This window comes from Deinococcus sp. Arct2-2, assembly GCF_004801315.1.
Taxonomy (GTDB): Bacteria; Deinococcota; Deinococci; order Deinococcales; family Deinococcaceae; genus Deinococcus.
In genome coordinates this window covers 1-56,870 of the sequence record NZ_SSNW01000008.1, presented here as the reverse complement: position 1 = coordinate 56,870, position 56,870 = coordinate 1, and the positions used below count along the sequence as shown (strand labels likewise).

53 protein-coding genes are annotated in these 56,870 nt (G+C 62.7%); 34 read left to right on the top strand and 19 right to left on the bottom strand.

From position 1 onward, the window contains the following. The first annotated feature begins 3 nt into the window (after positions 1 to 3). The 4 genes from E7T06_RS05635 to E7T06_RS05620 all read left to right on the top strand — a co-directional run bounded on the left by E7T06_RS05635 (position 4) and on the right by E7T06_RS05620 (position 5,879). Positions 4 to 858, top strand: coding sequence for an FHA domain-containing protein (locus tag E7T06_RS05635; protein ID WP_136364853.1), 855 nt, complete (start codon positions 4 to 6; stop codon positions 856 to 858). A 1-nt stretch (position 859) separates the two neighbouring features. After that, positions 860 to 2,869: a PP2C family serine/threonine-protein phosphatase gene (locus E7T06_RS05630; protein ID WP_136364852.1), complete on the top strand. Its 2,010-nt coding sequence runs from the start codon at positions 860 to 862 to the stop codon at positions 2,867 to 2,869. A 408-nt stretch (positions 2,870 to 3,277) separates the two neighbouring features. Further along, positions 3,278 to 4,438 (top strand): FAD-dependent oxidoreductase, encoded by a 1,161-nt coding sequence (locus E7T06_RS05625; RefSeq protein WP_136364851.1) that lies wholly within the window; start codon positions 3,278 to 3,280, stop codon positions 4,436 to 4,438. Beyond that, positions 4,422 to 5,879, top strand: a complete 1,458-nt coding sequence (locus tag E7T06_RS05620) for an FGGY family carbohydrate kinase (protein WP_136364850.1) — start codon at positions 4,422 to 4,424, stop codon at positions 5,877 to 5,879. The genes E7T06_RS05625 and E7T06_RS05620 overlap by 17 nt, the downstream gene beginning before the upstream one ends. A gap of 15 nt (positions 5,880 to 5,894) precedes the next feature. Here E7T06_RS05620 and E7T06_RS05615 read toward each other — a convergent pair whose 3' ends face one another. The 6 genes from E7T06_RS05615 to E7T06_RS05590 form a co-directional block, all read right to left on the bottom strand. Beyond that, entirely contained in the window at positions 5,895 to 6,647 is a 753-nt protein-coding gene (locus E7T06_RS05615; protein WP_205750821.1) for an SDR family oxidoreductase, read from the bottom strand. A gap of 36 nt (positions 6,648 to 6,683) precedes the next feature. Continuing rightward, a complete protein-coding gene (locus tag E7T06_RS05610; RefSeq protein WP_168733387.1) occupies positions 6,684 to 7,715 on the bottom strand; it encodes a LacI family DNA-binding transcriptional regulator in 1,032 nt (343 codons plus the stop codon). A gap of 155 nt (positions 7,716 to 7,870) precedes the next feature. Continuing rightward, positions 7,871 to 9,199, bottom strand: coding sequence for a histidinol dehydrogenase (gene hisD / locus E7T06_RS05605; protein WP_136364848.1), 1,329 nt, complete (start codon positions 9,197 to 9,199; stop codon positions 7,871 to 7,873). Between the two features lie 32 nt (positions 9,200 to 9,231). Then, a complete protein-coding gene (locus E7T06_RS05600) occupies positions 9,232 to 10,035 on the bottom strand; it encodes an aldolase/citrate lyase family protein (protein ID WP_136364847.1) in 804 nt (267 codons plus the stop codon). Further along, a complete protein-coding gene (locus E7T06_RS05595; protein ID WP_136364846.1) occupies positions 10,028 to 10,711 on the bottom strand; it encodes an alpha/beta fold hydrolase in 684 nt (227 codons plus the stop codon). The genes E7T06_RS05600 and E7T06_RS05595 overlap by 8 nt, the downstream gene beginning before the upstream one ends. 4 nt (positions 10,712 to 10,715) lie before the next feature. Beyond that, on the bottom strand, positions 10,716 to 11,363 hold the full coding sequence (locus E7T06_RS05590) for a cupin domain-containing protein (RefSeq protein ID WP_240740866.1): 648 nt from the start codon (positions 11,361 to 11,363) through the stop codon (positions 10,716 to 10,718). Positions 11,364 to 12,286: 923 nt separating this feature from the next. Here E7T06_RS05590 and E7T06_RS05585 point away from each other — a divergent pair. The 12 genes from E7T06_RS05585 (at position 12,287) to E7T06_RS05525 (ending at position 24,799) form a co-directional block, all read left to right on the top strand. Beyond that, positions 12,287 to 13,651, top strand: a complete 1,365-nt coding sequence (locus tag E7T06_RS05585; protein ID WP_168733386.1) for a sugar ABC transporter substrate-binding protein — start codon at positions 12,287 to 12,289, stop codon at positions 13,649 to 13,651. A gap of 189 nt (positions 13,652 to 13,840) precedes the next feature. Beyond that, the gene (locus tag E7T06_RS05580) at positions 13,841 to 14,785 is read left to right on the top strand and encodes a sugar ABC transporter permease (protein WP_136364844.1); all 945 of its coding nucleotides are present in this window, start codon (positions 13,841 to 13,843) and stop codon (positions 14,783 to 14,785) included. Next, on the top strand, positions 14,785 to 15,651 hold the full coding sequence (locus E7T06_RS05575; RefSeq protein ID WP_240740865.1) for a carbohydrate ABC transporter permease: 867 nt from the start codon (positions 14,785 to 14,787) through the stop codon (positions 15,649 to 15,651). The genes E7T06_RS05580 and E7T06_RS05575 overlap by 1 nt, the downstream gene beginning before the upstream one ends. Positions 15,652 to 15,661: 10 nt before the next feature. Beyond that, entirely contained in the window at positions 15,662 to 16,870 is a 1,209-nt protein-coding gene (locus E7T06_RS05570) for an ester cyclase (protein ID WP_346763188.1), read from the top strand. A gap of 3 nt (positions 16,871 to 16,873) precedes the next feature. After that, positions 16,874 to 17,950 carry an ester cyclase gene (locus E7T06_RS05565; protein WP_240740864.1) on the top strand — a complete coding sequence of 359 codons (1,077 nt, stop codon included), beginning with the start codon at positions 16,874 to 16,876 and terminating at the stop codon, positions 17,948 to 17,950. A gap of 3 nt (positions 17,951 to 17,953) precedes the next feature. After that, positions 17,954 to 19,042 carry an ester cyclase gene (locus E7T06_RS05560; protein ID WP_136364843.1) on the top strand — a complete coding sequence of 363 codons (1,089 nt, stop codon included), beginning with the start codon at positions 17,954 to 17,956 and terminating at the stop codon, positions 19,040 to 19,042. Next, a complete protein-coding gene (locus E7T06_RS05555) occupies positions 19,032 to 20,114 on the top strand; it encodes an ester cyclase (protein ID WP_136364842.1) in 1,083 nt (360 codons plus the stop codon). The genes E7T06_RS05560 and E7T06_RS05555 overlap by 11 nt, the downstream gene beginning before the upstream one ends. 81 nt (positions 20,115 to 20,195) lie before the next feature. Beyond that, on the top strand, positions 20,196 to 21,464 hold the full coding sequence (gene hisD / locus E7T06_RS05550) for a histidinol dehydrogenase (protein ID WP_136364841.1): 1,269 nt from the start codon (positions 20,196 to 20,198) through the stop codon (positions 21,462 to 21,464). A gap of 3 nt (positions 21,465 to 21,467) precedes the next feature. Then, on the top strand, positions 21,468 to 22,367 hold the full coding sequence (locus tag E7T06_RS05545; protein WP_136364840.1) for a carbon-nitrogen hydrolase family protein: 900 nt from the start codon (positions 21,468 to 21,470) through the stop codon (positions 22,365 to 22,367). A gap of 388 nt (positions 22,368 to 22,755) precedes the next feature. Next, the gene (locus E7T06_RS05540) at positions 22,756 to 23,277 is read left to right on the top strand and encodes a winged helix-turn-helix domain-containing protein (protein ID WP_136364839.1); all 522 of its coding nucleotides are present in this window, start codon (positions 22,756 to 22,758) and stop codon (positions 23,275 to 23,277) included. A gap of 506 nt (positions 23,278 to 23,783) precedes the next feature. Next, complete coding sequence (locus tag E7T06_RS05530) at positions 23,784 to 24,305, top strand: hypothetical protein (RefSeq protein WP_136364837.1); 522 nt, start codon at positions 23,784 to 23,786, stop codon at positions 24,303 to 24,305. Continuing rightward, positions 24,302 to 24,799: an SMI1/KNR4 family protein gene (locus tag E7T06_RS05525; RefSeq protein WP_136364836.1), complete on the top strand. Its 498-nt coding sequence runs from the start codon at positions 24,302 to 24,304 to the stop codon at positions 24,797 to 24,799. Before E7T06_RS05530 ends, E7T06_RS05525 begins: the two co-directional genes overlap by 4 nt. 559 nt (positions 24,800 to 25,358) lie before the next feature. On the opposite strand, the gene E7T06_RS05515 is transcribed toward E7T06_RS05525, so the two are convergent. The 3 genes from E7T06_RS05515 to E7T06_RS05505 form a co-directional block, all read right to left on the bottom strand. Next, complete coding sequence (locus tag E7T06_RS05515; protein WP_136364834.1) at positions 25,359 to 27,530, bottom strand: hypothetical protein; 2,172 nt, start codon at positions 27,528 to 27,530, stop codon at positions 25,359 to 25,361. A 42-nt stretch (positions 27,531 to 27,572) separates the two neighbouring features. Next, positions 27,573 to 27,788 (bottom strand): hypothetical protein, encoded by a 216-nt coding sequence (locus E7T06_RS05510; RefSeq protein WP_136364833.1) that lies wholly within the window; start codon positions 27,786 to 27,788, stop codon positions 27,573 to 27,575. 88 nt (positions 27,789 to 27,876) lie between these two features. Further along, entirely contained in the window at positions 27,877 to 31,053 is a 3,177-nt protein-coding gene (locus E7T06_RS05505; RefSeq protein WP_136364832.1) for an AAA family ATPase, read from the bottom strand. Positions 31,054 to 31,368: 315 nt separating this feature from the next. Here E7T06_RS05505 and E7T06_RS05500 point away from each other — a divergent pair, with 315 nt between their 5' ends. The 9 genes from E7T06_RS05500 to E7T06_RS05465 all read left to right on the top strand — a co-directional run bounded on the left by E7T06_RS05500 (position 31,369) and on the right by E7T06_RS05465 (position 36,480). After that, positions 31,369 to 32,124, top strand: coding sequence for a tail fiber domain-containing protein (locus E7T06_RS05500; RefSeq protein ID WP_168733385.1), 756 nt, complete (start codon positions 31,369 to 31,371; stop codon positions 32,122 to 32,124). Positions 32,125 to 32,432: 308 nt separating this feature from the next. Then, positions 32,433 to 32,801: a hypothetical protein gene (locus E7T06_RS05495; protein ID WP_136364830.1), complete on the top strand. Its 369-nt coding sequence runs from the start codon at positions 32,433 to 32,435 to the stop codon at positions 32,799 to 32,801. A gap of 14 nt (positions 32,802 to 32,815) precedes the next feature. Next, entirely contained in the window at positions 32,816 to 33,298 is a 483-nt protein-coding gene (locus tag E7T06_RS05490) for a hypothetical protein (protein ID WP_136364829.1), read from the top strand. Between the two features lie 326 nt (positions 33,299 to 33,624). Then, positions 33,625 to 34,131, top strand: coding sequence for an RICIN domain-containing protein (locus tag E7T06_RS05485; protein WP_136364828.1), 507 nt, complete (start codon positions 33,625 to 33,627; stop codon positions 34,129 to 34,131). 32 nt (positions 34,132 to 34,163) lie between these two features. Continuing rightward, positions 34,164 to 34,403: a zinc ribbon domain-containing protein gene (locus E7T06_RS05480; RefSeq protein ID WP_136364827.1), complete on the top strand. Its 240-nt coding sequence runs from the start codon at positions 34,164 to 34,166 to the stop codon at positions 34,401 to 34,403. Positions 34,404 to 34,698: 295 nt separating this feature from the next. Next, entirely contained in the window at positions 34,699 to 35,394 is a 696-nt protein-coding gene (locus E7T06_RS05475; protein ID WP_136364826.1) for a hypothetical protein, read from the top strand. Positions 35,395 to 35,524: 130 nt separating this feature from the next. Further along, positions 35,525 to 35,860 carry a hypothetical protein gene (locus E7T06_RS05470; protein ID WP_136364825.1) on the top strand — a complete coding sequence of 112 codons (336 nt, stop codon included), beginning with the start codon at positions 35,525 to 35,527 and terminating at the stop codon, positions 35,858 to 35,860. Continuing rightward, complete coding sequence (locus E7T06_RS21460) at positions 35,755 to 35,988, top strand: hypothetical protein (RefSeq protein ID WP_205750831.1); 234 nt, start codon at positions 35,755 to 35,757, stop codon at positions 35,986 to 35,988. Before E7T06_RS05470 ends, E7T06_RS21460 begins: the two co-directional genes overlap by 106 nt. 48 nt (positions 35,989 to 36,036) lie before the next feature. Continuing rightward, on the top strand, positions 36,037 to 36,480 hold the full coding sequence (locus E7T06_RS05465; protein ID WP_205750819.1) for a site-specific integrase: 444 nt from the start codon (positions 36,037 to 36,039) through the stop codon (positions 36,478 to 36,480). 254 nt (positions 36,481 to 36,734) lie between these two features. Here E7T06_RS05465 and E7T06_RS05460 read toward each other — a convergent pair whose 3' ends face one another. Then, a complete protein-coding gene (locus tag E7T06_RS05460) occupies positions 36,735 to 39,662 on the bottom strand; it encodes a GAF domain-containing protein (protein ID WP_136364824.1) in 2,928 nt (975 codons plus the stop codon). A gap of 408 nt (positions 39,663 to 40,070) precedes the next feature. Between E7T06_RS05460 and E7T06_RS05455 the strand changes: the two genes are divergently transcribed. Next, positions 40,071 to 40,265, top strand: a complete 195-nt coding sequence (locus E7T06_RS05455) for a hypothetical protein (protein ID WP_136364823.1) — start codon at positions 40,071 to 40,073, stop codon at positions 40,263 to 40,265. Here E7T06_RS05455 and E7T06_RS05450 read toward each other — a convergent pair. Next, positions 40,262 to 40,591: a cyclic-di-AMP receptor gene (locus tag E7T06_RS05450; protein WP_136364822.1), complete on the bottom strand. Its 330-nt coding sequence runs from the start codon at positions 40,589 to 40,591 to the stop codon at positions 40,262 to 40,264. The two genes, E7T06_RS05455 and E7T06_RS05450, sit on opposite strands and share 4 nt — an antisense overlap. A gap of 219 nt (positions 40,592 to 40,810) precedes the next feature. Here E7T06_RS05450 and E7T06_RS05445 point away from each other — a divergent pair, with 219 nt between their 5' ends. Then, positions 40,811 to 41,056 (top strand): hypothetical protein, encoded by a 246-nt coding sequence (locus tag E7T06_RS05445; RefSeq protein WP_136364821.1) that lies wholly within the window; start codon positions 40,811 to 40,813, stop codon positions 41,054 to 41,056. Positions 41,057 to 41,802: 746 nt separating this feature from the next. Here the strand turns inward: E7T06_RS05445 and E7T06_RS05440 are convergent. From E7T06_RS05440 to E7T06_RS05415, 7 genes are read right to left on the bottom strand one after another with little or no spacing between them, the layout of a single operon-like run. After that, positions 41,803 to 42,498, bottom strand: coding sequence for a hypothetical protein (locus E7T06_RS05440; RefSeq protein WP_136364820.1), 696 nt, complete (start codon positions 42,496 to 42,498; stop codon positions 41,803 to 41,805). After that, positions 42,491 to 43,297, bottom strand: a complete 807-nt coding sequence (locus E7T06_RS05435) for a phosphate/phosphite/phosphonate ABC transporter substrate-binding protein (RefSeq protein WP_168733384.1) — start codon at positions 43,295 to 43,297, stop codon at positions 42,491 to 42,493. The genes E7T06_RS05440 and E7T06_RS05435 overlap by 8 nt, the downstream gene beginning before the upstream one ends. Then, complete coding sequence (locus E7T06_RS21140) at positions 43,294 to 43,764, bottom strand: hypothetical protein (RefSeq protein ID WP_168733383.1); 471 nt, start codon at positions 43,762 to 43,764, stop codon at positions 43,294 to 43,296. Before E7T06_RS21140 ends, E7T06_RS05435 begins: the two co-directional genes overlap by 4 nt. Beyond that, entirely contained in the window at positions 43,761 to 44,507 is a 747-nt protein-coding gene (locus E7T06_RS05430; RefSeq protein WP_136364818.1) for an ABC transporter ATP-binding protein, read from the bottom strand. The genes E7T06_RS21140 and E7T06_RS05430 overlap by 4 nt, the downstream gene beginning before the upstream one ends. After that, entirely contained in the window at positions 44,504 to 45,355 is an 852-nt protein-coding gene (locus E7T06_RS05425; protein WP_205750817.1) for an ABC transporter permease subunit, read from the bottom strand. The genes E7T06_RS05430 and E7T06_RS05425 overlap by 4 nt, the downstream gene beginning before the upstream one ends. Continuing rightward, complete coding sequence (locus E7T06_RS05420; protein ID WP_136364817.1) at positions 45,352 to 46,338, bottom strand: aliphatic sulfonate ABC transporter substrate-binding protein; 987 nt, start codon at positions 46,336 to 46,338, stop codon at positions 45,352 to 45,354. Before E7T06_RS05420 ends, E7T06_RS05425 begins: the two co-directional genes overlap by 4 nt. 51 nt (positions 46,339 to 46,389) lie before the next feature. Continuing rightward, positions 46,390 to 47,640, bottom strand: a complete 1,251-nt coding sequence (locus tag E7T06_RS05415) for an LLM class flavin-dependent oxidoreductase (protein WP_136364816.1) — start codon at positions 47,638 to 47,640, stop codon at positions 46,390 to 46,392. A gap of 621 nt (positions 47,641 to 48,261) precedes the next feature. On the opposite strand from E7T06_RS05415, the gene E7T06_RS05410 reads away from it, so the two are divergent. Continuing rightward, positions 48,262 to 48,831 (top strand): carbonic anhydrase, encoded by a 570-nt coding sequence (locus tag E7T06_RS05410; RefSeq protein WP_136364815.1) that lies wholly within the window; start codon positions 48,262 to 48,264, stop codon positions 48,829 to 48,831. A gap of 24 nt (positions 48,832 to 48,855) precedes the next feature. On the opposite strand, the gene E7T06_RS05405 is transcribed toward E7T06_RS05410, so the two are convergent. Beyond that, positions 48,856 to 49,350 carry an Rrf2 family transcriptional regulator gene (locus E7T06_RS05405; protein ID WP_136364814.1) on the bottom strand — a complete coding sequence of 165 codons (495 nt, stop codon included), beginning with the start codon at positions 49,348 to 49,350 and terminating at the stop codon, positions 48,856 to 48,858. A gap of 152 nt (positions 49,351 to 49,502) precedes the next feature. Here E7T06_RS05405 and E7T06_RS05400 point away from each other — a divergent pair, with 152 nt between their 5' ends. From E7T06_RS05400 to E7T06_RS05375, 6 genes are all read left to right on the top strand, one after another. Beyond that, positions 49,503 to 50,483, top strand: coding sequence for a sulfate ABC transporter substrate-binding protein (locus E7T06_RS05400; RefSeq protein ID WP_136364813.1), 981 nt, complete (start codon positions 49,503 to 49,505; stop codon positions 50,481 to 50,483). 3 nt (positions 50,484 to 50,486) lie between these two features. After that, positions 50,487 to 51,335, top strand: coding sequence for a sulfate ABC transporter permease subunit CysT (gene cysT / locus E7T06_RS05395; RefSeq protein WP_136364812.1), 849 nt, complete (start codon positions 50,487 to 50,489; stop codon positions 51,333 to 51,335). Then, complete coding sequence (gene cysW, locus E7T06_RS05390) at positions 51,332 to 52,183, top strand: sulfate ABC transporter permease subunit CysW (protein WP_136364811.1); 852 nt, start codon at positions 51,332 to 51,334, stop codon at positions 52,181 to 52,183. Before cysT ends, cysW begins: the two co-directional genes overlap by 4 nt. Then, positions 52,180 to 53,172: a sulfate ABC transporter ATP-binding protein gene (locus E7T06_RS05385; RefSeq protein WP_136364810.1), complete on the top strand. Its 993-nt coding sequence runs from the start codon at positions 52,180 to 52,182 to the stop codon at positions 53,170 to 53,172. Before cysW ends, E7T06_RS05385 begins: the two co-directional genes overlap by 4 nt. Before the next feature lie 333 nt (positions 53,173 to 53,505). Beyond that, complete coding sequence (locus tag E7T06_RS05380) at positions 53,506 to 54,204, top strand: GAF domain-containing protein (RefSeq protein WP_136364809.1); 699 nt, start codon at positions 53,506 to 53,508, stop codon at positions 54,202 to 54,204. A 30-nt stretch (positions 54,205 to 54,234) separates the two neighbouring features. Then, positions 54,235 to 56,430, top strand: coding sequence for an EAL domain-containing protein (locus E7T06_RS05375; protein ID WP_136364808.1), 2,196 nt, complete (start codon positions 54,235 to 54,237; stop codon positions 56,428 to 56,430). The last annotated feature ends 440 nt before the right edge of the window (positions 56,431 to 56,870 follow it).

Below are 56,870 nucleotides of genomic sequence, written 5' to 3'. Positions count from 1 at the left end.
ACCATGACCATTCTTTGCACCGTCTGCGGCACCGCCAACCCCGAAGGCACCACCTACTGCGAAGGCTGCGGCGTCGAATTGTCTGCGGCCACTGCGCCCACGCCCGCCGCAACGGTGGAGGCTTCACCCGAAGCCGTTCCCCAAGTGGACTCCGCCGGGGCTGCATCCTCTGGAACCGAGGCAACGCCGCAAGCCGAGGCTGCGGTGTCTGAAGCTCCAGTATCTGAGAACCCTGTGTCTGAAACGCCTGTAACTGAAAGTACCGCACCGACAGAACGTGCCCAAGAAGCCGCGCCTGTAGGCGGCGCATTTGCTGAAGGCACGGGTTCAGAACCAGCGGCGCAAGCCCCTGTGTCTGAAGGAGCTGTGTCTGAAGGAGCTGTGTCTGAAGGAGCTGCGCCCGAAGTGGCCGCCTCTGAAGCGACGGTAGCTGAAGTGGCCCCGTCCGACCTGCCCGCCTCTGAAATCGCCGCTGCGCCTGCCGCTGAAACGCCCGCACCAGCCCCCGTCCTCACTGGAGAAGCCAAGCTGGGCATCAAAAAATTTGGTGCGCCCACCGGCGAGTTCATTCCGCTGCAAGGCGACCACTTGGTGGTGGGGCGCTTCGACGCGTCCAGTGGGCCAGTAGACATCGATCTCAGCGGCCTCGGCGGGCAGGAGCATATTTCGCGCCGCCACGCCGAGCTGTCCCGCGAACAAGGCGTGTGGGCAGTGCGCGACCTCGGGTCTACCAACGGCGTGTACATCAAGCGCAAAGGCGAAGCCGGATTTTCGCCGCGCCTTCAGGAACCCACGACGCTGGCAGACGGCGACGAATTGGCTTTCGGCAACCTGATGCTGATGTTCCACCAGAGCTGAAATGACCCAGCCTGACGATGCACCGCAGGATTTGGCAGCCCCAGAACCAGCCCCGACGCCTGAAACGCTGCCCACCGAAACTCAGCCGCCCGAAGCACCCCAGGCGTTGACGCTGCCCCCAAGGCCGACACTGCCCGAACCGGAAAAAACGCCAGAGCTGTTGCCTGCCGAACAACCCGAAGACAGCCCGCTAGACGTGGATTATGTGTTTCCTACTGCGCCGGAAGTGGTGGGCACTGCTGAGGCCGCCGACGTGGAAGAGTTGAACAGCTCCGAGGCTGAAGCCAGCGCGGTGGATTCGGACGCCTCGGCAGGGTTGGAGAGTCCGGTTGTCTTAGCTGTGCCAGCCGTTTTGGATACACCAGCCATTTCAGAAACTCCAGCACTTCCGGAGAGTCCAGCGACTTCAAACCCAGTTGCAGCGATTCTGCCCGTAGACAGCAGAACAGACATTCCGAGGGATGAGACGCCTTTAGCCCCAGTAGTGCCGCCTTTGACACCGGAAGCCTCACCCACACAGGCTTCCACTGATTCCTCCAGCTTTGCGACGGGCGAGCTGGAGGAAGAGACCTACGCACCCACCGTCGCTGTGCAAGGCCCGCAGGCGGGGCAAGTGGTCAGCGGCTACCAGCTCAATCAGGATTTGGGACGCGGGTGGTTTAGCGCCAATGCGCTCGGCGCTGGCCCCAGTGTGGACGTGTATGTGCGCCCCGCGCCGTTGTGGGCGGGGTTGCGGCCTCACCGTTTGCTGCCCAAACTGACCTCGGCGGGCGACTTGTGGGTTGTGGCTCCCACCGAGGGCACGCCCCTGACCCTGCCACTTGGTGCAGAGACGGCGCGGGCGCACCTGACCGACTTGGCGCGGCTGTTATTCGCGCTGGAAAAACAGGGCTACGCGGTGACAGACCTTGACCCAGCCAGCCTACACCTGACCCGCGAGGGCTTGAAACTGAGGACGCCGCCGCAAGTGGCGCGGCTAGGCGAAGCGGTTCAGCCCACTTTGCGCGACAGTTTTACGCCGCCTGAAGTGCAAGAAGGGCAGCCTGCACAGGCAAAAAGCGGCGTGTATCTGCTGGGCGCACTGTTTTTTCAGTGGCTCACCGGGCAACCGCTCCCCGCCGAGGGGCCGTCTTCTATTGTGCTGGCAGGCATCAATGCGTCGGGCGTGCCCCAACTGTTGAACGGGATGTTGGCTCCCTTGCCGCAGCGCTTAACTCCGGCTGAACTGCTGGCGACCCTCAAAACAGCGGCCACCAAATTGCCGGTCTATCAGTTGGCAGGGGCCACCGACATCGGCCTCAACCCTGAACGGCCCATCAATGAAGATTCCTACGGGTTCGTGTGGCGTCAAATCGGGGAACACGGCGGCGGAGAACTGGTGTTGCGGGCCGTCGTTTCGGACGGTATGGGCGGTATGGCAGCGGGCGAAGTGGCGAGCCAAGCAGCAATTCGGGCTTTTCTGACTTCAGAAACCACTTCCTTTGAGGCTTCATCACTCGAAACCCTAGTCTGGGAGGCCAATGCAGCTGTCCTGACCGATATGCAGGGCCGAGACGGAGGCTGCACCATCACCGGCGTAGAGATTCGCGGCACGCAACTGCACATGGCGCATGTAGGCGATACCCGTGCTTACGTGGCTCAAAACGGGGCGGTGCAGCAGCTCAGCAAAGACCATTCTTATGTGGCCGCAATGGTTGCCAGCGGTCAGATGACGGCGGACGAAGCCCAAGTCAGCCCCGAGCGCAACAAGGTTTTGCGTTCGCTGGGCAGCTTGCGGGCCGCGCAGGACAACTATGTTCAGGTGTTGCCCGAGCCGCTGGAACTGCCTGTAGGGAGCCGCGTCTTGCTGATTTCCGATGGCGTCTGGGGAGAGGTGCTCCCGCCCGTGCTGCACGATATTTTGCTCCATGAACCCTCTCTGCAACGGATCGTAGACCGCCTGATCGAACTGAGTCTGGAATCAGGCGCACCGGACAATGCAACGGCCCTCGTGATTGAGCGGCAGAGGTAGGGGAAAACCGAAAGCCACAATTCGGGGGCTTCCGACCAAAAATTAGATGGCTGGTGATTCCGTTTTTGCTGGGAATCGCTGCCAGTGCTGGGGCACATCGGGCAGACTGAAGGCGCGGTTGGTAGGACATCGCGCTAGAGTCAGTGTGCTTTCGTCACAGAAACCAGATACAAGCTAAGCGACTGGCCGCCGACTTGACAGCTTTGGTTTACACTTGACTTGCATGTCAAAAGGAGTTGAATGGGTGCCTGAGGCGACACAAACTCAATCCCGATAAACCGTACACCGGAACCGCTCATCAACTCGCCTGTCCTGCCAATTCTCTGTGAGCTGTACCGCGCCGCCCGGATTCGTTTCAGAGTGAGAACGGCTGCACCTGACTGACCACAACTGATAAATGGAGAAGCCATGACCGAATTTGACGTGATCGTGGTGGGAGCGGGGTTGGTCGGCGCGGCTGTGGCCTATGACCTGCGCCGCGCCGGGTATGACGTGCTGGTGCTGGAGCGTGAGCAGGAGTTGGGGGCCGGGGTGAGTCGGTCTAATTCGGGGGTCTTGCACACGGGGTTCGACTCGCCGCCGGGCACCTTCGAAACGCAGATGATCCGCGATCAGGCGGGGCGCTGGCCGCATATTTTTGACGAGCTGAAGATTCCTTACCGGGTACCGGGGGCGCTGCTGCTGGCCCACACAGACGATGAAGCGGCGCAGCTTGCCGACCTTGCCCAGAAAGCCGCCCTGAACGGTGTGCAGACAAAAATACTAGACGAACGAGCCACCCGCGCCGCAGAACCCCACAGTCACGCCCGCGCCAGCCTGCATATTCCCAGTGAGGCGATCACCGATCCGTATGAAGTGGTGACCCGCTTGCTGCACGGGATTGAGGTGCGCCTCGGTTGGAAGGTGGAGAGCACCGAAACGGCTGAAGACGGCGTGCGCGTATGGGGGCCACAGGGCAGCCTCACGGCAAGGTTCGTCGTGAACTGCGCCGGTTTGTTTGCCGATGAATTGGGAGAGGAGGGCTTCAGCATTACGCCACGCCGGGGCGAGTTCGTGGTGTTCGGTGAAGGCACGGCGCGCCTGATTCAGCACATACTTTTGCCGGTTCCCAATGCGTTTACCAAAGGGGTGTTGGTCTTCCCCACCCTCTACGGGTACTTGTGTGCTGGCCCGACGGCTGTGGATCAGCACGACAAATCGGACTGGACGCCGCACCTGTCTGCGCTGCCTGCGCTGCACCAGAAGGCCAGTGAAGTGCTGCCGATTCTGGAGGGTGAACGTGTGGAAGACGCTTGGGCGGGCCTGCGTCCGGTGGGGCAGCCGCACAACTACATCTGCGAATTTTCTAGCCGTGTGCCCCGGTTGCTGCATCTGGCGGGCATCCGCTCTACGGGGCTGTCGAGTTGCTTGGGCCTCTCAGCTTGGGCGCTGACGCAACTGATCGAGCATGGCTTGCCCGTCAAAGCGCCTGGGAACGCACCCGAACCCCCGCCCAGCCGCAGCGGCACGCCTTGGTGGCAGCGCCTGAACCGCTTCCGGGAGGTGCCTGCTCTTGTATCTCGGCCTTGATCTGGGCACCAGCGGCGTCACGGCTTTGCTGCTGGGTGAAGACCTAGAGGTTGTGGGCCGCAGTGACCGCACCATTCAGACCGATTCTCCGCAACCGGGCTGGATCGAGCAGACGCCGCGTGTGCTGCTGGCCGCCGTGATAGACGCTGCGATGGAGGTGATGGGCCCTCTTCCCCCCGGAGCCAGCATCAGGGCTGTGGGGCTGGCCAATCCCGGCGAATCGGTACTGGCTTGGGACGCCCGCAGCGGCGATCCGCTTACGCCGGTACTGGTGTGGTCAGACACGCGGGCATCGGAGATTTGTGAGCGGTTGCGAGCGCAGGGATTAGAGCCGACGCTGACCGAACTCAGTGGCTTGCCCCTCGATCCCTACTTTTGCGCCGCCAAATTCGCGTGGTTGCTGGAACACGACGCGGCTGTTCGGGAGGCTCACACCGCCGGGTTTCTGCGGCTGTGCACGCTGGACGCTTGGATCATCTTTCAATTGAGCGGCCAGTATTTCACCGACCACAGCACCGCTTCACGTACCCAACTGTACGACCAAGTGCGGGGCTGCTGGTCACCCGAATTGCTGGGTCATTTTGGTCTTCCACTGGGCGTCCTGCCCGAAATTCGTCCCAGCCTTTCACCCCTAGGCATGCTGAACTTGGGTGAAACTCAGGTGCCTTGGCATGCCGCGCTACTGGATCAGGTGGCGGCGCTGGCGGGCAACGGCTGTTTTGAGGAAGGAACGCTGAAAGTGACGTATGGCACGGGCGCGTTCGTGGTGGCCCAAGCGGGGAGCCTCGCTGCGCCAGCCGCGTCGGGCCTGCTCCGCACTGTGGGCGTCAATGACGCTGGGGGCCGCACTTTCATTCTGGAAGGCGGGGTCTACAGTGCGGGCAGCGCGGTTCAATGGCTCCAGAGGCTCGGTCTACTCGGTCACGCCTCCGAAGCGTCTGCGCTGGCCGAAAGTGCTGATGGGGCGAGGCTTCGTTTCCTCCCGGCCTTTAGTGGACTGGGTGCGCCTTGGTGGGAGCCGGAAGCGAGGGGCGTACTGGCGGGGATGACCGCGCAAACGGGCAAAGCTGAAATCGTGCGCGGCGTGCTGGACGGTATTGCCTCCTGCGTCACCGATATTTTGGTGGGGATGGATCAAGCGCTTCCCCACTTGCAGCGGGTACGCGCCGACGGAGGCTTGGCCCAAAACGGCTACTTGATGCAGCGTCAAGCCGACCTGAGCGGGCTGATCATCGAGCGCAGTACCGAGCATGAGGCCACCGCGCTTGGCATGGCCCTGCTGGCAGGCGTCAGTGCTGGCCTGCTGAGCCGCGAGCAAGTGCAGCAGCGCACCCGGAGCGTAGAGGTCTTCATGCCGAGACTGCCAGAAGCAGAGCGCCTGCACGAACGCAGCCTCTGGAAAGAGTGGTTGGCTCAGGCGGCCGCGTTGGGGAGCCGATAAGGGCAGTCGTGCGCCCTATCCCAGCGGTCTGCCCCCGTCCACCGCGATCACGCAGCCCGTGCTAAACGTCAGGTGGGTGGCGGCGGCCAAAACGGCGCGGGCCACTTCTTGGGGGAGCGCGAGGCGGCCCATCGGCGTGCGCTCCAGTTGCGCCGACACCATCTCGGGCATCCGCTGGGCGTATTCGCCGTCCACAAAACCGGGCGACACGCTCAGCACCCGGATAGCGGGAGCGAGGGCGCGGCCCAGACTGCGGGTTACAGAATCCAGCGCGGCTTTGCTGGCGCAGTAGGCCACGTTACTGCCGACGCCAGTGCGCCCGGCGATGCTGCTGATATTGACCACCAAGCCGCTGCCCCTAGCCCGTAGGAGCGGCGTGAAGGCACGGGTACAAGCGAACGCGCCGCGCACATTCACCCGCAAGATGGTATCGATCCACTCGTCGGTCAGTCCCTCCAGATCGTCGTGTGGCACGGGCTTGGTTACGCCAGCATTGTTGACCAAAATGTCAAGGCGGCCTTCCGTGAGGCGCACGCTTTCGGCGGCGGCAGTGAGGGTGGCGCTGTCGTCCACGCGGGTCAAGACGGCGCGGTGCTGGCCCGGCCCACTCAACTCGGCGGCTAAAGCGGACGCCCGCGCCTCGTTGCCCGAGAAACCTACCAACACGCTGGCCCCCGCCTCGGCCAGCGCCGTACAAATAGCTGCGCCGATGCCGCCTGCGCCGCCTGTGACCAGCGCGACTTGCCCGGTCAATTCTGCTGTGTTCATGTGGTAGCCCCTGTATTCATGTGATAGCCCCTGTACTCATGTGGTAGCCCCCCTCACCGTGTCTCGCCAGATCAGTTCGCCGGGGTGCAGGCGGGGGCCGTGTCCGGGTTGGGGATCATCTAAGGCCAGCAGGGCGTCCTCGATCATGGCTTCCAGCGGTTGCCGAATGGTGGTCAGGCGGTACGCCAGCCGCGCCGATTCCTGAATATCGTCGAAGCCGATGACGCTCACCTCATCGGGCACGCGCCGCCCCAATTGCCGCAGGGCGTCCAGCACCCCGATGGCGATAATGTCGTTGGCTCCAAAAATCGCGTCGGGCCACTGGTTTGGCTCCTGCTCGGCATGTAGGTCTAGGGTCGCCTCGACGCCCCAGTCGTACTGAAAAGCGCGGGCAGGCGCGGCAACCGGACTTAACCCAGATTCCGCCAGCCGCTCGGTGAAGCCGCGCAACCGGTCTTGATGGGTGGAGGTGTCGGGATCGCCGCCGATAAAGGCCAGCCGGGTCGCGCCGCCCGCCAGCAGCACGTCGGCGGCCAACCTTCCGCCCGCGTAGTTGTCGCAGGCCACCGACAACAGGTCTTGCCCCGGCAAATGCCGATTGAACAGCAAGACGGGGACGCCCCCTTTGGCAACGTCTCCCAAGCTGGGCGGGGCCGCATTCAGGCGGGTGGGAAACACGATGGCCGCCTCGATTTGGTACCGGCTGGCCGCGTCTAGCGTGTCCTGCACGTCACGGCGGGCGTCGTGCGTCAGCAGCAACGCCCGTTTGCCTTTGGCCTCTAGCGCCTGTGCAAATTGGGACAACGCCTGCGGATAAAACGGATTGTGCAAGTCGCCCACGATCAGGGCCACGATGCCGCTACGCTGCGTGACCAAGCTGCGGGCGATGGCATTGGGCTGATAGCCAAGTTTCTGGGCCGCTTCCAGCACGCGCCGCCGCGTTTCTGGGCTGATGTGCGCCCCCGGCGTAAAGGCCCGTGAAACGGCCGATTGGGACACGCCCGCTTCACGCGAAACGTCGTGCGACGTGACCCGCTGCGCAGGGACAGAAGGAGATCGGTTGGTCATGGTTCTCCCCACAGCATAGGTCACGCCCTGCCGGATGGAGCCAAGGGGGCGGCGGATTTGACTTGCGGCAAGCCTCAGCACTTGTACAGCAGGACAGGCATTGGATCGAAAAGGTCGTGCAGCCGCCCCGCAGGTCATGGCTCAGAGGGCACGGCTCAGTCTGCCGCGCCCACAGGCCCGGACTGTACTGACCCGGACTCCACCGCCTCTGGGTGGCTATACCGCTCCACCCGCAAATCGGCTTGCCGCTGGTGCCCCGCGAAGCCTTCTATGGCGCAGATGACCGAGCAGTGCCGCCCTATGATGACGCTGGCTTCGCGTGTGGCCCGCTGATAGGTGACAGTTTTCAGGTATTTACCTACCCACAGCCCGCCCGTGTACCTTGCCGCCCGTCCGGTGGGCAAAATGTGGTTGGTGCCGATGGTTTTGTCGCCGTAAGCCACGTTGGTTTCTGGCCCCAAAAACAGGGAACCGTAATTGGTCATGTGCTGTAAAAAATAGTTGGGGTCTCGGGTCAAAATCTGCACGTGTTCGCTGGCGATGTCGTCGGCCACCCGCACCATTTCGGCGTCGTCTTCGGCCAAAATGATCTGGCCGTAATCCTGCCACGCCGCCCGCGCCACGTCTGCGGTTTTCAGAATGCCCAGTTGCCGCTCGATCTCCAGCAGCACGGCGGCGGCCAAGGTCTCCGAGGTGGTCAGCAGCACGGTGGGACTGTTGGGGCCGTGTTCGGCTTGGCCCAGCAGGTCGGTTGCCACCAGTTCGGCGTCTACCGAGTCGTCGGCAATCACCAGCGTTTCGGTGGGGCCAGCCAGCAAATCTATGCCCACCAGACCGAACAACTGGCGTTTAGCCTCCGCGACATAGGCGTTGCCGGGGCCAACCAGCATATCTACTGGCGCAATCGTTTCGGTGCCGAGGGCGAGGGCCGCCAACGCCTGCACGCCGCCCATGATGTAAATTTCATCGGCCCCGGCGAGGTGCATGGTCGCCACTGTCGCCGGATACGGTTGGCCGTCTTTGGGCGGAGTGACCGCCACCACGCGCCGCACGCCCGCGACTTTGGCGGTGGCGACACTCATGATGGCGCTGGCCACCATCGGGTAGCGCCCGCCGGGGACGTAGCAGGCCACCGAGTTCATCGGTAAGACTTTGTGGCCCAGCGTCACACCCGGAATGGTTTCTATTTCAATTTCATGAATAGAATCGCGCTGCGCCTGCGCGAAGGTTCGCACCTGTTCCAGACTGAAGCGGATCGACACCAACTGTTCTTCGGTCACCTGAGCCACCGCAGCGGCGATCTGTTCGGGCGTCAGGCGAAAGGCCTGCGGACTCCAGCCGTCAAATTTCTGCGAGAGTTCCCGCAAGGCCGCGTCGCCCCGCGTGCGGATGTCGGCGATGATGCCGCGCACCGTCTGTTGAACAGTCTCGTTGATGCTAAGCTGCGTTTCTACGTTCATGCCGGACTTGAGGATGCGGGCCATGTGGGGTCTCCTGTTGTGGGGTGTGGGGGCGTTCAGTAAGAGGGGCTGTCGGAACGGGCGGGCAGAGTGCCACGCAGGTCGGTCAGAATGCTGCGGGCCGCGCCAGACAGCAGCGCGACATCCGAACCGGCGGTGACGAAGCGGTAGCCCAGCGACTGAGCCTGGCGGGCGAGGTCGCCGCCCTGCGTGAAAATGCCGGGAATCAGGCCACGTGCGGCGGTTTCTGAGGCGATGTGGGCCACCGCCTGCGCGGTCTCTCCGGTGCGGAAATCCAGCGAAGCGGTTCCGCTGAGGCTCAGGCTCAGGTCAGCCGGGCCGACATACACCCCGCTGAGGCCGGGCGTGTCTAAAATGGCGCTGAGGTTATTCCATGCGGCGCGGGTTTCGATCATGGCGAAAATCAGCGTTTGCGTGTCGGCCCGCGCTGCGTAGGTGTCGCCGTAAAGCAAGCGGGCGCGGGTGGGGCCGTAACTTCTGCCTCCCGCAGGTGCGTAGCGGCAGGCGTGAACCAGTACGCGGGCCTGCTCGGGCGTGTCGATCATGGGGCAAATCACGCCCACGGCTCCGGCGTCTAGCGCCCGCATCAGATCGGGCGGATGCAGCCAGGGCACCCGCACTATGGGCGCAGCGGGCGTGGCGGCAATCGCCTGAAGCGTAGGCACCAGCCCGCCGTCTCCGATCAGGCCGTGTTGCAGATCGATGGTGAGGGCGTCGTATCCGGCGCGTCCCATCAGTTCGGCGCTCACGCCACCGGGCAGGTGCAGCCAGCCGTTCAGCACCGCTTCTCCGGCACTCAGGCGAGCGTGCAAGCGGGCCAGCGCATCCAGCTCAGGCATAGGCCACCTCACGCAAAATGTCCGAAACCGCGTGTGGAGCGTCGAGGGGCAAGTAGTGTCCGGCGTCCGGCACGAGCTGAATCACCGTTTGAGGGGCCAGTTGCTTGATCTCTTCGGCCAGATAAGGGGGCGTAATGAGGTCATTCTCGCCCACCAATACTGTGAGCGGGCCTGCCCAATCTGCCAGCGTGGGGCAACTGTTGGGCCGCGCACGCAGCAAGGCCAACTGCTCCAGAAAAATCTCTGGCCCCACCCGCCGGGCCATGTCCAGCACGGCCTGACGGTGTGGCCCACCCGACAGTGAATCCACCGCGTCTGCAAACTGTCCCGCCTGCACTTGCCGTTCTTGTGTCGCCCATGCGTCCAATTGTCCGGCGGTGGGCGCGTGTGGGTTGGCACTGATCAGCGTGAGGCGGGCCACCCGCTCTGGGGCGCGGCGCAGTACCTCGAAGGCCACGATCGCGCCCAGCGAAAACCCCACCAGATGCACGGCGGCGGGCGCGTCTTGAAGAACTTGCGCCGCAGCTTGGGCCAGCGTGCGGCCCCGCACCGTGTCCTGCACCTGCGTCCCAGCAGGCAACCTCACCGCCGCCCACAACGCCGCGTCACACAGGGTTCCCGGCAGCAGTAGTGCAGGCAGGGGCGGCACAGGCACGGGCAACGCAGGCAGGCTCATAGGTTCAGGTATCCCCGAATTGGCCCAGCAATTGTTTTTCCAGTTCGGCAAAGTTGTCCGGCTTGATCATCTTGCCGTTGTCGCTGGCCTCGAACCCGTATTCGCGGGCCTTGCGGATCACTTCGGGTGCCCAGTACGGGTCTTTGCCCTCATACGCTTCGTGCTTTTCCAGCACGGCAAAAATCCAGCTTTCGTCCTCGTCGATGCACTCGAAACCGCGCCAGAGCTTCGCCGGAAGGGTGATGTAATCGAACTCTTCCAAGATGGTTTCGCCGTCCACTTTGTCGGCGTGTTCTCCCCAATAAAAGCGCCAGCGGCCCCGCAGCGGCAAAAACGATTCGATGTAATCGTGCGTGTGGTACGCGGGGCCGTTGCCTTGCCGCGCCCGCACCACGCCCACCTGAAACCCGTGCGGCGACGTGATGAACGGCGCGTAACTGTCGTTTTCACTGGCCGTGTCGCCAATGACCGCGTAATTGTGGCGCTGGTGGCCGGGCAAAATAGAATCGATAAACATCAGCGGAATCGGGCGCGATTTGAGGTCACGGAAGCGCACCACGTTGCCGGTCATCGCGCCGAGGTCTTCTGGAACTGTGGACTGGGAACTGGGCACATCAGAGCTGGACAGGTCAGCGTTGGGCGGCGTTGTCATGGGTTCTCCTGTGGGCTTGGCCGGGAATAGAGCAGGGGCTGGAGCAACAGCCCGGAGCGTAAGCAACGCCGAAGGATCGGAATGAGGGAGCCGTCAACAGGAGGACTTCGGAAACTCACTTCATCACGACTTGTCTTAAAAAGTTGCCCGTCTTAAAAAGTTCTGCGGAAAGCACACCGAACAAGACTCAAGCTGAGCTAGGAAGCCATGAAACGAGGGGCGGGAGCAGGAGCAGAGCCACCGATCAAACACAATTGTGCATACGTATGCAATACCGTACTCTGCGCCGCTCAGTTCGTCAAGGTGGCCTATAGAGCCGGTGGGTGACAGGCTTGGCCGGGCGTGTAGACAGGCAAAATAGTAAGGGACTTGACAAAAGCAAAACATCACATCTATGGTATGCATACGTATGCAAAACACGTGAGGGAGGACACCATGCCATACCTATTCCGGTCTGATCCGAACCTAGAAGAGGCCAACCCAGTCCAAGCTGAGTCAGTGCAGGCGAACCTAGTCCAAATTGACCGACTCTCAGCATGCAGCACGTTTTGACCACCCCAATCACTTCGGAAGTCTCACGCCCAACGAATTGAGGGGCGGCGCACGAGCGCAGGCAACGCCCGCTGGGCCGCTGAACAGTCCATGTTCGCCAAACTCCCGGTTAGCCGTCGTGCCTTCTACAACTTATTGGTGTCGCCCCTTCACTATGAACCGCGACCTACCGCCGCACTCGGCAGATTTGCCCCCGACACGGATCGGCGTGATCCCGTTGGATGACCAACACCGTTCCGACTGAGATCAATCCTCAAGTTTTTTCTTCAGGAACCTTGGTACAGCGTGCTACACGCTTCCAACCACAATGTTCTGTCTTCAGCCGCTGTTTAGCCCCTCATGCAAAGAAGGCTTCGTCAGGAGGAAATCAGATGACCACAGGAGAAAAGAGAGTTCGGCAGCGCATGGGATTGGCCCTCGGAATGCTCGGCGTGCTGGCTATCGGTTCGTTGGGCGGCGCACAAACTGCCGCCACCTACGGCCTGAAGCCGGGGAAACCCTACGACGGCACCAAGCTCAAGTTTCTGATCTGCTGCTTGGGTGCGGGGCAATTCGCGCAGCTGTCTAAGATGACGGGCGAAGGCAGCGAGTTCCAGAAGCTGACGGGCATTACCGCGCAATGGGAAAATACGCCGTATGAGGGCCTTCAGCAAAAAATTCTGATCGAAGCCACGACGGGCAGCACCTACGATGTGGTGGCTTGGGTGGATTCTTGGGGCGAAGCGTTCAAGTCCCAGATGTTGCCGCTGAATGACCGGATCAAGGCCGACAAAATCAACATGAAAGACTATCCAAGCTCGTATATCACGGCTTCGAGCGACTCGGCGGGCAATATCGTGGGCATGCCGCTGCGTGGGCACCCGCTGGTGATGTTCTACCGCAAAGACATTTTTAAAGAACTCAAATTGCCTGTGCCCAAAACGTGGCAAGACGTGGTCAAGACCGCTCAGGTGATCCAGCAAAAGAAACCCGGCATAACTGGCCTCTCGACCATGTACGGTGTCACTGCCGGACAAAACCTGTTTTCGTGGACCAGCATGCTGTGGGGCAACGGCGGCGACATTCTGGACAAGGGCAATCATCCGGTGTTCAACAACGCCAAAGGTGTGCAGGCCACCCAGACCTACATCGACATGCTCCGCAAAGACAAGATCACCAATCCGGCGGCAACGACCTTCGGAGAGCCTGAGTCTTCTACCGAACTGCTTCAGGGCCGGGCCGCGATGTGGGTGGGCTGGTGGTGGTACTGGGCACGCTTCTCCGATCCCAAAGCCGTTTCCAAAGACGTGCTGAACAACGTCGGCTTTGCGCCGGCTCCCGGCTGGGCTGGCGGCTCGACCCAGAATTACGCCCTGATCTGGCCCATCGGTATTTTCAAAAACTCCAAGAAAGCAGACGCAGGCTGGGAATTCATCAAGTACGTGACCAACACCGAGATTCAGAAACGGGTGGCCGCCAACCGCAGCATTCCTGCCGAGGCCGACAACACCATTGTCACCTTTTCGGGCATGAACGACGCCAAAGTGAACGCGGCCAACGGCGGCATTCCCAAAGTGGGGGCGCAGGCCCTCCGCACCGCCCGCACGCTGCCACAGGTCAAGACGTGGGCCGAAATTCAGAGTGTGTTGGAAATCGGGATCAATCAAATGGCGACTGGAGCCGCGGTGAAAAGCACTCTAGACCGGATGGCTAGAGACGTGGACGCCATTCAGAAGCGGGCGGGCTACTACAAGTAAGACAACTCGGATTGGAAGCCGTACCTTTCAGCTTCCAATCCGAGTTGAGCGAGTAGGAAAGAGTACGGCATCCTTACAAGTCTAGTTCTGTAAATCGGTGAGGGGGCCAGACCTACTTTGGCCCCCGAATTCATTCAAATCCGCAGATTCGGCTTCAAAGCTGGCCCCCCCTTCGCTGAGGTGAGCGCTATGGATATTCCCCAAACGTCTGCTGACCCTGTCACCGAAAAGTCGGTTTTACTGCCCGCTCAGAAGCCTTGGAAACCCCAGAGCGCCTCGCTGCGGTGGGTCATGCTGGCTCCGGCCCTCGTCGTCATCGGCGCGACCATCCTCTATCCGCTGGCCTCGTCGTTCGTGACCTCGTTCCGCGATTGGCGGCTGATTAATTCTCCGACGCCCGGCCCGTTCGTGGGGTTCGACAATTACGCACGCGCCTTCACCGACGCCAATTTCCTCAATAGCCTCAAGGTCAGCGGCATCTACATGTTCATCTCGGTTGTACTGACCCTGCTGATCGGACTAGGAATAGCGCTGCTGCTATCTAAGCCCACCAAGCTCAACACCTTTGCCCGCACCCTGCTGATCTTTCCTTTTGCAGTCGCGCCCGTTCTGAAAGGATACAGCTGGAAATTCATGCTCAATCCGGAATACGGCGTCTACGCCAAGATGATCGGCGACGTCTTCGACCCACTCAAGGGCTACGTGTGGCTAGGGCACGAATTCAGTGCGCTGGTCGCTATTGCCATGTCAGAAGTGTGGGGCTGGGCACCCCTGTTCGCGCTGATGTTTATCGGGGCGCTGGGATCGATTTCCCCCGAAATCAACGAGGCGGCCAAAGTCGATGGAGCCACCAATTTTCACATTTTCCGCAAAATTACCCTGCCCTTGCTGGCTCCGGTGATCTATATCGTGGCCCTGCTGAAGGTCATCTCAGCCTTCAAGATGTTCGACCAAGTGGCCGTGATGACGGGCGGCGGCCCCGGCGACTCCACCCAGACGCTGTATTTCCACGTGTTTCAAACGGCCTTTCGCAACCTCGATATGGGGTATGCGTCGGCCCTCTCCTACATTCTGGTCGCCTTGATGGGCGTCATCGCCACGTTTTATGTCCGCACGCTGATGAAGGGGGACTGATGCAAAGTTCTGTGAATCGTAGTTCATCTCCACGGGGCCTCAGTCCTCTGGCGCGCAAACGGTTGGGTCAGGGCGTGGACATTATCGCCACCCTCGTCGTCATTTTTTTCGTCATGTTTCCGCTGGTCTGGATGATCTTGGCGGCCTTCAAAAACGAAATCGACGTGTACTCGTCCCGGCTGTTTTTCCAACCGACCCTCGACAATTTCCGCGCCGTATTTGCCAGCCCTACCCTGCTCGGCTCGCATACGTGGATCAGTGTGCTGGTGTCGTTCCTGACGGTGGCAATCACTATTCCGCTGGGGGCCGCCGCGTCCTACGTGCTGTCTCGGCACCGCTTCAAGGGCCGCGACTCGCTGTTCCTGCTGATCCTGATCACCCAGTTCGTTCCCGCAGTGGTGGTCGCCATTCCCTTTTTCAACCTGTTCCGCACGCTCGGCCTGATCGATACGCCGATTGCGCTGGTCATCGTGTACCTGTCGTTCACGCTGCCTTACGCCATTTGGATGCTGCGCGGTTTTTTCGATTCTTTGCCTGTAGAGGTAGAGGAAGCGGCGTTCATAGACGGCTGCAACGAACTGCAAACTCTGCGCTACGTAACGCTCCCGCTGGTGATGCCGGGCCTGATAGTGGCGGGCGTGTTCGCCTTCATCTCGGCTTGGAACGAGTACTTTTTTGCCCTGATCCTGACCAAATCCGATTCGTTGACGCTCCCGATTGCCATTCAAACCATTTCTGGGCCGCGTGGGCCGGTCTGGGAGCAGGTCTCCGCCGCCGGAATCATCGTGATGGTGCCCATTTTGGTGATGTCGCTGTTTATCCGCAAATACTTCGTAGAAGGCATTACGGTAGGGGCCGTCAAGTGAGGCCCAGCGCGTGACCCAAAAAGCTCGGCCCATACGGATGCCCCGCCAAACCGCTTCAGATCGGCCAGTTTCAGGCCTGCCCGCAACAGAGCCGCGCAAGGCCAACACGCCGCGCAAAAGGAAGGTCATGGAAGACACCGCTCCCCTCATCTCGGCCCCCACTTTGCCTGTCTTCGATTTCGCGAACCGGCCCGACTATTCCGAATTTGTGCTGGCGGCCAACACCGGCAGACGGCAACCGCTGGCGGGGTTCGACGCCGATTACTCCGACATCGTGGATTACATCGTGCGCTGTACCCACAAAATCTGGGAAGAAAAAGCGGTGGGCCTGATCTACACGCACTACGCCCACAACGTGCTGGTGCACTATTCCAGCGGCATCATGTACGGGCGGGAAGCGATGGTCACCAATACCCTCCAGCGCATCGCCCTGTACGCCGAGCGCCGCGCCTACGCCGACGACGTGATTTGGAGCGGCAACGAACTCGACGGGTTTTATAGCTCCCACCGCGTCTCCAGTACAGGCACCCACACCGGCTACAGCGAATACGGCCCACCCAGTGGCCGCAGGATTCACCGTTGGGGCATTGCCGACTGCTTCATTCGGGAAAACCGAATTGTGGAGGAGTGGCTGGCGTCCGACACCCTGACCGAAGTGCGGCAGATGGGTTTTGACCCGGTGGCATTGGCAAAGCGGGCGATATTGCCGAACAAGCCCCACACGCACGGAGAGCTTGACCGCTTGCCGACTGGACAAAATTATCCGACGTTTTTGGCCCTTCCAGACGCTACCCAAGACCCGCAAGCCTTCGTCGCCGCCATCTTGCACAACATGTGGAATGCCCGACTGATCAATATGGTGCGCGAGCATTACAGCCCCGGTCACGTCGCTTTCGTTCCCGATTCGCGCAAGCTGTACGGGCACGGCGACTACGAGAACTTCGTGATTACGCTGATGGCCTGCTTTCCCGATCTGGCCGTCAACATTGACCATCAGTGCGTGCAGGGCGACGAGCGGCGCGGCTTCCGGGTGGCGACGCGCTGCACTTTCCAGGGCACGCACGAGGGCTACGGGCCATACGGCGCACCCACCGGGCGGCGCATTTTCCTGATCGTCATCAGCCACCACGTCATCCGGGGCGGCAAGATCGCTCAGGAGTGGACGATTTTCGATGAGTTTGCGCTACTGAAGCAACTGCACGGCCAACTGGAAGGCTGAGGCGTGGTCAAGACCGCTTCCCTTCCGGTATTCGACTTCGTAGACCGGCCCGATTACGCCGACTTCGTGGCCGCCGCCAATACAGGCCGCCGCCAGCCGATGCAGGGCTTCGACGCCGATTACAGCGACATCGTGGATTACATCGTGCGCTGCACTCACAAAATCTGGGAAGAAAAAGCCATCGGGCTGATTTACACGCACTACGCGCACAATGTTCATGTTCATACGGGCGGCGGTGGGAGCCTGTACGGGCGGGAAGCGCTGGTGGTGAACACCATTCAACGCATAGCAGGCTTGGCGGGCCGCCACCTCTACGCCGACGACGTGATCTGGAGCGGCAACGATACAGACGGCTTTTACAGCTCACATCGCCTCTATACGGTAGGCCGCCACACCGGACACACTGCCCTCGGGCCGCCCACCGGACGCCTGATCGCGGGCTGGGGCGTGGCCGACTGCGTGATTCGCAGGAACAAGATCGTAGAAGAATGGGTCACGGGCGACGGCTTGGCCGAGGTGCGGCAGATGGGCCTTGACCCGCTGACTTTGGCAAAACAAGCAGTGCTGCCTGCTACGCCACATACGCACGGCGAGCTTGACCGCCTGCCAACGGGCCAGAATTATCCGGCATTCGTCTTGGTGCCAGACGCCAACCAAGACCCACAAGCCTTCATCGCCGCCATTTTGCAGAACATGTGGAATGCTCGCCTGATCAATATGGTGCGCGAACATTACGCCCCCGGTCACGTCGCTCTCGTTCCCGACGCCCGCAAGTTGTACGGACACGGCGACTACGAGAACTTCGTGATTACGCTGATGGCCTGCTTTCCGGATCTGGCCCTGAATATTGATCATCAGTGCGTGTTGGGCGACGAGCGCCGGGGTTACCGAGTGGCAACCCGGTTCACGCTGCAAGGCACGCATGAGGGCTATGGCCCCTACGGTTCGCCCACCGGACGGCACTTTGTGCTGATCGGCATGAGCCACCACACCATTCAGGGCGGCAAGATCACTCGCGAATGGACGGTGTTCGATGAATTTGAACTGCTGAAACAGTTGTACGGCCACTTGGAGGCTTGAACCGTGTCAAATGATCTTCCCCTTCCCGTCTTCGATTTTGCAGATCGGCCCGATTACGCCGAGTTCGTACAGGCCGCGAATACTGGCCGCCGTCAGCCGCTACAGGGCTTCGACGCCGATTACGTAGACATCGTGGATTACATCGTGCGCTGCACCCACAAAATCTGGGAAGAAAAAGCGGTAGGCCTGATCTACACGCACTACGCGCACAACGCGCTGGTGCATCTGCCGAGCGGCGGCACCATCTACGGGCGCGAAACGGTGGTCAGAAATACCCTGCAAAATCAGGCGATCTGGGGCGATTTGCGGGCTTACGCCGACGATGTGATCTGGGGCGGCAACGAAGACGAGGGGTATTACAGCTCTCACCGCCACGTCAACACTGCCACCCACACGGGCTACACCGAATATGGCCCGCCCACAGGCCGCAAAATCTTTTATTGGGGCATCGCCGATTGCTTGATCCGCCGCAACCTGATCGTAGAAGAGTGGCTGACCCACGACGGCGTGACCATTCTGCGGCAGATGGGATACGACCCGGTGGCGCTGGCAAAACGGGCTGTGCTGCCCGCCACGACACATACGCACGGCGAGCTGGACCGTCTGCCCACGGGCCAGCAGTACCCGACGTTTTTGACCGTTCCAGACGCCAACGACAATCCGCAGGCCTTCATCGCCGCCATCTTGCAGAACATGTGGAATGCCCGACTGATCAACATGGTGCGCGAACATTACGCGCCGAACCATGTGGCCTTCGTGCCAGACGCCCGCAAGTTGTACGGACATGGCGACTACGAAAACTTCGTCATCACACTGATGGCCTGCTTTCCTGATCTGGCCCTCAACATTGACCATCAATGCGTGTTGGGCGACGAGCGGCGCGGGTTCCGGGTGGCGACCCGCTGCACTGTTCAGGGCACGCACGAGGGCTACGGGCCATACGGCGCACCCACTGGGCGGCGCATTTCAATGATTATGATCAGCCATCACACCGTTCAGGGCGGCAAAATCGTGGGGGAATGGACGGTGTTCAACGAATTTGAACTGCTGAAGCAACTGCACGGGCAAATCGGTGAAGGCCATGCCCTCTGAGCCAGCCGCTAACCCGGAGGCACTCGGCCTGAATCGGCGCGACATCAGCGAGTTTCTGGCGCAGCCTGACGCGCGCCGCCCCAGCATGCAGGGTTTCGACGCTGACGACGCCGACATCGTGCAGTACATCATCAGCTGCACGCACAAAATCTGGGAAGAGAAAGCCATCGGGCTGATTTACACGCACTACGCTCACAATGCCGCTGTTCACCTGACCGACGCCGAGCTGTACGGACGTGATCAGATGGTGACGGGAACCCTGCGGACGCTGGCGGCTTATCCGGACTTGCGCTTGTACGGCGACGAGGTGATCTGGAGCGGCAACGACGTGAACGGCTTTCATACGTCGCACCGGGTCACGTGGAGCGGCCACAACACCGGCCACAGCGTGTACGGCCCGCCGACCGGAGCGCGGATTCAGCGGCGCGAAATCGCCCACTGCATCGTCATCAAGGGCCGCATTGTCGAAGAATGGAGCGTGCAGGACGAGACCGCGCTGATTCGGCAACTGGGGCTGGATGAAGTGGCGTTGGCGAAAACACTGGCTCAGGCTGAGGCCGACAGCGGCGCACGCCCCTACGCTTCCGGCTCCGGCGAAGTGCCGCGCAGCAAGGGGCAACTGCACCCGCCGATCTCGCTGGACGGAGACCCCACCAACCCTGCCGAGTTGCCGGGACTGCTGTACGCGCTGATCTGGAATGCCCGGATGCTGAATTTTATCGCTGAGTATTACGCGCCGGACGCGGTGATCTGGGTGCCGGGAAACCGCCGCCTAGAGGGAAACGGTGACCTGACGGCCTACATCTTGCACCTGTTGGCCGCCTTTTCGGACGCCGCCATTCAGCTTGAGCATGTGGACTGGATCGGCAGCGAGGCGCAGGGCTACCAAATCGCGGCCCGCTGGACATTTCAGGGCACACACGATGGGCCGAGCAGCTACGGAGTGCCCACCGGAAAGCGCGTGCGCGTGTTAGGCATCAGCCACTTTGAGGTGCAGCGCGGCAAAATCGTGCGCGAATACATGGTCTGGAACGAATTCGCCCTCCTCAAGCAGTTGCACTGGCCTCAGTAATGAGCCGCAGTAAGCGGCAGTCCACCACACTTCCTTTGACCCTAGACCCTTAGACCTTCCCCGCCCCTTTCAGGAGTTCACATGGAATACTTCAAAAAAGCCCCGCCGCAAGCCGCCGCCGTCAATCAAGAAATCCGCGACACCGTTTCCCAGATCATCTTGGATGTGGAGAAGGAAGGCGTGGACGCCGTTCGACGATACAGCGAAAAGTTCGACGGTTTTGCGCCCGCAGACTTCCGGCTGTCTGAAGCTGACATTCAGGCGCAACTGAGCGGCATCAACGAGGACGTGGCCCGCGCCATCGACTTCAGCATCGCGCAGGTCAAGCATTTTGCCGAGTTGCAGCGCCGCACCCTCACCGATTTTGAAGAAGAAACGCTGCCCGGCGTGACCATCGGACAAAAGCAGATTCCAGTCAACGCGGTGGGATCGTACATCCCCGGCGGGCGGTATCCGATTCTGGCATCGGCGGTCATGACCATTGGCGTGCCGAAAGTGGCGGGCGTGCAGCGGATCGTGGCCTGTGCGCCGATTCAGCGCGGTACGGGCAAGGTCAACGCGTTGCAACTGTACGGCATGGTGAAGAGCGGGGCCGATGAGATCTACGCGATTGGTGGGGCGCAGGCGATGGCGGCGATGGCCTTTGGGCTGGATGGCGCGCCGCCTCTGGACGCTGTAGACATGATCGTGGGGGCGGGCAATGCGTATGTGGCCGAGGCCAAGCGCCAACTCTTCGGCGTGGTGGGCATAGACCTGCTGGCTGGCCCCACCGAAATCTGTATTTTGGCCGATGAAACCGCTGATCCCGAAAAGGTGGCCGCCGATCTGCTGGCACAGGCTGAACACGGTACCAACTCGCAATCGGTGCTGATCACGTCGTCGCGCGACATAGCCGAGGCTGTGACCAAGGAAATAGAGCGCCAACTGGCGACGTTGCCCACCGCCGACGCTGCGGGGCAATCTTGGCGCGACTACGGCGAAATTCTGCTGGTGGCCGACGACGCCGAGATGCTGAAGGTGTCGGATCAGGTGGCGTCCGAGCATCTGGAAGTCATGACCCGTGACCCCAACTGGTATTTGCAGCGGCTGACCAATTATGGCTCCTTGTTTTTGGGCCAGAACGCCACCGTCGCGTATGGCGACAAGGGCATCGGTACCAACCATGTACTACCCACCAGCCGCGCCGCACGCTACACCGGGGGGCTGTGGGTGGGCAAATTCATCAAGACTGTGACTTGGCAGCGGGTCAGCGACGCGGCCAATCACACCGTCGCCCCGCCTTTCATCCACATGGCCGACACCGAAGGTATGATCGGTCACGCCGATTCCATGCGCCTGCGGATTCGTTGAAGCATGTCCAGAGTGCTGCCCATCGCCGTCGTACAGGATTCACCGAGGCTGCTCACCGAGCCTGTGCAGCGGTTTGGCGAATCGGTGGCCACGTTGGCCAGGTCTTTTCCGCAGACCCGACTGCTGGTGTACCCGGAACTGCACCTGTGTGGAGACGCCCCCACCCATGACGAACTGAACGCCAACGCTGAAGCCCTAGACGGCCCGCGCATCAAAGCTCTGGCGCAACTGGCGGGTGATTTGGGCGTGTGGCTGGTGCCGGGCAGCGTGTGCGAACGGGGGCCAGCGGGCCAATTGTTCAATACGGCTGTGGCCCTTTCCCCGCAGGGCCGACTGGCCGCCTCTTACCGCAAAGTATTTCCGTGGCGGCCCTACGAACCATTCGATCCAGGCGACCGCTTCGTGACCTTCGAGATGCCCGGCATCGGCACGGCGGGGTTTTCCATCTGTTACGACGCTTGGTTCCCAGAAGTGGCCCGGCATCTGGCGTGGATGGGGGCCGAAGTGGTGCTGAATGTGGTGAAGACGACGACGTGTGACCGCGCACAGGAAGTTGTGCTGGCCCGTGCCAACGCGATTGTGAATCAGGTGTTCGTGGTGAGCGTGAACTGCGCGGGGCCAGTGGGCACGGGTCAAAGCGTGATCGTCGATCCGGAAGGCTTGGTGCGGGCCTCAGCCAGCGGCGCAGACCATACGGTGCTGACCGACGTGCTGGATATGGAACATGTGACGCGGGTTCGGCAGTACGGCACAGGGGGCCTCACGCGCCCCTGGAGCCAGTTCCAGCCGGGCGACGCACCGATTGAGCTGCCGCTCTACGGTGGGCAAATCACGCCGGAACACTGGACGCCTAAGGATGAGCTGCAGCCGCTTTTGGCAATTGATAGGCCCGACAGCACGTAGTCCTCTCTCCCCTCTTGGCCCGAATATCCGGCTTCCTAGTAGACCTTAGAGACACTGCACAGGCACAAAAAAAGCCAGCGGCGGGGCAAGCAGCCCACACTGCACGGCGTTCACACCGGCCCCCTCTAATGGGTTATCGCCTGTCCATCCTCTGGAAGCCGCCTTTCCCTTTCCGCTCTACTGGTATGGAAGATTTTTGAAGGAAGGCTGTGAATCGGAATCCCTAATAAAACGAATCTGTGCCAAGCGGGAAGTACGGCCTTGCTCCAGTTCCCGCACGTCTGTAACGACAACAGGCCTTCGTCTGTCGCCATCAAGTCAACTCACCGCGAATAGGGGTTGACAGCGAGGGAATTAAGTACACCGCATTTAACATGTAGACTTAAGTATGGCCCGTCCTGCCCGCCGCATTGAGATTTCTGAAGACGCTGATGAGCTGCTTCGAGAACTGGAGACCAGTCCACACACCCATCCGAAGGTTCGTCTGCGGGCCAGCATCCTCCGGCTGCATCGACAGGGCTGGAGCATTCCCCAACTCTCCGCGCATTTTGGTCGGAACCATCAAGCCATCCACCACGACTTCACCCGTTTCGAAGAGCGCGGCATTCCAGGATTGAGTGACGAGTGTCCACCAGGACAGCCTCCGAAAGTGACACCCGAGATGGAGCAGTTTCGCCACGAGAAACTGCAGGAGCAGCGCTTCTGGAACGCTCCACTGCTGTGCGAGTGCCTCGCACAGCAGTTCGGGGTGGTGATTCGACCTCGTGCGCTGGCCAATCATCTGCAACGCCTAGGGTACAGCTGGAAACGCGCCCGATATTCACCCGCTCAGACGCTTGATCCTGAACTCATTGCCCCGCATCAGGCTTCTTTGGAAACCCTAAACAGGGGGCACTGGACGGCAAGCTGACCCTGAAATATCTCGATCAGACTGGACTTTCTCTGATGCTCTCGGTGGGAGCGACGTGGTGTAAGCGAGGTTCTGGGCAACAGTTTGAGATCCCCACCGAGTGGGGATCGTCTGGACGGATCAATCTCATCGGCACCTCTACCCTGCACGCGTGCGAAGAACAGCTCGAAGTTCGCGAGTTGGAAGGCAGCTGCAACGGGGATCAGGTCATCGCCTAGTTGAACACCTTAGCCTCCGGCTGTGACCCAGATCAGCTCACGGTTGTCGTCCTGGACAACGCGCCCTTTCACAAGGGCGCGAAACTCAGGGAACAACGCGCGTCTTGGGAACAGCAGGGACTGTTCCTTCGATACCTTCCACCCTATGCGCCCTTTCTCAACCTGATTGAGGAGGTGGGGCGGAAGCTCAAGGGCATCCTGATGCCGCGTCGTTGCGACAACTCCGTGACTGACCTTCGGGCTGCACTCGTGACTGGGCTGAAGATTCTTGGAGCAAGGTTTATCTAGATGTTAAATGCGGTGTACTTAGTTGACTCGCTCGGCTTCACATCCTGTACCCTGTGGTTGAGCCGAGTCTTTACTCGCAGTCGTCTAAACATTGGGGCCAGCCCACCCGACGTCAGCGGCCAAAAGATTAAAGGCTATCTCCCCCACCGGCGCAATGTCCTGCCTGGGGGCGAGACCATCGGCATCACCCAAGCCAATCAGGTACTTCAGGGCAAGACCTTGACGTTCGATGCCAGTCAAAGCGCCCGAACCGATGGCGGAGACAAACCCAATAAAATCTTGCGCAAACATGACCTCAATGTGGAAGGCAGCCGGTTCAATGCCGATCACGTTTTGGAACGGCAATTGGGTGGCCCAGACACGGTGGAGAACCTGTGGCCGCTCAACCGAGCGATCAATGGTTCAGGCGGATCGATCCTTTCTCGCGTGACGTTCACTTTACACAATGGCGCCCAAGCCAAGATCTCTGATTTGAAAAACACAGATAGGAAATACTTTTTGAAGGTGGTATCAACCTTATGACCTTGGAGTCAAGCGTGACAGAAGTCGAACGGTGGATTGAAGCTCAAGGCATTCCACGAAATGAATTGACCCCACCGATCACCGCAGACCAACTCGTGGCTCTCAGGGCCGCCTTTCCCCTGCCTTTGTCAGAAGACTTTTTGACGCTGTATTCGCGGCATGACGGTTTTCCCCATTGGCTCATCTTGGAGGATACCTGGCATCTGCTGGACAGTGAGATGATCTCGGAGCTGTACCGAGAGAACCAGGATGTGTTTGATGACATCATCGCCACCGAACCTTGGCGGGCGGAGTGGCTCCCCCTGTTGTCCAACGGTGCAGGAGATTACCTGCTGCTCGACCTGAAAACGCGCGAAGTCGGCAGCTACTTTCATGAGGGCGGGGAATACGAAGTCGCTTATTCGGATTTGGCTGCCTATTTCAACCATGTGGCAGAAGGATTCCGAGTGGGCCGCTATGAATTCTGCGAAGATGATGGCATGACCTTTGTGTGAAGGCCACTGGCAGAACGCAGAATGTCAACACACTTGGCACTGTGGATCGTATGGACGCCGCTTGCCTAGAGAAGCAGACCCGCACCTTTCAGGCAGACACCGTGCATGTCCTGATGTCTTTGGGATCTTGATGCAAGAAAAAGTGATTGTGCTTCGGTCAGCCGCTGGCAATCTTCTGACAGGCCGGCGAGTGACTCAGTTGGCCAGTGCGTCTAATGTTCATCAGTTGAGCTTCCAATATATGGGCGAGAATGAAGTTGCCGAAGACTACGTCCATTCCGCCTTTCTTGACCCTAAACAAGGCGCCCAACTTGTCTTGGTCGATGACTCAGCACCTGACACTTTGCTGAGAATGGTTTCCTAGACGCAGTCGGGCATGACAAAGGGCGATATCAGAGTCTGTGACGAGCTCCGAAACCGCCCTGCTGCAAGAGTGACACGCTGGCCGCCCATCTGAACACCCGTCTCCTGCACCGCCGTGTCGACGCTTTGAAGCGGCTCTCCGCAGACTGTTCGGCGACGGGCGCTCCTCTCTGCACCGATGTGGTGTACCCACCAGCTATTTCAAGATCGTGGCGTGGTAGGTACACGGGCCAGACCAGACCGTCAGGCTTTTGCTGCGGCTGGGGTCGGGCGCGTTCAGGGTCAAGGTCACGCGGCAGGGCGTCGTGGTGCGGGAGTCGTTGCCATAGTCGTACAGATTCAAGATCGTTTCCGTGGAGCTTCCCCGCTCGATCTCACCGTAAGGGCCGCTGACGTAGAACTTCCACTCGTAAGTCAGGGCTTCATTCTGCGGGTTCTCCAGCTCGATGCCCGCGAAATAGAGGGTGGGGCCGGGCTCGCCGCAGCCGGTTCTGCGTAGGGTCAGGTCGATCTCGCCGGGAAACACTGGTCTGGTCGAGCAGCCGGGGCTATCCGACCGGGGCGTTTCCCGGTTGAACACATTGGCGTAGGTAATTTTCGGGTAAGGGTTCGCCAGCGGCGGCAGCACGGTGAAGGTCTTGGCCTGCTGGGTCACGGCCCCTTGGCTGTCGGACACAGATACCCGCACCTGCCGACTGCCCGTCGCCCCGAAGGTCACCAGAATCTGGCAACCGTTGACGCGGGAGAGGGTGTCCGGCGCGTCCACCCCCCAAGTGGTGTTGTTGCACAGATCCGTCTTGGTCGGCTCGTCGGGGTCGCTGATGGTGGCGGCCACCGAGTACGCCTCGCCCTGATGCGGGTCTCCAGAATATTGCAGAGTCAACGTGGGCGGCGGGTTCAGCACGTTCAGGTCGAACTCCAGCCGGGACGTGGCCCCTTGGGTATCCCGCGCCGTGATGGTGATGCGCCGCACGCCTGCCGACGAGAAGGTGTGGTCAGGGCCGAGGGTGCCGTCCAGACTCGACTGCACCGCTACCGTGACGTTACAGCCGTCTTCCGGGTCGCGGGCCGTATAGAAGAACGTGCCCAAATTGTCGCAGCCTGCCCGGAAATTGGTGGATTGGCCCTGATTGACACTGAGCGGAACAGTCGTGAGGGTCAAGCGCGGCGGGCTGTTGACCGAACGGCCAAATTCCACCGCCTTGTCGAACAAGGTGCTTTGGTAATTCGCCAATGTGCCGATCACGGGCAGCTTGGCGCGGAAGCCCACGGTCCCCCTCAGGTAGCCGCTGACGATCCAGGCCGGATTGCGCGGGATCTTGGCGTCGAGTTCCAGCCCACCTTCGAGAGAGGCTTCTGGCCCCGCCAAACCGTACAGGGTGACGCTGGTGGTGGCCTGAATGCCTGCGCGGGGTTTTAATGCTCCGGCAAAGGTGGGGGGGCGCACGTCTCCCCGCACATTCAAGCCCTGAAGGGGTTTCCAGCCGTCGTCGTCTGTCCAGCGCACGCCGACTTTGGCGGTGGCCGACTGGCCGGAATCAAAATCGACGCTGGCCTGAATTTCGCCGCCCGCTGTGAGGTACAACTCGAGGCGCGGCACGACGACCACAGGGACAACGGCGATAAAAAAGACTTTGGGCGTGAAGACCTGCTCACCGATTTTCACCGCGCTGCCCAGTTGTCCCTGCGCTTCGCCCGTGACCCTAAACCGCGCACTCTGGTCAAAGCCCACGCTGGCTTCAAAGGAGTCGAGGCACACGAACGGCGGCGACCAGCATGGGGAAATGTCGAAGTTCAGGCCGTATCCGGCATTGAAGCCCACCGAGCCGTCCACCTTCACTTGTCCGCGTGCCGTGGGGCCGCTGAGCGGCACAAAGGTCTGGTTGAAGGTCTTGCCGAACCGGAAGCCTTGGCCGAAGCCGGCCTGCGGCGCGAGCGTTCCGGCGCTTCTCACGGCCTCCCCCACCAGCAAGTCGCTGTCTGCGGGCAAATCGGCTTCGGTCAGTTCGGCCTCGACCTTCAGCGACCCGCGCGTAATGGCGTCGGTGAGATTGGCCTGCGTGGTGTCGAGCACCACCGCGCCGTTGTCAGTGCGGATGCCCTGAACCCGCCGGAGATAGCCGTAAGGGGCCGCGGCCGAAGGCTCCGAGACCACCACGTCGCCCACTTTGACCGCCCCGAGGGTGGGGGTCGAGGCCGAGAACGTCAACGTTCCCGCCACTGGGTCGTAGGCACGGAGCGCGGCGCGGGTGTCGGCGTCGGCCACTTTGGTGGTGGCCGGAATAATGGGCGCGGCAGGATCGGCGGGAGACTGCTGGCCGCAGCCTGCCAACACCACCGCGAGAAGCGACAGACCAACTCGGTTCATGTTCCTTTCTCCTTTGAATGTGGGACGCCTTTGACCGTGTACTCAGCGCAGCCCCCGGCGAACCGGGTCAGCCTGAGCAGTGCCGGCGGGCTCGGCCACTTGGCGCAGGTAGTCCAGCCACGCCGCAATGCTGGTAAAGGTGCGGCCACTCGCCTCACCCCGCACGCGCACTTCGGCCCACCAGGTCTCCGGGGGGCCAGTACAGACCAAGCTGATGTCCAGTTCGGTGCGCCGCTCGCCGCCGCTGTTCTGACTCATTGCACCTCCTGTAAGGTCGGTTCCAACCTTACGGAGTCAGGCGACACAGGAGCGACACCAGCGGCGGTGCCCCAGCGTCACAGGCGGCCTAACCGAAAAGCGCACGCCACACAGGAAGGGCCGTGAACGCTCGGCGCAGCTCGGGATCGTGCAGCCGCGCGAGCCGCGTATGAAGGGCGGCGCGGGCGGAAGCGGCCACCGCTTGGGCGCCTTGTTCTTGTCCAGACGCCCGTAGCGCCTGTGCCAGCACCCACGCCGCCTGTTCGGGCCAGGCCTCGCGCAGGGCCACCAACCCGGGCAGGGCGGCTTGCTGGGCATCGCTCAAGGCTTCGGGCAGGCGGCCCAGCGCCAGCCAAGTTTCGGCGCGGGCGGTGAGGGTCACGCTGCGGTTGGAGGCCGACTGGATGGTCGTCGCCGACGTGAGCGCTTCGTCGGCCGCCTGCAACGCCGCCCCAAACTGGCCTTGGTCGTTCAGCAGTTGCACGCGGTGGTGCAGGCACGACGACACCAGCCGGTGATTTCCGGTCTGCTGGCCCAACGAGATGGCCGACGTGAGGGCCGCTTCCGCCTCGTCCAGGCGGCCCAGACCCCGCAGCGCGCGGGCATGCGTATCCAGCACAAAGCCTTCCAGCTGACGAAAGCCGTGCTGGGCGATCAGCGCCAGAGACGCGGTGGTGTCGGCCAGCGCCGCCGCGTAAGCCCCGTACAGGCAGAGCGTGGTGGCGCGGTTGTTGAAGATTCTGGCCCTCAGCAGGGCGTCCTGCTGGAGACCGAGGGTTGCCAGTCCGGCGGCGTAGTCGGCCAGCGCCGCCTCGGGGTCACTCAGGGTGGTGTGCAGCAGGCCGCACAGGTTCAGCGCCTGCACGCGCTGGGCGGGGCTCAGGTCTTCGAGCTGCGCGGCGGCAGTCGCCTGCGCCAGCGCCCGGTCAAAGTCTTCGGTGTAGTACAGCGCCGAAGCCAGCCGAATCAGCGCTTCGCCCCGCTCTGCCGGACGGCCCAGGGCGGCGGCCAGCGCGCAGGCCTGCTCTGCCGCCGCCAACGCGTCTTGTGGGCGGCCCATGATCGACAAAAAGTTGGAGCGCCGCAAGGCCACTGTGAGGCGCTGGGCCGCGGTTTCGGCCAAAGTTTGCATGGCGTCCAGCGCGGCTTGCTGAACAGCGCGTTCGCCCAATTCGCGGGCCAGCCCTTCGCGCCGAACATGCAGGTCGAACAGCTCTGGCGACGGCAACGATGTGGGGAACCCCGGCAGAGCCCCAGCCGCCAGGGCCCGTCCCAGATGGGCCAGCGCCTCGCGGTTGGCGTACACGGCTTGGGCGTCTTGCGCGGCCCGCAGCCACGCCGCCGCCGCTTCGGCAGGACGCTGGGCTTCCCCGAAATGCGCGGCGATCACGGCGGGCGCGCCCCCGCTGCGTTCCAGTTGTTCAGCCAGCCGGCGGTGAATCAGGCGGCGGCGCTCTGGACTCTGGGCCTGTGCCAGGGCGCGCCGGGCCAGTTCGTGGGCAAAACGGTAGCCACCCTCGCTCACCCGCAGCAACCGCGCCTCTGCCGCTGTTTCTAGCCCTTCCAGCCCTTCCCAGTCCGACAAGGCGCTGACCTGCGCCACGGTGTCCAGGGCAAACGGCTCGCCCGCCAAACTGCCGACCTCAAGGAGCCTGCGGACAGCGGCCCCCAGCCGGTTGGCCCGGGCCAGCACGGCCTCACGCACGCTGGGGGGGAGCGGCAGCTCCACATAATCTTTGGTGCTGTCGTCGTAGCGCGTGGCCCAACCGCCCGCAGGCTCGGCCTGCAACTCGCCGGCCTCGAACAGGCCGCGTAGGGTCTCAAGCACAAAGAAGGCGTTGCCCCCCGTGGCCGCGTGCAGTCGCCGGGGAAACAGCACGGCGGAGCGCCCCGACAGCCGCGCCACCAGATCGGCCACCGCCGACTCACTCAGGGGGCCAAGTTCGATCAGCACGGTGTCCCCAGCGTGCAGCAGCGTCTCGAGGTGCGCCGCTGCGTCTGGGCGCAGTTCGTCGCGGCGCAGGCTGAACAGGGCCGGGCGCTGCAGCCCACGCTCGCGCAGCCGGGCCAGCGCGTAGTGGTGCAGTTCAAAACTGGACGCATCAAAGAGATGCAGGTCATCGCCCAGCAGCACGTCAAAACGGGTACAGACGGCCTCCAGATAGTCCACGTAGGCGCTGAACAGGCGCAGGCGGTCTTCTTCGGAGCGCAGCGGGCTTGCGGGGGGTGCGCCGAGTTCCGGCACCAAGCGGGCCAATTCGTGACGCGCCCGTTCTGGCAGGGGCAAGGCGGGTTCCTGCCCCCACACCTCGCGGATGGTCCGTGCCAAGGTCGCGAAAGGAACCCCGGCGTCCAGCGCCTGCCCGCGCAGCACCAGCACCCGCCCCTGAGAGGCGGCGAAGTCGCGCAGCAAGCGGCTTTTGCCCACGCCTCCCTCTCCAGACAGCACCACACTGCGGCCCGCCCGCCACGCCTGCTCCAGCTGCGCCCAGACCTCGTCCCGGCCCACCAAGGGCGCTTCCAAGTTCGGCACCGGAGGCATCGCTGGCACCACGGGGGTCAGCCTCGCCTGTTCAGACAGGGCCACCGTTTCCGGCAGCGGTTCAAGGGCAAATTCGGTGCGGAGCATGACCTGACAGCGCTCAAAGAGGCGCAGGGCTGCCCCGGGTTCCCCCAGCCGCAGGTGCAGCTCCATCGCTGTGCGGTAGTGGCGTTCCTGAAAGTCATCGGCGGCCATCAGGAGCGCGGCGCTGTCTAGGGCCCCCCGCAGGTCGCCCGCCGACTGCCGCTGACCGAGCAGACGCTCCAGCACCGTCAGCCGCTGGGCCGCCAGCGCTTCACGCTGAAGAGAGAGCCAGTGGTCGTACTCCGCCGCGCCGCGCAGGTCGAGGCCGTCCAGCAGCGGGCCGCCGTAGAGGGCAAGGGCTTCTTCCAGTGCGCCGCGGGCCACCAGTGCCCGGAACTGCTGCACGTCGGTGTGCAGTGGGCCGCGCAGCCCCACCTGGTCTGGGGTCAGGCTCAGATACTCGCCCAGCGGCGTGCGGGTCAGGCGGTGCAGTTCTTGGCGCAGGTTCTTGCGGGCCAGGTCATCATAAAAATCAGACCACAGCAGACCGGCAAGCTGGGCGCGCGGCACCGGCCCTTCCAGACTCAAGTAAGCGATCAGCGCCAGCGCCTTGCGGGTCGGCAGATGCACCTCGGTTGCGGAGTCCAGCGTCAGTCGGCCCTCGCCCAGCCAGCGTGCGGTCAGCAGCCCAGACGCCATGGGCCGAGTGTAAACCTAAAATTCACCGCGACTGAACAGGTGCGTGTTGAACTTCTCAGGGCGCCTGTTCGGGGCCTGCAACCGGGGCCATTCCAACCTGTGCGGGAAAGTGGCCTGGACAGTGCCTGTGACGCTTGGCCCCACAGCCGGGTGTCGCCGTTGTGACGCCCCGTTTCCTAGGGTGGGTTTCACAAGGCGGCAACGGAAATGCTGACCGGGGAGGTCAATGTGCCCACGTAGCCAACGGAACGACAGCCGATCACCCACGATCTGGGTTTGTCCAAAATCTCCAAGTGTTCCACAAGGATGTGCCTCATGACCACCTCTACCCCTACCGCCCCCACCCTCCGTTCCCAGCGGCGCTCGGCCTTCGTGCGTGGCGCCGCCCTCACCGCCGGCCTCGGTGTGACCCTCGCCCTCGCCCAGACAGTCGGCGTGCCGTTGGTGCTCAGTGGCTCCGGCAGCCGCATCCCGAACGCCACGCTTCAGGCGTACAACACGGCGGGCGGCATCGCCGCCGTTCTGGGCAACACCCGCTCCGGCACCGCCGACGCGGCCGTCGTCCTCTCGCAGGCGGGCACGGGGCAATTTCTCAAAGCCTTCGGGCCCAACGGCGGCGAGCACGAGTTCGAGATCGCCGCGAACGGCACCGTCAGCCTGATTTCGCCCACGGGTCAGCTCAATGTGCAGCTCAACAACGCCACTGGGGTCGTGACGGCCCGCGGCTTTAACAACCGCAGTGACCGCAACGCCAAAGCGAACTTCCGAAGTGTGGATTCCGAAGAGGTGCTCGACCGCGTGACGCGGCTGCCCATCGAACGTTGGAATTACCGGGACGATCAGGCGAACGTGCAGCACCTCGGCCCGATGGCGCAGGATTTCGCGGCGGCCTTCGGCCTGAACGGCGGCGACACACTCAGCATCAACACGGTGGACGCGCAGGGGGTGGCCCTGGCGGCCATTCAGGGCCTGAACGCACGACTGGAGGAGCGGGGGGCACGCATTCAGGCACTTGAACGTCAGCTCGCCGCTTTCACGTTGCGTTTGAATGCCCTCGAACGCGCGGAGTGACCCTGCAGACTGTCGGCGGAGGGCGCGCCAAAACGCTGGTTCGCTCTCCGGGGCCCGGACGCGTGGTTCGTTCCTCATGGGTTGTTGCTGGGAAATGGTGGCGGGAGAGCTGAGTGTCGGTTACGGCCGGTCCGCCTCCCCCGGCCCATTTTAGGCAACACAACCCTTCACCTCCCACTCCCGCTTGATTCTTCGGCCAGGAGCAGACAGGGGCGCGCGAGGCGAACGAACACCCGCGTGTTTGTCCTGACCTGCTCCCACCCCATTTGCGCCTTCCTGCACCGGGTGGGGACTGTACCTTAGGGGGAATGCCGTCCTCCTACACCGAAGAGACCGTGGAATTGGCCGCGTTGGAGTCGCCCGGCGTGCTGGGTATGGCCCGCTTTGCTCAGGCCCACGCTCTGGAAGCCGCCGGCGCGCGCGAGGCTGCTGTGCGGGCCTTCGAACAGCTGGAAACTGACCTGAACGCGCAGGGCATCACCGACGCCGCGCAGGAAGTGGGACTGGAAGCCGACCGGGTGGCGGGACGGGCAGACCGGGCCGCCGAGCGGATGGCCTGGTTCCAGCAGCACGAGATGCTCAATTTGGCGAGTGTGGCCGGCCGCTATTTTCCGGGGCTCCAGCGGCTGTCCGTCAAGGCTGATCCGCTGGAGTCCGGCGCGGGGTCCTGTGGTTAGAGGTTCTGGGGCCGATGCGCTGCGGCCCGCTGGGTCAGGTGATGCCCGTGAAGGGCCGCAAACGCCGCGAACTCTTGGCGGCGCTGCTCGACACCGGTTTGCGGGGCCGCCCCGACCTGGCCCGCACCGATCTCCTCGACCTGCTGTATCCCACCACCGAGGAGCTTCAGGCCGCCGCCGCTCTGCGGGAACTGGTGCACACCACCCGAACCGCGCTGGGCAGCGGGATCATTCAGACCACGCCGTCGGTCTACGCGCTGGGCCACGTCGCGTCCGATGCGCACGCGTTCTTAACGGGCGGAAGCACCCAGCTGTGGCGCGGGACCTACCTTCAGGACGCGGCCCCCGAACGGCAGGACGACACGGTGGCCGAAGCCCTGTGCCTGGCCCTGCGTGCCCGGATCGAGGCGGCCCTACCCACCGACCCACACGAAGCGGCCCGCAGCGCCCGCCTGCTGCTGGAGGCCGAGCTTACGACCTCGCGGCGCTGCGCCTGACCTTGCAGGCGCTACGGGCCTCGGGCAACCACCGGAGTTTGGGCCGGGTGTATGCCGACGCCTGTGCCCGCCTGCGTGAGGTGGGCGAGCGAGTGCCCCCCGCTGGGCCGACTTTTTGGCGCAGCCTGCCTGAAGGTGGCCCCCACACCCAGGCCCGCTGGCCAGACAGGATCGGCGCAATCGGGGGTTTTCCTGATCGGCGCGTAACTGGGCGGGGCGCACTGTACAGACAGGGAGGTTGCCTGCCGAGGCGGCAGCGCCGCTCCCTGCTTCGTGCGCTTTCCCTGAGGCTGCAGCCCTTTGCCTCAGGGAAACCAGGAGCCGCCATGAGCCTCACCTCACACCGCACCATTTGCCGCACGGCCCTCCTTGCCGCCCTCTTGACCGGCGCCACGTCGGTCAGTGCCCAGACGCCCAGCTATTACCGGCTGCAACTCAAATCGGACGGTCAGTATCTCGACGCCGCCAACTGCACGGCCAACGTGACCCTCAATCCGGGGTCCAGTTACGCGGACGGCGCCTGCCAGGCGTGGCGCTTTTTGCGGGCGGGGGGCGGCTGGTACCGCCTTCAGCTCAAGTCGGGCGGACAGTTTCTGGATGCCAGCTCCTGCTCCGCGCCGATTCGCCTGAATCCCGGCTCGACCTATGCGGGCGGGGCCTGCCAACTGTGGCGACTCGTTCCGGCAGGAGACGGCTGGAGCCGCTTGCAACTGAAATCAGACGGGCGGTATCTGGACGCCGTGAACTGCACCACGACCCTGGGCCTGAATCCCGGCTCGACCTACGCGGGCGGCGCTTGCCAACTGTGGCGGTTGGTGGCCGTTCAGCCCTGAACCCCGCTTTGCCGTCTCAAGGAGCGTTCTCCGTGAACCATGACCTGAACTGGAGAGGGGCGGCGAACCGGCGGGAGCAGGACTTCAGCCCGCTGACCTACCGGCTGTGTCCCCGCTGTCTGCGGGCCGTGCCGGGGCATTCACCCGAGCACTACTGCGTTAACGACGGCACCAAGCTGCTCAGCGCCTGTCCAGTCTGTCAGGCCGCGATCCTCTCGCCCTACGCCCTCTTTTGTGCGGGATGCGGCCACCCGTTTTCTGCCGCGCCGTGAGACCACCGCGTCTGCAGGCCAGGTGCATTTTGGTCAGGTCTCCAGCAGTGGCTTTCGCCTCTCCCACCCGGCCCCAACTTCCCGGTTTTCAGTGCAATGCCGGGCAGCGCTGGGGCTTGGGCAAGCTTCCGAACGAACCCACGTGTGGCGCTTGCTGCTCCACTCGCACGGGCAACCGTCTTCGGTGGGTCTGGAAAGCAGGGCCGTTGCCTGCGGTGACCGCCTCCCGCAGCGTGCCCTGAAGTCCGTTCCAGTCGCCTCGCCCCTCTTCTTCTGTCTCACTTGGGAGTCTTCTATGAAACGGATTGTTCTCGGCCTGACCCTGCTGGCCTCGTTCGCCCTCGCCGCAGACCTGAAATACAACGTGTCGGTCAATGGGCGGCCCACTCCCGATCCGGCCATCGTGATCAACGGCAAAACCTATGTGCCGCTCTCGGCCCTCAACACCTTGGGCATTCCCGCCACACTTCAGGGAACCACCCTGAAACTCGGCACCCAGACCGCAGCGGCCCCCGGAGGAGTCAACCAACGCGTCTCGCTGGAAGGGTGCGTGGGCGACACGCTCTTTAACGGCATCTGGCGGATGACCGTGAAAAAGGTGGAGGCGATTGGGCCGGATGTGGGCCTTGGTCCCGGCTGGGGCGTGAGCGTCGCACTCCGCAATGGCACCACCACGCGCACCTCTCTCCACGACACCGGGCTGGAATCTATTGACCTGGTGCAGCCCGACGGCAACACGTTGGTCTTGGAGGAACGCGGAGCCGAGGAAGGCTTCTTGTATAAGGAGATCTCGCAGGCGGGCGGCGTGACCTATCAACTGCGCTTTCATACCCAGAGCGCCCGGACACCCGCCAGCGAAGTACCGCGTCCGGCCAAACTGATCGTGCAACTCAACCCCAAGCGCCTGACGGCGGGCTACCTGATAGCGGACAAAGTCGCCTATACCACGCCGACCCCCAGTTTCCGGGTGGGGCTGACCTGTCAGCGGTAAGCCCGCCTCCTTGAGCATGCGAAGAGCCCTACCCGCCGCGCCTCTTGCTTACCAAAAAGGCCCACTCTTCGCCACCAAGCTCTTATCCTTACGCTAAGGCCTGTTGGCATAAGCTCATCTGATCAAGCCAATGACCATCTCTGATCTCAGCCTCGCCCTCGTTCGCTTCCAAGGAGATGCCCTCGCCTCCGCCCGAGGCTGGATCAACCCCACCTCCGAGGAACGCCGCCGCCGCGCTATTGTCGCCGCCCAACAGTTGGATCACGAGCTGCTCTGGTCGCTGACCGAAGCCCACACCTCTTTCTATGGGTCTGTAGGCGCGGGACTGTCCCCCGAACCGCCCGTGCTTACCGGGAAGGCATTGGCAAACTTCTGCAGCACGCTGAGCGAACCGGCTTCAGCCTCATTCGACCGGAACGAGACGCTGGAGCCCTCTATATCCGGTCACTCGAAGTCACAGGTTTGACACCCTCCAGCATTCGCGTTCAGCTGGCCGCGGCCCGGGCCCTCTTTCGTGCCCTCCGCTGGGCCGGAGCGACCGCCCTCGATCCCTTCAGTGATGCTCGCCCAGTTCAGGACAAGACTGCCCCCTAGGACAAACGCCAACCCTACACCGATCACGAAGTCCAAGCCCTGCTCAAGATGGCCGCTCCCCGCGACCGGGCGCTGATTCTCCTCTGCGCCCACGGCGGCCTCCGCATCGAGGAAGCCCTGCAGTTGACCTGGAAGGATCTCGACCTGCCCGGCGGCGTCTTGACCGTTCAGCACGGCACAGGCGGAAAAACTCGCCGTGTTACCCTGACCCGCACCCTGATCACGGCACTACAGGTGTTGCCACAAGAGGGCCCAGTCATTGGTAGCACGCAGACCGCTGCCCGCCAGCGCCTCCAAGTCATTGCCAAACGGGCGGAGACCCGCTACCGGGGTTGGCACGCCTTCCGCCACTACGCCGGCACCCGCCTCGTTCGGCAAACGGGTAGCTTCGAGTACGCCGCCCGCCATCTCGGCCACAGCAGTATCGAAACCACCCGCGTCTACGCCAAATGGAGCGACCAAGCTCTCAATGACGCGCTCGCTGGCTGGTGAAAGGTTGGCAGCTCTCAATCAATAGCGAGGAACATTCCGGGCAGAGGCGACCAGTCCACCCAACCCAATGATCGGTGGCCAAGCGGTCAGGCGCCTTGATCGTTGCGCAGACGACCAGTGGAGTGGTTGTGACCGACCCCCGCCCGTCCCCTAGGACGTTGCTGCCGTACACGCACTGGGAAGCGCAAATCTTGCGCGATCCACGCACCCCCGATACCTTTGATGTGGTGATCGCTGGGCTACGCGACTCACCGTCACAGAGAGTCCCGATGACCCTCTTCCCCACTCATCCCTCTGTCTGCGTCTCCAGCCGGTTGTGCCCCTTTGAAGTCCAGCTGACCTCCGAGCATCCCTTCTTTGGGCAGCGTGAATGAGAAGGTGGCGCCCTGATCCAGTTCTCCCTCTGCACTCACCGTCCCGCCGTGCCGGGCGATGACTCGGCGGACGTTGGCCAGTCCCACGCCAGTGCCCTCGAAGTCCTCCTGACGGTGCAGGCGCTGGAACACCCCGAACAGCTTGTGAGCGTAGCGGGCATCGAACCCTACCCCGTTGTCCCGCACACAGACCCGCCAGTCGTGTGGGCCGTCTTCCGCCCAGATCTCAATCTGCGCTTCCGCCTTGCGGGCGGTGTACTTGAGGGCGTTGCTCAGGAGGTTCTCAACTACCTGTTGGAGCAACCCCGCATCCCCCAGCACCCGGGGCAGCGGGCCGATGACCCAGACGATCTGCCGCTCACCCACATCCGGCTCAAGACTGACCCGCACGGTTCTCACCAGCCCATCAAGCTCAACCTGCTGGAAAGACAGGGGCTGCCGGGACGTGCGTGCGAGATCCAGCATGGCATCAATCAAGGTGTTCATCCGCATCGCCGCCTGATCGATGATGCCCAGGTAGCGGACCGACTTCTCGTCCAACCGGTCGTCCAACGTCTTGCGGAGCATGTGGCCAAAGCTGGTCATGTGCCGAACCGGCGTGCGCAGGTCATGCGAGACCGAGTAAGCAAACGCTTCCAACTCCTCGTTGGCCGCGCTCAGCGAGCGGGTGCGGGCATTCAGCAGGTCGCGTTGCACCGTGACCATCCGGGTCTGCCGTGCCCGGTCAAGGGCCAGGTTCAGGCTGTGCCCTACGGCGCGGAAGATCCCCTTGCTTCGCTCATCCCAGGTCGGCGACGTCTGTGACCCGATCATCAGCACGCTCTCCAACGTGCCGTCCACGAAGTAGGGGTAGCCGGCGACCGCCTGATAGATCCCCGACTGCGGGATCAGCAACCCGGTGTCCCGCCAGTGATCGATGTACGCGGCCGTGTTCTGCTGAAGCCCCAAGGCGATGCCGGAGTGCTGCAGGGGGAAGCCTTGGTGCAAGAGAGGCAGCAGGGTGGGATCGCCCGAGGGGCTCCAGACCGTGGTCCTGAAGAGGTCGCCGTCCCGTTCAAAATAAGCGGCTTCCACTTCACAGGTCTCGTGCAGCATGGCAATGGCCTGCCCGACCAGGGCCTCAACATCGGTTTCGCTGCCGACCCGCTCGGCGAAGTGGGTGAAGGCCGCCAGGGCAGTCCGTTCTTCGTCGAGCCTGCGGGTCTTGGCGGCCCGGTCCAGGGCCAGCTCAAGACTCTGGATCACGGTCTCCAGCACCACTCGGTCCACGCGTGACCAGCTGCGTTGATTGAAGAGAGCGAACGTGAGCACCCCGGTCTGTGCCCCTTCCATCCGCAGCGGCAAGTAGGCGACCGCATTGATGTGGGCCACGGCCGAGGTCAGCCCATCACCGTCTTGGTTGTACATGTCTTGGAAGTACGGTTGCCCGGCCGTCCAGGGAATCCGCAGGCTATAGGTCTCCGAGTACAGGAGGCCCGCGTCGACCGCTGCCTGCAACTGGGGCGCGTGGAGACTGCCGTGCTGCACCCGGCTGTGCCAGCGCTCGCCCTCAAGCACGAAATACAGGGCCGCGCCGTCCGCGAGCATTGACATCACCACTTCCTGGGCACGCCGGATGAGCAGGAGTGGGTCAGTGGTGAGCGCCAGATCCCGTGTGAGCTCCGCGAAGGATTCCAGCGCACGGGTGTGGGCTTGCAACTCCGCATTCTGGAGCAGCAGTTGCCGAGCGGCGTCGGTACGTTCCAGCGCCAAGTTCAGGCTCCGCCCGACCGACCGCAGCAGCGCTTTGTCCGCTTCGCTCCAGCGCCGGGTGTGCCGGAGACCGATGGACAACAATCGGTGCACTGCACCGTTCACCACTAAGGGATACCCCGCGCTGGCGCCGTACTCTCTGCTCTCTTCCACGCCTTGCTGCTGTGCGTCCCACGCGTCGGTGAACACGGGCTGCCGGGTCTGGAGCACCTCCGAGATCAGCGGCGTTTCACTGGGGACGCCAGCAGAGATCACCGTGACCAGTTCAGGATGCATGTCCTGGCTCCAGACCCGGGCCTTCCAGAGCTTGCCCTCCTCCTCGTAGTAGCCGATGCTCGCCCCTGGGAAGCGGCCCTGGAGCACGGTGATCGCTTGCCCGACCAGAGTAGAGAGATCGGTTTCACTGCCGACCGCCTCGGTGAAGGCCACGAAGGCCGCTTGGGCGGCCCGTTCCTCTTCGAGCCGGCGAGTTTGTTCCTCGAGTTGCCGGGTGCGGTCCTCAACGCGGGCCTCCAGCGTTCCGGTCGCCTGTGCGCGCCCCAGAGCGATCGTGCACTGACCCGCGAGGATCGTGAGGAAGCGCCGTTCCTCGGGTGGGAAGTGGTGTGGCTCTGTAAAGTCGAGCACGATCACCCCGAGCGGGCGGTTGTCCAGGAACATCGGAACCGTCGCATGGGCGATCGCTGCCAGTCCCTCGGTACGCCTCTCGAGTTCTGGGTAGGCTTCCTTCAGCGCGCCAGCGTACTCGAAGTATCGGGCTTCACGCATGCGCAGGATGTCTGCGATCAGCACGTGGTCTTCAAGCTGCCCTGCCTGCCACACGGTGGGGGTCGCGTTTTCGTAGCCCTGGCTGCCCGCGATTTTCAGCTGCTGATCGGTCTGGTCAACCAGCAAGACGATCCCGGCGACCGCCCCGAGGGCTTGCACGGCCGGGGTGAGCACAATCTCGATGACCTCCCGCTCCGTGCTGGCCGCAGCGAGGGCCTCGGTGATCTCCTGAAGGTCGTCTGCCAGAGAGGCGAACGCCCCCACCTCGGAGCCGGGCAATGAAGTCATAGCTCAACATAACCGCTGGCATCGTCGGGTGGCTGTTAACTGGTGCGGAAACGGCCAGGTACGCCAAGATTGAGTGAGGTGGCAAACACGATCACTCCACATTGCGAAACCCTGTTGCATGGATCAACACAAGAGCAACAGGCTTTCGCAACAAGAAAAGGCTGTGTCCATCACACTATCCGCCGCTCGGCGCAAGCCTTCCCTTTTGCACGACTTCAATGTGATTGATCGGGTTCGCCAGGTCAGCCGCGCTTCATGTCTTGGCGGCTGATCCATCTCTTATTGGTCGTCCACTGACTTAGAGCTCCCAGAAGCACGTCGTCCTTGGCAGCTTGGATCCGTTGCCCTCAGCAATGAACATGGCGTCTAACTCGTTCGCCAGGCTCAGTCAACGGACGACCACTCGGCATGCTGAAACCCAGCTCGGCCATGAACCGCACCGTGCTGGACTGGGTGGACGTGCGGCCAGAGCAGGCCATAATGATCAACGACCACACCCACCATGCGGAGGCGGCCCGTTCGGTGGGCCTGCACGCCGTACCGTACGAAGGCGCTGATCAATGGCGATCAGGGTTGCCTACTTCGGGCGTACTGTCCCTTTAAATTTTGACGAACTCCTGCACGCCCAACACGAACATGACGGCGCCGCCCACTGGTACCTCTACCGGTTCGCTGACCAAGCCTTCGTTCTGCTCGCCCATCGACACGCCGGGTGTCACGAGACGAGTACGGGCGCGGCAGGTCTGCTGCACGTGCCGTTTCAGATCGGCCAGTCGTTCATCGGTGACGCCGATCATGAGGGTGGTATTGCCTTCGCGCAAAAAGCCGCCGGTGCTCGCCAGTTTCGTCACCTCAAACGCGTTCGCCGACAGCACCCGAACCAGTGCAGAGGCATCCGCGTCTTGAATCACCGCCAGCACGAGCTTCATGGAGCATAGGATAGCAGGGCGTCAGGGACGCGGGACTGTTGGTGATCCTGCTGAGAGGAAGGCATCTCAGGATCCAGGGTTTACCCTCGACTTTGGCCATAATCCTGACCTCGACAGCGCGCTGTTTGGGATAGATCGACCCCATTGAGGGATCACGAGCTCCGTCCCACCTCAACAATTTGGGAATAGCGGCTTTGTCCCAGGCGATAAGATGAAGGGATGAGAGATCCCTGGTCTGACGACGTCCGCCAGCGGCTTGAGGTGCTGGTGCGGTTCGGTTGTGAGGTCAGGTACAGCACTGATCCTGATCGGGACACCACCACTCCCTATTCAGTCGAGATCTATTACGGGGGTGAGAGAATCGCTTTCGAACAGGAAGGAGACATCAACACCGCTGCCGCCTTCGCCTACATCAATGCAGTCGCAAGACTGCGTGATTTGGGTCTGCTCATCTCCGCCGAATGATGACCCTCGCCTGATTCCTCGGCACCAGCGCGGTGAACGCCTCCCACGGCAACTCCGAATCAGGCATGGATGAGGGGCAAACCGCGAGGCTCCCCTTGCTTCGGTGCGGCCCGCATCCGGCAGCGCATTCCTCGCTGCATCAGCCCCCATCGCGGCGCTCAGTCGCAGTGCCCTGAAGAGAGGCACGGCGAACCGGATTCTGCAACTTCTCCGACATCGGCAGACCTTCCATGGACAATGAACAAGCCTCGCCACAAGCGAGGCTCCCCGCCGACTTCACCCGGTCGGCTTGGGTTGTCTGGGATGTAGACAGTTTAGGGACCAACTGTCAGGAACAAGTACCAGTTGGATTGGCGACCTGCTCAACCCCACCTGGCCCAGTTCCTGAATCGTATGGCGGATGGCCAGCTGTACGAAAGTGGCGATAGCTGCGCTCGGGTGGAGCACCGACCCTGATCTCCCGTCACATAGATTCCGCTTCATTTCGCCCCCATCAGGAAAGCACCGCCGTAGGTTCTGTCGGGCAGACCGGACGCCCGCGAGGACGCCTGACCTCCATCACGCGGAATCCATATCAGACCAGGTCTGGGGGGTGGTGCCCCTGAACGTTTATCCCCTTGAAAAGTTAGGGCTTCATTGGTCATCCCTGGAGTTGTTCTGGCAACCCTATCAACACGTTGTTCTGTGCCGCTCAAATCGTTGATCTCAGCGATGAACATAAGTCTCAACCCGTCCATCAAGTTCAGTCAGGGGCTTCCGCTTGCGCCCACGCCCTGTTGCCCCGACCGTGAAGCGTTTCCCCCATAGTTGCGTTGGGCCTGCCAGGGTGCGCTTCCGAGGGCATAATATTTGGTGACCGACAGGTGCAGCGGGCCGCGTAAGCCCTGCGGCAACTTGCCGGTGTGCAGCCGAATGCCCTGATAGAGCTGCGGCGACAATTCCTGTGCGGCGTAGCGGTGCAGGGCACTTTGGTGCCAGTAGTGCAAGCCTGCCTCGTTGCGCAGCACCACCAGATTCAGCCAGTCGTGCGGGCCGAGTTGCCGGGTGCTGTAGCCCAGGATCATGCGACTCTGGTCACGCTCCAACTGTGCGCCGAGGGCCGTATCCACGCGAGTCACTTCTTCTTGCAGGGCGGTAGAGATGTCGGGGCGGCACAGGCCCCGGAAGCCCACCACCGTTAAACCGGTTAAGGTACGCAGGCCCTGCGGGTCATAGATGCGGTCAACTTGGCCGTCATCAGCGGAAACCCTCCTCAGCGTCAAGCGCAAGCGGGCCTGCATCTGACGCAGGTCGTGCAGATCGGCGGCGCTGTGATCGGGGTCGGCAAAAGCATGAGCAGGATGGGTTTCATGGGGCGAGAGCAGGACGCGCCCCGGTTGCGGCTGCTTCTCAGACCCCGGTGGACTGCTGTACTGGCGGGCACTGGAGGCAACTTCAGACATAGGCAGACCTTTGGGTGTGGGGTGCAGGGTGTCGCCAGTGGTCGGCGTGGGCGGCTTCGGCCAATAAGGGTAAATAGGCGGCTTCGGTGGTGGGCACGAAACGGCTGAATCCGGCCTCCCGCAACAAGGCCCGGCCTGTGGGTTGGGTATGAAGTTCTGCCAGAGCCGCTTGAATCTGTTGGTGCAGCGCGGGCGGCAGCGTGCGGCGCAGGGTCACGGGCGGAATGGGAAAAGGGCCGAGGGTGGTCAACACGCGCAGGCTCCGGCGCAGAACAGGCCGGGCACGCAGGACCGCACTGAACACCGTACTGTCGATGCCTGCCGCGTCGGCCTCACCGCCCAACACTGCGTCCAGCGAGGCGAGATGAGAGCCGCTCCAGTGGGGCGCACCGAAAAAGCCCGGCGGTAAATCCAGGCGGGCGGCGTGGGCGTGCAGCGCCACATACCCGGAAAAAGAAGTCGGGTCGTTGTAGACCCAGCGCCCGCCGCCGAGGTCTGCGAACTGCTGAGCGGTCGACTCTTGGCGCACCACCACATGGGTGGCGTACACCGCCTGGCCTTGTCCCAGTGGCACCGGGGCGGCTACCGGCAGATAGGCTGGGTGCTGCTGCAAAATCAGGCCGCACTGAAACGCGCCGTCGACTTCGGCGGCGGCTACCGCACGGCGGTCCTCCGACCAATCACCGGAGGACAGCAGATCAACCCTCTGCCCCAGCGTGCCCGACAACTGGGCCAGCAGTCCGGTATAAAAGCCGTGCAGGTGCGGCGAAAGCAGTGAAACAAAAATTAGGCTGGTCACGCGGCTCCCCTCTGCGTGGAGGGAGACGGTGGAGACAGCAGGCGGGATGGGGGCGGGGCGGCCACATACTCGTACAGCAGCTTCCGGAGCGCCCGTATGGGAGACGTCTGTCCACGCCCTGCGGCGGGCAAGCTGAGGGCCACGAACTGATAGACTTCGGCAGAAAAGAGGGCCGCCAACGCCGTTTGAGCCGCAGGTTCTACCTCCAGCAGCAGGAGCTGCACCCCAGACACACCCTCTTGATTCAGCAGTTCCCGCACGGCAGCAGGCAAGCGGTGGGCCGAGGCCTGCTGAGATTGACTGAGGGCCACTGACCAGACCGCGCCGAGCAGATCAGGCTGCGTGCTGAGGACGGCATGAAGCGGAGAAGTCAGTGGGGCGGCATGCAGCACCAGCGTCGCCGGGCCGGGAGCGGCTTGGCCCCAGCGCACCGGGTGAAGTCGGGGCAGATGAACAGCGGCCCTCACAGCAACTGCCCTTCCAAGTGCCGCCGCAGGGGTTCCAGCGCCGTACGGTCACGCGGGCGGGGCGCGGGGGGGCGCACGTCCTCAGCCACCTCACCGCCGCGCAACAGGATGACCCGGTCGGCCAATTTCAGGGCTTCGTCCAGATCGTGCGTGACCAGCAGCGTGGTGGCTCCAGTTTCGTCCAGCAGGGTTTCCAATAGGGTATGCATGCTGGCGCGGGTCAGGGCGTCCAGTGCACCAAACGGTTCATCCAGCAGAAGTAAAGCCGGGCGGTGCGCGAGGGCGCGGGCCAGCGCCACCCGTTGCCGCTGCCCACCACTGAGTTCGTGCGGGTAGGTATCGGCGCGGTCAGCGAGCCCCACCCCGGCCAGGGCAGTGAGTCCGAAAGCCCGCTCGGTCCGCGGCAATCCCAGCGTCACGTTGTCCAGAGCACCCAGCCACGGCAGCAGCCGGTCTTCCTGAAACATCACCCGCACCCGTGCGGTATCACTGGCCTGCCGAATCTGCACCTGCCCAGCGCTGTGGGGGGTCAGGCCTGCCAGCACCCGCAGCAGGGTCGTTTTGCCGCCGCCGCTCGCGCCCACCACCGCCACCCGTTCGCCGGGAGCCACATCTAAAGTCAGGTCGCTGAGAACGGTGTTGGCCCCGAACTTCACTGTCAGGTTCTGAACATGCACGCTGGCTCCGTCGCCCGCCCGCAGGGATACGGGAGCGGGCAAGCGAACCACTGGAGCCGCTGTCATGCCTGCACCTGCCACGGCAAGAGGCGGCGTTCCAGCCCACGTACCACGGCGTCGGCAGCTTTGCCGATCAAGGCGTAGATGAGGATCGCCAGCACGATCACGTCGGTTCGGAAAAACTCGCGGGCGTCCATCGCCAGAAAGCCGATGCCGCTGCTGGCCCCGAATGATTCACTGACCACCAGGGCCAACCAGGAGATGCCCAGCGCATACCGCACGCCCACCAGGACGCTGGGCAGCGCTCCCGGCAACGATACGCGCCGGAACGTCTCCAGCGGCGAGAGGCCGTACACGCGGGCCATTTCGGTGAGCTTGGGATCGATGCTCCGGACGCCGTGCAGCGTGTTGAGATACACCGGGAAAAAGGTGGCCAGCGCGATCAAGAAGACCTTGCCGCTTTCACCGATGCCGAACCACAGGATCACCAGCGGAATCAGCGCGAGGTTGGGAATGGTGCGGACCATCTGAAACGAGGAATCCAGCAGCAGGTGCGCGGCCCGGAAGGTACCGGTCAGGATACCCAGCGCAAAGCCCAACCCACCCCCGATCAGCACGCCAGTTCCGGCCCGCCCCAGACTGATCAGAAAGTGGTGCCAGAGTTCGCCGCTGCGGGCCAGCTCCCAAAACGCGAGGGCGACGGCAGTGGGGGCAGGCAAAACCCGTGGATTGAGCCAGCCCACGCTGGACGCCACTTGCCAGAACGCCACCAGCAGCACCGGCACCAGCCAGCGCACACTTTCCAGCACCCAGTGGGGTGCAAGGCGGCGGGGGGCCGACTTCACCGGATCGGGCGCGGGCCGCCCGGTAATGGCCCCGGTCAGGGCGTCTTGGGTGATTTTGACTTGCGTCATTTCAGCCCCAGTGTGCCCAGCGCGGGCCGGAAGGCAGGTAAGGTCGCGTAAGACTGTGGGCCGAACGCCACATCCTTGGGTAACACGCCCGCTTCCCGGAAGGCGGTGGACAGAGATTGCAGGGGCTTCAGATCAGCCGCCCGGAAAGGCCGGATATTAAAGGGAATGCCCTTAGGCACGGTGACTTCCAGCACGCTTTTAGGAATGCCGAGTTCGTCGCTGAACTGCGAGATCACGGTGCCCTGATTTTTGTTGGCCCACAGCGCGGCGTTCTCCAGTTCTGCCAGCAGCACCTGTAGGACGCGTTTCTTGTCGGGGTTGTTCAGTGCGGCGCTGGGCACCAGATGGTAGCTGTCGCCCCGGCCTAAGCCTGTGTGGTCACGCAACACGCGGGCGCCCGTGGCCTGCACAGCGGTGGTCAGGAAGGGATCCCAGACCACCCACGCGTCGATGCTGCCGCTCTCGAAGGCGGGGCGGGCATCGGGCGGCAACAGCGGCACGAGGGTCACGTCTTTTAAAGTTAGTCCAGCACTTTTCAGCACGGTATAGAGAAAGGCGTGGGCGCTCGATCCTCGCGCGACGCCGATGCGTTTGCCTTTTAGGTCGCTGACCTGTTGCAGCGCAGACCCCTTCGGCACGATCACCGCTTCGGTGGTGTCGGAGCGGTTGACGCTGACGCCCACATACTTCAGGTCGGCTCCTCCAGCGAGGGCAAACACCCCCGGCGCGTTGCCCACACTGCCGAAATCGACGGCTCCCGCGTTGGCGGCTTCCAGCAGCGGCGGGCCAGCCGTAAACAGCACCCACTTGAAGTCGATGCCCTGCGCGGCGTACTTGTCCAGCGTGCCGCGTGCCTTGAGGATGTTGGGAATACCGCCCTTTTGGTAGCCGATGGTGAAGGTGACCGCCTGCGCCGCGCCAGCGAGGGTGAGGGCCAGCAGAGCAGCGGTCAGGGTGCGGGTTTGGTTCAGTTGAAAGGTCATGGTGAGGCTCCTTGTGGGCAGAGTTTGGGGAAGGGGTTTGGAAACCGGACTTCAGATGGAGCGGAAGCGGCCAGCTGCGACGAGTTCACGTTCGGTTTGTGGTGCATCAACCTGATTGCGGGCGGCGTCCAGTGTGGGTGTAGCCGTGTGGCCCAGCCGTTGTCCGGCGTGCGGGGTCAGGGCGGGACTGGGGCGGCCCAACGCCGGAAACAGCAGTTCGGCGGTGCGGTAAGCCTCCTCCAAGTGCGGATAGCCGCTGAGAATAAAGCTGTCTACGCCAACTCTTTGGTACTCGCGCAAAGCAGCAGCCACATTTTGTGCGCTCCCCACAAAAGCCGTGCCCGCACCGCCGCGCACCAAGCCCACGCCCGCCCACAGGTTCGGCCCCACGCGCAGGCTCTCCCGGGTGCCGCCGTTCAGGGCGCTCTGGCGGCGCTGGCCTTCCGAGCCGCTGGACAAAAAGGCCCCATGTGCCTGTGCAATCGCCTCGTCGCTAATGCCTGCGATCAGGTCATCGGCGGCGGCCCACGCTTCGTCTTCGGTGTCCCGCACGATGATGTGCGCCCGCAGCCCAAAGCGCACCGTGCGGCCATGTTGCGCGGCGTGCGCCTGCACCTGCGCGAACTTCTCAGCCACCTGTTCGGGGCGCTCGCCCCAGCTCAGGTACACGTCTATGTGTTCGCCCGCCACCGCCAACGCGGGCGTGCTGCTGCCGCCAAAGTAGATCGGCGGGTACGGCTGCTGCAACGAGGGCAACGGGGCGCGGCCACCCGTGATCTGAAAATGCGGCCCGTGATGCGTGATCTCTTCCCCGCGCAGCAGCGCCCGGAACACCCCCAGCCATTCGGCGGTCAGTTCGTAGCGTTCGGCTTGGGTCAACTCTAAGCCCTCAAAATCAAAGTTGCCGCTGCCCGAGACAATATTGAGGCTCACGCGCCCACCGCTGATGCGGTCAAGCGAAGCCGTGAGGCGGGCGGCCAACACGGGCGAGAGCAGGCCGGGGCGCAGGGCCACCAGAAAACGCAGATGCCGGGTCAGGCTGCTCAAGGCGCTCGCCACCACCAGCGTTTCTTCGTTGGTGCCGCCGGTGGGCAGCAGCACGCCATCAAAGCCCAGCACGTCGGCGGCCTGCGCCACCTGCGACAGGTAAGCGAAGCTGGCCGGGCGGGTGGGCTGGCCGAGGCGGTGGCCGTCTCCACCCGAGGGGATGAACCAGAACAATTCGGGAGAGGGCAGATCGGAGACGGGCAAAGTAGAAACGGATTGAGCAGAAGTGGACTGGGCAGCAAAAGAATCAGACATGGCAAACCTCACGGGGAATGAGAGGACGACTCTGGCCTTCTCTGGAAAGGTCAGGAGGGAAAACAGATGAAGGAAGGCCAAGCCCAGTCGAGACGGCCTGAGATCAGACGGAGGTCAAAGGGTGCAGGCCAGCAACGGCGAGGGAGGAACTCGAGCCGGAATCAGACGGACACAGTCACGTGGGGAGCAGAGGTCAGGCGCGACAACGACACATTTGCCCCGGACAGGGGGTCAGGTGGTGGCGGGCAGGCTGGCAGTGCGTCATAACATCTCCCGGAGGGCGGCAACAGGCCAGCTTTTCTTCTCGGCCCGCTGCCGCTCTGGTTGAGCGTGACCCGTGATCGGGTTGGGGTTACGGTAGACCAGTTTACAAAACTTGTCAACTACTCTAGGCTGGCGCATGTCTCCTTCCCCTGCTCAGCCACCGCACATTCCAGTGCTCTCGGCCTGCCTGTGACCAGCCACAACGCAGTCGGAATCTGTGTGGGGCGGCACTAACGCAGGCCGCAGCCGCAACGAAACTGTATCTACGGAGTTGACTTCCTTCGCTTAGTTGCCCTTCGCGCCGCTTGACGGCAGTGTTGAAGGCCTCCGCCCCCCATTCCCAGCCAAGGAGAAGCCATGAGCACCGTTTTGGATGAGATTCTGGCCGCCAACGCGCAGTACGTGACCGAGTTCGGAGAGCGGGCCGCCTTGCCGCTGCCGCCAGGCCGCAAGTTCGCCATCCTGACCTGTATGGACGCTCGGCTTGACCCAGCGCACTTTGCTGGGCTGAAGGAAGGGGACGCCCACGTAATTCGCAATGCAGGCGGGCGGGCCAGCGACGACGCTATCCGCTCGCTCGTGATTTCGCACAAATTGCTGGGCACCCAGGAGTTTTTCGTGGTACATCACACCAACTGCGGCATGCAGCTGTTTACGAACGACATCATGGGCGACTTGCTGTCCCAAAGCCTTGAGACTGCCGTGGTAGACGAACACGGCTGGCACGACGTGGGCCAAGGCCCTGGCTCGCCAGAGGGGCGCGGTGTGGACTGGTTGACCTTTGAAGACCTGGCGCAGAGCGTGCGTGACGACGTACAACGCATTCGTCAGAGTGCGTTGGTACCCGAGAACCTGCCTGTGCGCGGCTTCATTTACGACGTAACCACGGGTGGGCTTCAGGAAGTGAGCGAGGAGCAAGGCGCTTAAGCTTTCGCTCCGCATGAGGCAAGTTCAAACCCGTGCCCAGCGCCCCGCCGCCAGTTCCTGTTGGGGATGCCACAGGTGGCTCAGACAAGGGCTGTAACTGCGTCCAGCCTGAATGTCGGTGGCGAGGTCAGCTGCTGTAAAGCGGGCCAACACCGCGTGGGTGGCGTCGCGCAGTTCGGCGTAGACGTCGCGGCGCACCCCGCACGTGTCTTGATGAACGCATGGAACCGGGGCACTTAGGCTGACACACGACAGCGGCGCGACGGGGCGTTCTAAGACTTGCACTACCTCCCGCAAGGTGATCTGCGTGGGCAGGCGGGCCAGTCGGTAACCCCCCATGGTACCGCGTTTAGACATCACCACCCCGCCGCGCACCAAGCAGGCGAGCACCCGCAGCAAAAACGCCCGGCTCAGCAGGGTGCGCTCACAGATTTCAGCCGCCGTGACCCAGCGGGCTTCATGCGCTGCGAGGTAGCCCACGGCTTGGAAGGCATGCACATCCAGACTGGAGAGTCGCATGAACCTACTGTAGCGGCATCTAGATGAATAGTTGACAAGATTTGTAATTTATCTAATGATTGGTCAACATCACTCCAACCCGGTCGCCGTGCACAGTTGTTCTTTAGTCTTCCCCGCCCCCTCGTCTCTCGCCCACCTTTCAAGGAGTTCCTATGCGACGAATCTTCACTTCTGCCCTCTTACTTGGCGGCGCAGCCACTGCGGCCACCATCACCCTGCTCAACGTCTCGTATGACCCTACCCGCGAGCTGTATCAGGACATCAATGCGGCCTTTGCCAAGCAGTGGCAGGCCAAAACCGGCGATACCCTCAAAATCAACGCCTCACACGGCGGCAGCGGCGCACAGGCCCGCAGCGTGATCGACGGTCTGGAAGCCGATATCGTGACGCTGGCCCTCGCTTACGACATTGACGCTATTGCCGACAAAGGGTTGTTGCCTGAAAACTGGCAAAAACGCCTTCCTTACAACAGCAGTCCATACACCTCTACCATTGTGTTTTTGGTGCGTCAGGGCAATCCCAAAGGCATCAAGGATTGGGGCGACCTGATCAAGCCCGGCGTGCAGGTCATCACGCCCAATCCCAAAACCAGTGGCGGGGCACGCTGGAACTTCTTGGCCGCTTGGGGCTGGGCACAGAAAAAATACGGGGGAGAAGCCGGGGCCAAAGACTACGTGACCAAACTGTTCAAAAACGTTCCGGTGCTGGATTCGGGCGCTCGGGGCAGCACCACCACCTTTGTGGAACGCGGCATCGGTGACGTGTTGCTGGCGTGGGAAAACGAGGCGCTGCTGGCTACCCGGGAACTGGGGGTCGGCAAGTTCCAGATCATCGTGCCCAGCGTGAGTATTCTGGCCGAACCACCCGTGACCGTCGTGGATAAGAACGCCGCCAAGCACGGCACCGCCAAAGTTGCTCAAGCGTACCTGCAGTACCTCTACACCGCCGAAGCGCAGGAGATCATCGCCAAGAATTTCTACCGCCCGCGCTCGCAAGACGTGGCGACCAAGTACGCCGCGCAGTTTCCCAAAGTGAACTTGTTCAGTATCGCGCAATTTGGCGGCTGGCGGGCGGCCCAGAAGAAGTTCTTTGCCGATGGAGGCGTGTTTGATCAGGTATACAGCGGACGCTGAGGCGTGACCTCGCGCCTGTCCTCTGGTCGCCCAGCCCGCCGTCACATCTTGCCGGGCCTCAACCTGACCTTGGGTTACACCTTGCTGTATCTCAGTGTCATTGTGCTTATTCCTCTGGCCGCGCTGGTGCTCAAGGCGGCGGGGCTGGGACTCGACGGCTTTTGGGCGGCCATCAATACCCCCCGCGTCTGGTCAGCCCTGCGGGTCTCGTTCCTCACAGCGTTGGCGGCCTCGCTGGTCAATCTGCCCATTGGATTAGTGATCGCTTGGACCCTCACCCGCTACCGCGTACCGGGCCGCCGACTGGTAGACGCCCTGATCGACTTGCCGTTCGCCTTGCCCACTGCCGTGGCAGGCATCACCTTGACCACCCTGCTCTCTCCGAATGGCTGGCTGGGTGCGCCGCTGCTGGAGGCGGGCCTGCGGGTGGCGTACACGCCGCTGGGCATCATCGTGGCACTGATCTTTATTGGGCTGCCCTTCGTGGTGCGCAGCTTACAGCCGGTGCTGGAAGACCTCGGCTACGAACCGGAAGAAGCGGCTCTGAGCCTGGGGGCCACCCCCAGCCAAACCTTCGCACGGGTCATTCTGCCTGCGCTGTATCCAGCGCTGCTCAGCGGGTTTACCTTGGCGCTGGCCCGCACCATCGGGGAATACGGCTCGGTGGTGTTCATCAGCGGCAACTTGCCCTTTAAAACCGAGATCGCGCCGCTGTTGATCGTGGGCAAGCTGGAGCAGTACGACTATGCGGGCGCGGCGGCGGTGGCCGTGGCCATGCTCGTGATCTCCGTGACGCTCTTGCTGGCGGCCAACAGTGCGCAGGCGCGCTTGGGTCGCCGGGGGCAGGCATGACCACCAGCAAGGCCTCAGTGCCGCAACTTCGCCGAACCCGGCTCCAGCGGTGGTGGCCAACCTTCATGGTGACCCTGACGCTGATCTTGGTCGGCCTGTTGTTGGTGCTGCCGCTGCTGGTGGTGCTGATCACGGCCTTTCGCAGCGGCGTCGGGCCTTACCTGCAAGCGCTCCAAACGCCCGATACCCTGTCGGCCCTGCGTTTGTCGCTGCTCACGGTCCTGATCGTGGTGCCGCTCAATACAGTGTTCGGGGTCAGTGCGGCGTGGGCCACCGCCAAGTTCGATTTTCCAGGCCGCAGCCTGCTGTTGACCCTGATCGACCTGCCGCTGGCCGTCTCCCCGGTGATTTCGGGGCTGGTGTATGTGCTGCTGTTTGGGCGGCAAGGGTGGCTCGGCCCGTGGCTGGAGGCCAACGACCTCAAGATCATCTTCGCTCCGGCCGGCATCATTCTGGCCACCACCTTCGTGACGTTCTCGTATGTGGCCCGCGAACTGATCCCGGTCATGCAGGCCCAGGGCAAGGACGACGAAGAGGCCGCCTTAACCCTTGGTGCGAGCGGCTGGCAGACCTTTACCCGCGTCACCCTGCCCAATATTCGCTGGGCGCTGCTGTACGGCGTGATCATGTGCAACGCCCGCGCCCTGGGCGAATTCGGCGCGGTGTCGGTGGTGTCGGGCAAGATTCGTGGTTTGACTAATACGCTGCCCCTGCATGTGGAAATCCTGTACAACGAATACCAGACGGTGGCCGCCTTTGCGGTGGCATCACTGCTGGCGCTCTTTGCCCTGCTCACGCTCGGCCTCAAGGCCCTGATCGAATCCCGCACAGGACACTCCCATCCATGAGCATTCAAGTTCAACAGGTCAGCAAACAATTTGGCACCTTCGCCGCCCTCCATGACGTGACCCTCGACGTGCCCGACGGCCAACTCGTGGCCCTGCTCGGCCCCAGCGGATCGGGCAAAACCACCCTGCTGCGCGTGATTGCAGGACTGGAGACGCCAGACGCCGGGCGAGTGCTGCTGGGCGGACAGGACATCACGCACGCTGGCCCCGGCGAACGCGGCATTGGCTTCGTGTTTCAGCATTACGCCCTCTTCAAGCATCTGTCGGTCTTTGAAAACGTGGCGTTCGGGCTGAAGGTGAAGCGCGGAGGCCAGCGCCCAGCGCCCGCCATCATCCGTGACAAGGTGATGCGGCTGTTAGAACTGGTGCAACTGGACTGGGCGGCAGCCCGGTATCCGGCGCAACTGTCGGGTGGGCAACGGCAGCGGGTAGCCCTGGCGCGGGCGCTGGCTGTGGAACCCCAAGTGCTGCTCTTGGATGAACCGTTCGGGGCACTGGACGCCTCGGTGCGTCAAGAATTGCGCGACTGGCTGCGCCGCCTGCACGACGAGATTCACCTCACCAGCATCTTCGTGACCCACGATCAGGCTGAAGCGTTAGAGATTGCTGACCGGATCGTGGTTTTCAATGCGGGCCAGATTGAGCAGGAGGGCACGCCGGAAGAGGTCTATGACCAGCCCGCCACGCTCTTTGCCTACCGCTTTTTGGGCAAGGCCAATGTGCTGGCGCAGGCAGATGGGCAGGTGACCTTGGCCCGGCCACATGATCTGCACCTGCATTTGACTTCGGTAGCAGGCGGGATACCTGGCCAGATCACCCGCATTCATGTGGTGGGGCCGGAAGCGCGAGTGGATGTGGCCCGGTCTGACGGCTTGGGTTCCCTGGAAGTGCATGTGCCTAAAACCCAACTTGGCGGTGTGCAGGTGGGCCAAACCGTGTTCCTCAGTGCTGAGCGGCAGGTGGTCTTGCCGGACAAGGCCGGTACGTAAACAACAAAACGAGCCCACCCTGAACTCAATTCAGAGCGGGCTTCTGCTGGTCGAGGCGATAACTGGGCTGTCACGGTCGGTCCCCGCTCCTGCTCATGTGGGTGGGTACGAAACACACTTTTTTGAGCCTGGCTGTCGGCGAACGGCATCACGGCAGCCGGTGCCGAAGCCACCTTGGGGTCAAACAACAGCTTGAACCTCCACTGCTCACGGCAAAAGGCTTCCCTTTTGCATGACCTTGGGAAGGAGATATCGTCCCGCAAATGCATACCACTCCCATGAAAAGTGCCAAAAGTGAACAGGGAATTAAGGCGTGTCACGGTATGCTGTCCCATGTCCGAACTGTCCAGCTCGCCCCAGCGAGTTTCGCTCAGCGAACGCCTGCAAAGCGTGACGGAATCACTCGCGGCCACGCGCACCCCTGCGGAAGTGTTCAACATCGTGCTGCACCCGGCTCTCCAGGCCCTGAGCGCGGTGGCTGGCGTCGTCCTGCTCGTAAATGACACGGGTGACGGCCTCCAGGTCGCCGCCACACAAGGGTACGCAACAGGTAAACAGACCCTTTGGCAGAACGGCTCTCTGAACGACCTAGCCCCGACAGGCGACGCCCTGCGCCGGCGCGAAGCCCTGTACTTCGAGCACCAAGCCGCCCTGACCGCCGCCTATCCAGACCTGAACGCCCCTCCGGTGTGGGTAGAGGTGGTCGCGACCGCCGTGGTTCCCATGCTGCTGGATGACCAAGCCCTCGGGGTGATCGTGCTGGTCTTTACCGAGCCACACGATTTCACGCCTGAAGAACGCCGGTTCCTCCAAACGCTGGCCGGTCAGTGCGCCTTGGCTCTCGACCGCTTGCACCTGGCCACTCAACTGCGCCAGCAGACTCGGGAGTTACAGATCCGCGCGGAGACGCTGACGGCTTTCGTGGCCCTGACCGAAGCGGTCGGTACAGCGACCGACTTGGACGTGCTGATCCTCCGGGCCACCCAGGTCATCCAGGCGGTTCTGCCCGAACTCAGTGTGGCCTATTACTAGCTGGAGGACGGCCTCTGGAAGGCCCGGGTAGTGTCTGAAGACGCTGCCCCTGAAATGGTGGCCGTCCTCCGCGCCGGGCTGCCCCTCGACACGCCCAGTTTTGCGGCAGCCATCGAGACGGGTGGGCCAATCTTCACCGAGAACTGGGACGCCGAACAGCAGGGGGTTCCGCTGAGCGGATCTTATGGAGCGGTGGCCTTCTCCCCCTACTTCAACCAGGGGCAGCCGTTCAGCATGTTCGTCATTGGGACGCAACACACCCACACCTGGATGGTCCGCGACCGGGCGATGTTCACGGCGGTCGGCCGCAGTCTGGGGCTGGCCCTGGAGCGGGCCCATCAAGCGGGCCGCTTGCAGGTTCAGAATGCAGAACTGATGGCCCGCACGCAGGCGCTGGAGGGGTTCTCAGAGCTGACGCGGGATCTGGCGATACAACAAGATCCGTATGCCTTGATCCAGCGGGCACAGGAAGTGGTGCTCTCCCTGCTTCCATCCGGGAACGTCGTGTATTACGAACAGGACGGCGCACATTGGCGCAACCGGGCGCAGGTCGGTGAACTTGGGGATGCTGGTCTTCAGGCCTTTGTCGATGCGGGGCCACGGGTGGGCGGAAACCCAACTCTGGATTTTCCGTGGACGACCCGGCAGCCGCTGTATCAGGACGTGTATGCCCAGGGCAGTGATACCCCCGCCGAGCTGGTCGAACATCTGAAGACGAATGCCAGCCTCCCGGTGTTGCGGCGCGGGGAGCCGATCGGGATATTCGCCGTGGCCCTATTCGAGCCGCGAACCTGGAGCCGCACCGACCGGGTTATTCTGGAGACCGTGATCGCGAGCCTTGAATTGGCGCTGGAACGGCTCGAAGCTCAGACACGGGCGGTGTGGGCGCAGCACGACGCGGATCAGCAGCGAACGCAGGCCGAGGCGATGACCTACCTCGCCCACCACGATGTACTGACGGGCCTCCTCAACCGCGTGGGTCTGGTGCACCGCTTGAGCGAGCTGATCACCAGTGACATGCCCTTTGCCCTGCTCTATCTGGATATTGACGGCTTCAAGTTAGTGAACGACACCCTCGGGCATGAGGCCGGAGACAGGCTACTCCAACAGATTGCCACCACGCTCCGCAGCGCGCTGGGCGACGAGCAACTCGTGGCCCGGATCGGCGGCGACGAGTTCGCCGTGGTGGTGGGCATCACCGAGGACGCCCTGTGCGAAGCGGTCGCACTTCAGTTGCAGACTTCCCTCAATCGCCCCTTCCCGGTCACCGGACGAAATGTGTACGTGACGGCCTCGACCGGCATTGCTCGTTTTCCCAGGGACGGGCAGACTCCGGACGACCTGCTCAGAAACGCCGATCTGGCGATGTATCACCGAAAGCGGGAGGCAAAAAACGGCTGGCGGCATTACACCCCTGACCTGAGTGAGGAGGCGCGCACCCGCCTACTCGTGGCCAATGGGCTGCGAGGGGCGCTGAGGAAAAACGAATTCCAGTTGTATTACCAGCCGGAGGTGGACCTGGACAGCGGTGAAGTGGTGTGTCTCGAAGCCTTGCTGCGGTGGTTTCCCGACGGGGGGCCCCTGGTTCCCCCGGATCGCTTCATTCCAGAGGCGGAAGCCTCCGGGTTGATTGTGCCGATCGGCAGCTGGGTTCTGAACACGGCCTGCACCCAGTTGGCGGTCTGGAGGCGCAGTGGATTTCCGCAGATGCGGGTGGCGGTGAATGTCTCACCCGTTCAGTTCATGCGCTCAGATTTTGCCGACACCGTGGCTGCGGCCCTCCAGCATGCGAATCTGGAGCCGGATGCGCTGGAACTGGAACTCACAGAACGGGGCGTACTGGCCGATCTTCCTGCGGTGCGGCACCAGGCCCGTGCCTTGCAGACTCTGGGCGTCCGGTTGGCCCTGGATGATTTCGGTGCCGGGGAGTCCAATCTCGGGCGGCTGCTTCACCTGCCGTTTCATGTGCTGAAACTGGACCGGGAGCTGATCTCCACCCTGGGGGATAGGCCGAGGGGACGACAGGTGCTGGGCGCCCTCCGGACGTTTGCGACCAGCCTGGGGCTTGATCTGGTGGCCGAGGGAATCGAAACCTCGGCACAACTGGACACGGTTCGTGCCCTGGGCTGCGACCGCGCTCAGGGGTACTTGTTGGGCCGCCCCGCCGCTGTTTGGCCACCTGGGAGTCAAACGCAGCAGAGCACGTCCGAAATCCCATCCCTCTGACGTCCTTTGAGAGAAAGGCACGGATTGAGTGGGAGCCCGAGGCGACGGTTTGACCGTCGGCAGGTTGCCGGCCTTCCAGTCTCAGGAATTCAATAGTGGCGAGGTCTGGGGGATGGGTCTGGTGGTAAATCGGGATGTTGTCTTTGCGCATGCTGAGGCTCTTCCGCTGGCTCCAGCGTGGGCTCAGGCAGGCACCCAGTATCGCTCAGTGGATTGGGGGCCAACTGGGGGATGGGAACACCAAAATTTGATCACGCTGAAGCATCCGGTGTTCGGCCACCTTCTACTACCTTGCCCGAGGCAACCCGGACAACAGATGGTCTTGCTCGTGCAGTCAGAGGGAACACTCCTGCACCTGCAGGTGCCAGAGGTGGGGATGGAGCTCATACCAAACTAAACTGAGTCCAGAACATGTTTGATCCAGGGGAACAGGGTCAGCG

Excerpts from the sequence above, each read along its gene's own strand:
- E7T06_RS05385 (WP_136364810.1), top strand. The coding sequence starts at position 52,180 with ATGAGCATTCAAGTTCAACAGGTCAGCAAACAATTTGGCACCTTCGCC.
- E7T06_RS05460 (WP_136364824.1), bottom strand. The coding sequence starts at position 39,662 with ATGACTTCATTGCCCGGCTCCGAGGTGGGGGCGTTCGCCTCTCTGGCA.
- E7T06_RS05495 (WP_136364830.1), top strand. The coding sequence starts at position 32,433 with ATGCCGTCCTCCTACACCGAAGAGACCGTGGAATTGGCCGCGTTGGAG.
- E7T06_RS05590 (WP_240740866.1), bottom strand. The coding sequence starts at position 11,363 with ATGACAACGCCGCCCAACGCTGACCTGTCCAGCTCTGATGTGCCCAGT.
- E7T06_RS05635 (WP_136364853.1), top strand. The coding sequence starts at position 4 with ATGACCATTCTTTGCACCGTCTGCGGCACCGCCAACCCCGAAGGCACC.
- E7T06_RS05575 (WP_240740865.1), top strand. The coding sequence starts at position 14,785 with ATGCAAAGTTCTGTGAATCGTAGTTCATCTCCACGGGGCCTCAGTCCT.
- hisD (WP_136364841.1), top strand. The coding sequence starts at position 20,196 with ATGGAATACTTCAAAAAAGCCCCGCCGCAAGCCGCCGCCGTCAATCAA.
- E7T06_RS05500 (WP_168733385.1), top strand. The coding sequence starts at position 31,369 with ATGACCACCTCTACCCCTACCGCCCCCACCCTCCGTTCCCAGCGGCGC.
- E7T06_RS05455 (WP_136364823.1), top strand. The coding sequence starts at position 40,071 with ATGCTGAAACCCAGCTCGGCCATGAACCGCACCGTGCTGGACTGGGTG.
- E7T06_RS05540 (WP_136364839.1), top strand. The coding sequence starts at position 22,756 with ATGGCCCGTCCTGCCCGCCGCATTGAGATTTCTGAAGACGCTGATGAG.
- E7T06_RS05470 (WP_136364825.1), top strand. The coding sequence starts at position 35,525 with ATGACCATCTCTGATCTCAGCCTCGCCCTCGTTCGCTTCCAAGGAGAT.
- E7T06_RS05420 (WP_136364817.1), bottom strand. The coding sequence starts at position 46,338 with ATGACCTTTCAACTGAACCAAACCCGCACCCTGACCGCTGCTCTGCTG.
- E7T06_RS05630 (WP_136364852.1), top strand. The coding sequence starts at position 860 with ATGACCCAGCCTGACGATGCACCGCAGGATTTGGCAGCCCCAGAACCA.
- E7T06_RS05525 (WP_136364836.1), top strand. The coding sequence starts at position 24,302 with ATGACCTTGGAGTCAAGCGTGACAGAAGTCGAACGGTGGATTGAAGCT.
- E7T06_RS05530 (WP_136364837.1), top strand. The coding sequence starts at position 23,784 with ATGTTAAATGCGGTGTACTTAGTTGACTCGCTCGGCTTCACATCCTGT.
- E7T06_RS05600 (WP_136364847.1), bottom strand. The coding sequence starts at position 10,035 with ATGCCTGAGCTGGATGCGCTGGCCCGCTTGCACGCTCGCCTGAGTGCC.
- E7T06_RS05625 (WP_136364851.1), top strand. The coding sequence starts at position 3,278 with ATGACCGAATTTGACGTGATCGTGGTGGGAGCGGGGTTGGTCGGCGCG.
- E7T06_RS05515 (WP_136364834.1), bottom strand. The coding sequence starts at position 27,530 with ATGAACCGAGTTGGTCTGTCGCTTCTCGCGGTGGTGTTGGCAGGCTGC.
- cysW (WP_136364811.1), top strand. The coding sequence starts at position 51,332 with ATGACCACCAGCAAGGCCTCAGTGCCGCAACTTCGCCGAACCCGGCTC.
- E7T06_RS05490 (WP_136364829.1), top strand. The coding sequence starts at position 32,816 with ATGCGCTGCGGCCCGCTGGGTCAGGTGATGCCCGTGAAGGGCCGCAAA.
- E7T06_RS05545 (WP_136364840.1), top strand. The coding sequence starts at position 21,468 with ATGTCCAGAGTGCTGCCCATCGCCGTCGTACAGGATTCACCGAGGCTG.
- E7T06_RS05475 (WP_136364826.1), top strand. The coding sequence starts at position 34,699 with ATGAAACGGATTGTTCTCGGCCTGACCCTGCTGGCCTCGTTCGCCCTC.
- hisD (WP_136364848.1), bottom strand. The coding sequence starts at position 9,199 with ATGGCCCGCATCCTCAAGTCCGGCATGAACGTAGAAACGCAGCTTAGC.
- E7T06_RS05440 (WP_136364820.1), bottom strand. The coding sequence starts at position 42,498 with ATGTCTGAAGTTGCCTCCAGTGCCCGCCAGTACAGCAGTCCACCGGGG.
- E7T06_RS05400 (WP_136364813.1), top strand. The coding sequence starts at position 49,503 with ATGCGACGAATCTTCACTTCTGCCCTCTTACTTGGCGGCGCAGCCACT.
- E7T06_RS05465 (WP_205750819.1), top strand. The coding sequence starts at position 36,037 with ATGGCCGCTCCCCGCGACCGGGCGCTGATTCTCCTCTGCGCCCACGGC.
- E7T06_RS05555 (WP_136364842.1), top strand. The coding sequence starts at position 19,032 with ATGCCCTCTGAGCCAGCCGCTAACCCGGAGGCACTCGGCCTGAATCGG.
- E7T06_RS05380 (WP_136364809.1), top strand. The coding sequence starts at position 53,506 with ATGTCCGAACTGTCCAGCTCGCCCCAGCGAGTTTCGCTCAGCGAACGC.
- E7T06_RS05410 (WP_136364815.1), top strand. The coding sequence starts at position 48,262 with ATGAGCACCGTTTTGGATGAGATTCTGGCCGCCAACGCGCAGTACGTG.
- E7T06_RS05615 (WP_205750821.1), bottom strand. The coding sequence starts at position 6,647 with ATGAACACAGCAGAATTGACCGGGCAAGTCGCGCTGGTCACAGGCGGC.
- E7T06_RS05405 (WP_136364814.1), bottom strand. The coding sequence starts at position 49,350 with ATGCGACTCTCCAGTCTGGATGTGCATGCCTTCCAAGCCGTGGGCTAC.
- E7T06_RS05610 (WP_168733387.1), bottom strand. The coding sequence starts at position 7,715 with ATGACCAACCGATCTCCTTCTGTCCCTGCGCAGCGGGTCACGTCGCAC.
- E7T06_RS05485 (WP_136364828.1), top strand. The coding sequence starts at position 33,625 with ATGAGCCTCACCTCACACCGCACCATTTGCCGCACGGCCCTCCTTGCC.
- E7T06_RS05595 (WP_136364846.1), bottom strand. The coding sequence starts at position 10,711 with ATGAGCCTGCCTGCGTTGCCCGTGCCTGTGCCGCCCCTGCCTGCACTA.
- E7T06_RS05510 (WP_136364833.1), bottom strand. The coding sequence starts at position 27,788 with ATGAGTCAGAACAGCGGCGGCGAGCGGCGCACCGAACTGGACATCAGC.
- E7T06_RS05430 (WP_136364818.1), bottom strand. The coding sequence starts at position 44,507 with ATGACAGCGGCTCCAGTGGTTCGCTTGCCCGCTCCCGTATCCCTGCGG.
- E7T06_RS05505 (WP_136364832.1), bottom strand. The coding sequence starts at position 31,053 with ATGGCGTCTGGGCTGCTGACCGCACGCTGGCTGGGCGAGGGCCGACTG.
- E7T06_RS05450 (WP_136364822.1), bottom strand. The coding sequence starts at position 40,591 with ATGAAGCTCGTGCTGGCGGTGATTCAAGACGCGGATGCCTCTGCACTG.
- E7T06_RS05445 (WP_136364821.1), top strand. The coding sequence starts at position 40,811 with ATGAGAGATCCCTGGTCTGACGACGTCCGCCAGCGGCTTGAGGTGCTG.
- E7T06_RS05585 (WP_168733386.1), top strand. The coding sequence starts at position 12,287 with ATGACCACAGGAGAAAAGAGAGTTCGGCAGCGCATGGGATTGGCCCTC.
- E7T06_RS05425 (WP_205750817.1), bottom strand. The coding sequence starts at position 45,355 with ATGACGCAAGTCAAAATCACCCAAGACGCCCTGACCGGGGCCATTACC.
- E7T06_RS05580 (WP_136364844.1), top strand. The coding sequence starts at position 13,841 with ATGGATATTCCCCAAACGTCTGCTGACCCTGTCACCGAAAAGTCGGTT.
- E7T06_RS05415 (WP_136364816.1), bottom strand. The coding sequence starts at position 47,640 with ATGTCTGATTCTTTTGCTGCCCAGTCCACTTCTGCTCAATCCGTTTCT.